39 protein-coding genes (2 of these 39 running past the window's edge) are annotated in these 57,671 nt (G+C 44.1%); 13 read left to right on the top strand and 26 right to left on the bottom strand.

Annotated elements, in window-relative coordinates:
- On the bottom strand, window positions 1-6,878 hold the 5' portion of the coding sequence (locus MARGE09_RS06370) for an amino acid adenylation domain-containing protein (protein WP_236986511.1). It extends 4,513 nt beyond the left edge of the window; only the first 6,878 of its 11,391 coding nucleotides appear in the window; it begins with the start codon at window positions 6,876-6,878; its stop codon lies off the left edge, out of view.
- A 1,399-nt stretch (window positions 6,879-8,277) separates the two neighbouring features.
- Between MARGE09_RS06370 and MARGE09_RS06365 the strand changes: the two genes are divergently transcribed.
- Window positions 8,278-9,234, top strand: a complete 957-nt coding sequence (locus MARGE09_RS06365) for a LysR family transcriptional regulator (RefSeq protein ID WP_236986510.1) — start codon at window positions 8,278-8,280, stop codon at window positions 9,232-9,234.
- A gap of 47 nt (window positions 9,235-9,281) precedes the next feature.
- Here MARGE09_RS06365 and MARGE09_RS06360 read toward each other — a convergent pair whose 3' ends face one another.
- The 5 genes from MARGE09_RS06360 to MARGE09_RS21710 all read right to left on the bottom strand — a co-directional run bounded on the left by MARGE09_RS06360 (window position 9,282) and on the right by MARGE09_RS21710 (window position 14,326).
- Window positions 9,282-10,259 (bottom strand): MBL fold metallo-hydrolase, encoded by a 978-nt coding sequence (locus MARGE09_RS06360; protein WP_236986509.1) that lies wholly within the window; start codon window positions 10,257-10,259, stop codon window positions 9,282-9,284.
- 63 nt (window positions 10,260-10,322) lie between these two features.
- The gene (locus MARGE09_RS06355) at window positions 10,323-11,396 is read right to left on the bottom strand and encodes an MBL fold metallo-hydrolase (protein WP_236986508.1); all 1,074 of its coding nucleotides are present in this window, start codon (window positions 11,394-11,396) and stop codon (window positions 10,323-10,325) included.
- A 220-nt stretch (window positions 11,397-11,616) separates the two neighbouring features.
- Window positions 11,617-12,216, bottom strand: a complete 600-nt coding sequence (locus tag MARGE09_RS06350) for a flavodoxin family protein (protein WP_236986507.1) — start codon at window positions 12,214-12,216, stop codon at window positions 11,617-11,619.
- Window positions 12,217-12,302: 86 nt separating this feature from the next.
- A complete protein-coding gene (locus MARGE09_RS06345) occupies window positions 12,303-13,469 on the bottom strand; it encodes a hypothetical protein (protein WP_236986506.1) in 1,167 nt (388 codons plus the stop codon).
- Window positions 13,470-14,164: 695 nt separating this feature from the next.
- Window positions 14,165-14,326 carry a glutaminase gene (locus MARGE09_RS21710; protein ID WP_420828095.1) on the bottom strand — a complete coding sequence of 54 codons (162 nt, stop codon included), beginning with the start codon at window positions 14,324-14,326 and terminating at the stop codon, window positions 14,165-14,167.
- A gap of 483 nt (window positions 14,327-14,809) precedes the next feature.
- On the opposite strand from MARGE09_RS21710, the gene MARGE09_RS06340 reads away from it, so the two are divergent.
- Both MARGE09_RS06340 and MARGE09_RS06335 read left to right on the top strand, forming a co-directional pair.
- Window positions 14,810-15,481 carry a heavy metal-binding domain-containing protein gene (locus MARGE09_RS06340; RefSeq protein ID WP_236986505.1) on the top strand — a complete coding sequence of 224 codons (672 nt, stop codon included), beginning with the start codon at window positions 14,810-14,812 and terminating at the stop codon, window positions 15,479-15,481.
- 327 nt (window positions 15,482-15,808) lie between these two features.
- Complete coding sequence (locus MARGE09_RS06335; RefSeq protein WP_236986504.1) at window positions 15,809-19,960, top strand: two-component regulator propeller domain-containing protein; 4,152 nt, start codon at window positions 15,809-15,811, stop codon at window positions 19,958-19,960.
- Between the two features lie 291 nt (window positions 19,961-20,251).
- Here the strand turns inward: MARGE09_RS06335 and MARGE09_RS06330 are convergent, their stop codons facing one another.
- The 12 genes from MARGE09_RS06330 to MARGE09_RS06275 all read right to left on the bottom strand — a co-directional run bounded on the left by MARGE09_RS06330 (window position 20,252) and on the right by MARGE09_RS06275 (window position 34,802).
- The gene (locus tag MARGE09_RS06330; RefSeq protein WP_236986503.1) at window positions 20,252-21,472 is read right to left on the bottom strand and encodes a DegT/DnrJ/EryC1/StrS family aminotransferase; all 1,221 of its coding nucleotides are present in this window, start codon (window positions 21,470-21,472) and stop codon (window positions 20,252-20,254) included.
- 223 nt (window positions 21,473-21,695) lie between these two features.
- Window positions 21,696-22,982, bottom strand: coding sequence for a phenylacetate--CoA ligase family protein (locus MARGE09_RS06325; protein ID WP_236986502.1), 1,287 nt, complete (start codon window positions 22,980-22,982; stop codon window positions 21,696-21,698).
- Window positions 22,983-23,189: 207 nt separating this feature from the next.
- On the bottom strand, window positions 23,190-23,810 hold the full coding sequence (locus MARGE09_RS06320; RefSeq protein ID WP_236986501.1) for an acetyltransferase: 621 nt from the start codon (window positions 23,808-23,810) through the stop codon (window positions 23,190-23,192).
- Window positions 23,807-24,403: a sugar transferase gene (locus MARGE09_RS06315; RefSeq protein WP_236986500.1), complete on the bottom strand. Its 597-nt coding sequence runs from the start codon at window positions 24,401-24,403 to the stop codon at window positions 23,807-23,809. Before MARGE09_RS06315 ends, MARGE09_RS06320 begins: the two co-directional genes overlap by 4 nt.
- Window positions 24,404-24,420: 17 nt before the next feature.
- Complete coding sequence (locus tag MARGE09_RS06310) at window positions 24,421-25,677, bottom strand: glycosyltransferase family 4 protein (RefSeq protein ID WP_236986499.1); 1,257 nt, start codon at window positions 25,675-25,677, stop codon at window positions 24,421-24,423.
- Window positions 25,678-26,118: 441 nt separating this feature from the next.
- Window positions 26,119-27,237: a glycosyltransferase gene (locus MARGE09_RS06305; protein WP_236986498.1), complete on the bottom strand. Its 1,119-nt coding sequence runs from the start codon at window positions 27,235-27,237 to the stop codon at window positions 26,119-26,121.
- Between the two features lie 46 nt (window positions 27,238-27,283).
- Window positions 27,284-28,351 carry an EpsG family protein gene (locus tag MARGE09_RS06300; protein ID WP_236986497.1) on the bottom strand — a complete coding sequence of 356 codons (1,068 nt, stop codon included), beginning with the start codon at window positions 28,349-28,351 and terminating at the stop codon, window positions 27,284-27,286.
- A 43-nt stretch (window positions 28,352-28,394) separates the two neighbouring features.
- Complete coding sequence (locus MARGE09_RS06295) at window positions 28,395-29,540, bottom strand: glycosyltransferase family 4 protein (RefSeq protein WP_236986496.1); 1,146 nt, start codon at window positions 29,538-29,540, stop codon at window positions 28,395-28,397.
- A 102-nt stretch (window positions 29,541-29,642) separates the two neighbouring features.
- A complete protein-coding gene (locus tag MARGE09_RS06290) occupies window positions 29,643-30,956 on the bottom strand; it encodes a lipopolysaccharide biosynthesis protein (RefSeq protein ID WP_236986495.1) in 1,314 nt (437 codons plus the stop codon).
- Between the two features lie 51 nt (window positions 30,957-31,007).
- Entirely contained in the window at window positions 31,008-33,194 is a 2,187-nt protein-coding gene (locus MARGE09_RS06285) for a polysaccharide biosynthesis tyrosine autokinase (protein WP_236986494.1), read from the bottom strand.
- 25 nt (window positions 33,195-33,219) lie between these two features.
- Window positions 33,220-33,678: a low molecular weight protein-tyrosine-phosphatase gene (locus MARGE09_RS06280; RefSeq protein WP_236986493.1), complete on the bottom strand. Its 459-nt coding sequence runs from the start codon at window positions 33,676-33,678 to the stop codon at window positions 33,220-33,222.
- Window positions 33,675-34,802, bottom strand: coding sequence for a polysaccharide export protein (locus MARGE09_RS06275; protein WP_236986492.1), 1,128 nt, complete (start codon window positions 34,800-34,802; stop codon window positions 33,675-33,677). Before MARGE09_RS06275 ends, MARGE09_RS06280 begins: the two co-directional genes overlap by 4 nt.
- A 1,111-nt stretch (window positions 34,803-35,913) precedes the next feature.
- On the opposite strand from MARGE09_RS06275, the gene MARGE09_RS06270 reads away from it, so the two are divergent.
- Window positions 35,914-37,926, top strand: a complete 2,013-nt coding sequence (locus MARGE09_RS06270) for a polysaccharide biosynthesis protein (protein ID WP_236986491.1) — start codon at window positions 35,914-35,916, stop codon at window positions 37,924-37,926.
- A 225-nt stretch (window positions 37,927-38,151) separates the two neighbouring features.
- On the opposite strand, the gene MARGE09_RS06265 is transcribed toward MARGE09_RS06270, so the two are convergent.
- On the bottom strand, window positions 38,152-39,441 hold the full coding sequence (locus tag MARGE09_RS06265; protein ID WP_236986490.1) for a DUF1501 domain-containing protein: 1,290 nt from the start codon (window positions 39,439-39,441) through the stop codon (window positions 38,152-38,154).
- Between the two features lie 27 nt (window positions 39,442-39,468).
- Window positions 39,469-42,255 carry a DUF1588 domain-containing protein gene (locus tag MARGE09_RS06260; RefSeq protein WP_236986489.1) on the bottom strand — a complete coding sequence of 929 codons (2,787 nt, stop codon included), beginning with the start codon at window positions 42,253-42,255 and terminating at the stop codon, window positions 39,469-39,471.
- 906 nt (window positions 42,256-43,161) lie between these two features.
- On the opposite strand from MARGE09_RS06260, the gene MARGE09_RS06255 reads away from it, so the two are divergent.
- Entirely contained in the window at window positions 43,162-43,872 is a 711-nt protein-coding gene (locus tag MARGE09_RS06255) for a pseudouridine synthase (protein WP_236986488.1), read from the top strand.
- Here the strand turns inward: MARGE09_RS06255 and MARGE09_RS06250 are convergent.
- Window positions 43,854-45,344: a CehA/McbA family metallohydrolase domain-containing protein gene (locus tag MARGE09_RS06250; protein ID WP_236986487.1), complete on the bottom strand. Its 1,491-nt coding sequence runs from the start codon at window positions 45,342-45,344 to the stop codon at window positions 43,854-43,856. The two genes, MARGE09_RS06255 and MARGE09_RS06250, sit on opposite strands and share 19 nt — an antisense overlap.
- Window positions 45,345-45,695: 351 nt before the next feature.
- Between MARGE09_RS06250 and MARGE09_RS06245 the strand changes: the two genes are divergently transcribed.
- Complete coding sequence (locus MARGE09_RS06245; protein WP_236986486.1) at window positions 45,696-46,424, top strand: BON domain-containing protein; 729 nt, start codon at window positions 45,696-45,698, stop codon at window positions 46,422-46,424.
- A gap of 71 nt (window positions 46,425-46,495) precedes the next feature.
- On the opposite strand, the gene fghA is transcribed toward MARGE09_RS06245, so the two are convergent.
- The 3 genes from fghA to MARGE09_RS06230 are packed head-to-tail and all read right to left on the bottom strand — an operon-like array spanning window position 46,496 to window position 49,001.
- Complete coding sequence (gene fghA, locus MARGE09_RS06240) at window positions 46,496-47,335, bottom strand: S-formylglutathione hydrolase (RefSeq protein ID WP_236986485.1); 840 nt, start codon at window positions 47,333-47,335, stop codon at window positions 46,496-46,498.
- Between the two features lie 14 nt (window positions 47,336-47,349).
- Window positions 47,350-48,456 carry an S-(hydroxymethyl)glutathione dehydrogenase/class III alcohol dehydrogenase gene (locus MARGE09_RS06235; RefSeq protein WP_236986484.1) on the bottom strand — a complete coding sequence of 369 codons (1,107 nt, stop codon included), beginning with the start codon at window positions 48,454-48,456 and terminating at the stop codon, window positions 47,350-47,352.
- The gene (locus MARGE09_RS06230) at window positions 48,453-49,001 is read right to left on the bottom strand and encodes a gamma carbonic anhydrase family protein (RefSeq protein ID WP_236986483.1); all 549 of its coding nucleotides are present in this window, start codon (window positions 48,999-49,001) and stop codon (window positions 48,453-48,455) included. Before MARGE09_RS06230 ends, MARGE09_RS06235 begins: the two co-directional genes overlap by 4 nt.
- Before the next feature lie 144 nt (window positions 49,002-49,145).
- Here MARGE09_RS06230 and MARGE09_RS06225 point away from each other — a divergent pair, with 144 nt between their 5' ends.
- The 4 genes from MARGE09_RS06225 to MARGE09_RS06210 all read left to right on the top strand — a co-directional run bounded on the left by MARGE09_RS06225 (window position 49,146) and on the right by MARGE09_RS06210 (window position 53,986).
- The gene (locus tag MARGE09_RS06225; RefSeq protein ID WP_236986482.1) at window positions 49,146-50,507 is read left to right on the top strand and encodes an NAD-dependent succinate-semialdehyde dehydrogenase; all 1,362 of its coding nucleotides are present in this window, start codon (window positions 49,146-49,148) and stop codon (window positions 50,505-50,507) included.
- Window positions 50,508-50,602: 95 nt separating this feature from the next.
- The gene (locus MARGE09_RS06220; RefSeq protein ID WP_236986481.1) at window positions 50,603-51,571 is read left to right on the top strand and encodes a hypothetical protein; all 969 of its coding nucleotides are present in this window, start codon (window positions 50,603-50,605) and stop codon (window positions 51,569-51,571) included.
- A gap of 127 nt (window positions 51,572-51,698) precedes the next feature.
- Complete coding sequence (prlC, locus tag MARGE09_RS06215; protein ID WP_236986480.1) at window positions 51,699-53,738, top strand: oligopeptidase A; 2,040 nt, start codon at window positions 51,699-51,701, stop codon at window positions 53,736-53,738.
- A gap of 2 nt (window positions 53,739-53,740) precedes the next feature.
- Window positions 53,741-53,986 carry a YheV family putative zinc ribbon protein gene (locus tag MARGE09_RS06210; protein WP_236986479.1) on the top strand — a complete coding sequence of 82 codons (246 nt, stop codon included), beginning with the start codon at window positions 53,741-53,743 and terminating at the stop codon, window positions 53,984-53,986.
- 221 nt (window positions 53,987-54,207) lie between these two features.
- Here MARGE09_RS06210 and MARGE09_RS06205 read toward each other — a convergent pair whose 3' ends face one another.
- Window positions 54,208-55,074, bottom strand: a complete 867-nt coding sequence (locus MARGE09_RS06205) for a polyphosphate kinase 2 family protein (RefSeq protein WP_236986478.1) — start codon at window positions 55,072-55,074, stop codon at window positions 54,208-54,210.
- Between the two features lie 220 nt (window positions 55,075-55,294).
- On the opposite strand from MARGE09_RS06205, the gene trhA reads away from it, so the two are divergent.
- Window positions 55,295-55,954, top strand: a complete 660-nt coding sequence (gene trhA / locus MARGE09_RS06200; protein WP_236986477.1) for a PAQR family membrane homeostasis protein TrhA — start codon at window positions 55,295-55,297, stop codon at window positions 55,952-55,954.
- Window positions 55,955-55,968: 14 nt separating this feature from the next.
- Here trhA and MARGE09_RS06195 read toward each other — a convergent pair whose 3' ends face one another.
- Window positions 55,969-56,484, bottom strand: coding sequence for a MarR family winged helix-turn-helix transcriptional regulator (locus tag MARGE09_RS06195; RefSeq protein WP_236987328.1), 516 nt, complete (start codon window positions 56,482-56,484; stop codon window positions 55,969-55,971).
- A 495-nt stretch (window positions 56,485-56,979) separates the two neighbouring features.
- On the opposite strand from MARGE09_RS06195, the gene ectA reads away from it, so the two are divergent.
- Both ectA and ectB read left to right on the top strand, forming a co-directional pair.
- On the top strand, window positions 56,980-57,480 hold the full coding sequence (ectA, locus tag MARGE09_RS06190; protein WP_236986476.1) for a diaminobutyrate acetyltransferase: 501 nt from the start codon (window positions 56,980-56,982) through the stop codon (window positions 57,478-57,480).
- 107 nt (window positions 57,481-57,587) lie between these two features.
- On the top strand, window positions 57,588-57,671 hold the beginning of the coding sequence (ectB, locus tag MARGE09_RS06185) for a diaminobutyrate--2-oxoglutarate transaminase (protein ID WP_236986475.1). 1,230 nt of this gene lie beyond the right edge of the window; the window shows 84 of its 1,314 coding nt (coding positions 1-84); its start codon is at window positions 57,588-57,590; its stop codon lies off the right edge, out of view.

Genomic DNA, 57,671 nt, shown 5'->3' with positions numbered 1-57,671 from the left:
CATAACAACCGAAGATTAATACCTTTATAGATCGGGTTTGAAAGAATAGAGCATAAATTAAAGAGCGGAATAATTGTTTGTTCAATATGCTCGTTTACGTTGCTTTCGTCTGTCGCTCCGCGTTCGTGGCCCCACCCATATATTATCGCATCTAAAGGCTCGCCAATTTGTTCCAGCAATATTGACAAGCTCTCCTTGTCTCCTTTAGATACAAACTTGCTCGGTGACAACTCTGTAAAGCGATCGCCTTCCATAACTTGGATCACTCGAATATCAGTCCCAATGTGGGCCTGAATTAAATCGACGCTCTCTTGCTCATTGCTAAACAGCAAAATTGTTTCAAAGTGGAACCCCTCGATTGGTGATAGCGGCTCTTGCGCCCACGTTTTCTTAAAACAGTGGAATACATTTGATGCACTCGGAGATGTTTGATTACCGTTGTCCGCTAGTGCGTTTAGCGTTTTTAGTGAGTACCCTTCAATTTTTACGAGTAGTGTTCCACTGATATCATAAATATCTATATCAAATGTCCTTACCCCTCTTCGCTCGCTAAGTTCATCACTCACCAGCTTGGCATGGATATAACACTCTGACGACAATTTCTCATTAATGGTTATCGAGCTCATCGAAAACGGTAAGTACGCACTACTCGAGTCGTGGCTGGGATGAGAAAGAATCCCAATCACTGTTTGAATTCCTCCTTCCAGCAGAGAGGGGTGTAATACTATTGACTCTTTATTTTCGAACTTCTCGGGAAGGGTTATTCGAGATAGCGCTTCCTTGTCATTCAAGTACACCTCTTCAAGGGGCATATAGCCGGTTTTGTACTCAAACTTTAATTGCGAGAAAAGATCATAAACCGCTTTTCTTTCCAGCTTCAGATTGCAGCGTTTTCTAATATCATTAATATCAATTGTTACCACTAGGCCACTTGGTTTTTCGCCGTATTCAATTTCTCCACGAGCATGAACTTGTCCGCTTGACAGCTCAGACATCGATTCGATTGTGTATACCACTTTGGATTTACGGTTTTCTAAGCGTATTGAAAGCTTCTTGTTACTTTCGTGAAAGCCCACATCTAGTGCGTGAAACCACACATTGTTTTTTAGTTTTACAACCGGTAGATTTAAATTTTCTCGATTAAATTGATCCCCAGCGAGCCTAGCAAACTCCAAATATCCAACGGCGGGGAAAATGACTTTGCTGTCGACAATATGGTCACCGACAATAGGGTCTTTCGGATCTAGGGAGAATATTAGGTTGCCACAAGAAGCGGCGAGGCTGTCATAAAATGGGTGATCTAAATGGCTATTTTCTCTAATAGCGTTTTGAAGCTCGGCCTCAAATAAATGCGTACTCTTATTCGGTAACCAAAATGTCGTCTGCGCAAATGGATGTAGCGGCAAGGATGCACGTTTAATCTTCGCAGCTTCATACAGCGCGCGCCAATTTACCTCACTCCCTGCCAACCAAAACTGGGCAATGCTATTAAATTGTTTTTGTTCTATCAGCGTTTTAACAATGCTTGTATTGCCGATATTAGAGAATAGCTTATCCAGTATTTCTTTTTGCTCACGAACATTTCCAGAAAGAACTTCATTAGCCGAGCCCCAACGATCAACATGCTTTTCTAGCGCGTTTTTTGCCTGCTGCTTGGAAGCCGCGCAAACAATCAAACGCTCATCAAAGTGCTGCCGGCCAACTTGACTCGTATAGCAAATCTCCTCCCAGGTATTTCCCCCATCACTTAAGGTATGTACCAAGTATTGCTGAACGAGCCTTTCCAATTTATCTTTATTTGGCGCCGAAATTAGCAATGCATTCGCGCGATTGCCGGATTGCGATTCATCTCGCGCCTGATACTCCTCCACTATCACGTGGGCATTAACACCACCGAAACCGAACGAGCTAACACCAGCTCTACGACCTGCACCGTTACCTACGCCACTTTTTCTTTTCCATTCTCTAGGCCGGCTTACAAATTGAAATAAGTTTTCATTCAAATCAATGTGAGGATTTTTCGCCTCATAATTTGGCATACCAGGGATGACTTCGTTTTTTAACGATAGTAGAACTTTGACCAGGCCGGCCAAACCGGCTACCGCCTCCAAATGACCAACATTCGATTTAACAGAACCGATTCCGCAAATTTCATCCTGGTGATCTGAATCGACACCCAATGACTCATAAGCGTTTTGAATACCGGCAATTTCAATGGGGTCACCTAGTGGTGTACCCGAGCCATGCGCTTCAATGTAACTAATGGTATTCGGGTCGACGTTAGCATTTTTGATCGCTTTTTGTATAAGCTGAGATTGAGCCTCTCCGCTTGGCGCACTCAAGGAATTAGCCTTTCCTCCGTGGTTTTCGGCGGTACCTAGTATGGTTCCATAAATTTTGTCGCCATCGCGCTCGGCAGCTGATAAGGGCTTTAATATGACAGCTGCAATACCTTCGCTGCGCACATATCCATTCGCCCGATGATCGAAGGACATGCAACGACCATCTTTACTGAGCATTCCGTTTTTGCTAAAAGAATGGTGAATATACGGGCTGGCGATGATGTTGACGCCACCGACAACCGCTTGCGAACACTCCCCGCTTCGCATCGCTTGCACTGCCCTATGCAGGGCAACAAGGGAGCTCGAGCAGGCCGTATCGATTACCGAGCTAGGCCCTGTAAAATTAAAATGATAGGAAATACGATTCGCGATGACACAATTAATGTTCCCGGAAATGGTATAGCCATCAGGGCTTATGTCTTCTCTTTGGATAAGATCCCAATAGTCAGAGGTAACGACGCCAACATAAACGCCCGTATCACTTCCGTTGAGTTCGTCCGGGCAATAACCGGCATCTTCTATTGCATGATAGGAAGCTTGTAAAAATAGGCGCTGCTGCGGATCCATAAGCTCCGCTTCTCTCGGTGATATTTTGAAAAACGAAGCATCAAAACTTGCCGCATGAGGAATAAATCCACCCCACTTATAGGGGTTTTCGCTTCGTTGCTCAAAATCCGTGTTCTTCCAGTCCCATCGTGACTCCGGGATATGAGTGACACAATCCTTCCTGCTGATCAAGTTTTCCCAATATTCATCTAGGTTATCGGCTTGCGGCATTTTTACAGACATTCCAATGACCGCTATCGGCTCTCTAGAATTAAATGAACCATTGATATGTTTGCCGTCTTTTGTATCCTCCAATGGCATGGCAGAGACGCCCGAGTTTTGTGAACTTCCTTTTTGGGCATCGCTGTCCTGATCGCCGCTATACAAAGGTTCCTCGACATCGCGGTAATTTTCTACCAAAACCTCTCGGTAGTATTCGCTAATTTCAGCTGAATACTTACCATCGATTAAAAAGTCGACTAATTTGTTGAGGTTACTGTGACTGTAAAAGGTTGCGGGACTAACGCGAACATTGTATCTATTTCTTATCTCAGCGCTGAATCTAGTAAAGCCCAGCGAATTAAAACCGTATTGCCCAAACGGTAAATCGCGATCTATGTCATCCAAGTGAATTAATTCTTTAACAATATTCTCTAGATCATTAGCTAACAAATCGTATAAGGCACCGGTAACTGAGCGCGCGCAAGCAGCTTGTTTAAGCTCAGCTTCAGAACCAGTACTACCTTTATTATCCTCTAGGTTTTGTTCTAGTTGTTTATATGCAATTGAATTGGACTGGGGTAGATCCAAGTTGTCCTTTGCTGTAGTTTTAGGTGGCCTGTCATCTAAGCGCTTCAGTAATTCCTTGCGGTCAACTTTGCCATTCAGCGTCAAAGAAAATTCAGAAACAAACTGATACTCACTTGGAACCATGTACTCAGGCAGTTTTGTTGCGATGCTTGCCGATAACTCGCTGACTTTAGGTTGCTTACCTTCATCATCCATTAATAAAAATGCATGCAGTTTAGATTCTCCCATCGACTCAAAAAGAATCACCACGCATTTTTCTATACCACTGATAGATTCGATTGTAGATTCAATTTCGCCCAGCTCTATTCGGTAGCCATTGAGCTTAATCTGGTTATCCATTCGCCCCAGACAAACAACTTCATTATGGGTCGATAATTTAGCAGCATCGCCTGTTCTATATAGGCGCTCAGGGCTTCGATTAAAAATGGATTGGCTAACAAATCTTTCTTTGGTTAATTCTTCCCTGTTCCAATAGCCGACAGCAACGCCAGCGCCCCCGATAAACAATTCGCCTTTTTCCCCTGGCCAAACGGGTTTTAAACTTTCATCCAGGACATACATCGTGGTATTCGCAATCGGCCGCCCTACTGTAATCTCATCCGCATCTTTAATCAGCTTTATGGATGACCAAATTGTCGTTTCAGTTGGACCATACATATTCCAAAGTTCGAAGCATCTTGGAATTAGTTTCAGAGCTAACTCTCTTCTTAGCGGCTCACCACCGCACATGGCTTTTATTTTTTCTTTTCCTTCCCAACCAGCTGCAATTAACATTTCCCAAGTAGTTGGCGTTGCTTGTAGAGCCGTAATACGCCCTTGCTCTAGCTTCTCTAATAAAGCAAATCCATCCTTAGCCTCCATTTCAGTGCAGAGCTCCAAAGTGGCACCCTGCGTTAGAGGAAGGTATATCTCCAAAGCCGCAATATCGAAGCAAACCGTTGTCACGGAAAGTAAATGGTCGTCCTTGGAGAGCCCTGGCTCCTCTGCCATTGATAAAATAAAATTGGTTAGACTCTTGTGGTTTATCTCTACGCCTTTCGGCTTACCCGTCGAACCGGACGTGTAAATAATGTACGCACTGTCTTCGATGCCTGGGAATTGAGCGAGATCATCCGTCCCACCAAACATGTCCTTATCCAGTAAAAGGGATGAGCCATTGTAATTTTCAAGTTTGGACAGAATGTTTTCTACAGAAATTAAGACCTTTAACCCACTGTCTTCAATCATGTGTTGAAGCCTATCCGGTGGATAGATTGGGTCTAAAGGAACATAGACTGCAGAAACCTTCATTGTCGCGATAAACGCAGCGACCATATCAAACGAACGATTGAGCAAGATACCAATGCGATCGCCCGATTTTATCCCAAGGCTTATTAAACAGCCGGAAATTTCAGATACTCGATCCTGCAATTGTTGGTAGGAATATTCCGTACTCGAGGAGATAACAGCAATGGCATTTGGTGTTTCAGATGCTTTATCTAATATAATCTCACAAACACTCTTATTCGGCATGGCAACGCGAGTATCGTTTAGCCCGTCGATTTCGGCTATTTGAGCCCCACTAATGAGGCTTAACCCAGACAGCGCCTCTCTTTTTGCCGAAGGCTTCGTGGTGATAGAACTCGAAAATAGACTGTAATATTTCGTAAATCGTTCTAGTAGATCTTTATCGAATTTCGGTCCAGCTATAACGTTCCACTCATTATTTTCTAGTGAAAGATTAAGGCGAACTTGGTCGTCCAATACGTAATCATTGTCATAGTCGATACTTTCATTTACATCGACGATAAAATCATATTCGTAACAATTCCCTTTTACGCTCTGAGAGTTGAGAGACGAATAGCGAGAGAATATATCAATGGGACAATGTTCATTTTTTGTTATTTCCCTAAGCTGAAGTTCAATTTTGCTTGCTATATCCTCAAAAGACATACCCGAAGCATCTTCCATGACTAAAGGGTGGGTATCAAAAAAATACCCTTCAACTGGAGATTCTGAACACCGCAAACCAACGCAAAACCCCTGCCCTCTTCTGCTCCAGGCTATAAACGCGCCAAGCAAAGAAATAACCGCCGCAATCGAATTGTTCTGAAGGGCATCCATTTCATAATCCGTCAATGGAATGGATGCCCTATACGAAGGCTCCTTTGGCAAGCCCGATTTTTTCTTAGTGACCTTCACGGCCTCCTGGTACTTACGCACCCAGAAGACCTCCCTTTTTGCGCTTTCTTCATAAATTGTTTGCTCGTTATCAAAGCAATAGAAATTTAGATCGGCACCTTCTTTTAGCTCATTGGTAATCGAATTGAAATCAAGCTCTTGACCACAGAGTGTTTTAAAATCTCTTAGTTTTACACTTTCTGTAGTGGTGCTTACTTCTACATAATTCGGGCCAATTGATTCCACCACTCCCGGTCGGCCGGAGGAGCGCGTGCCCGTCGACTGAGCCTCCTTCACTTGGAAGAAGCGGTTGTTAATATGAACTTTTGCAATACCTAAGGGATTCTCAACATGTTCAAAGTCGAGGGCTTTTACGAAGCTAACAATTTCTTTTGAGGGCCGATTCCAATCAATAACAGCTAACTGCTTTGGTCGTTTGTATTTTCCAACATAGCTTCTCTCACTCAAATCCTGACTTATTAATTCTAGGCTACCTGCCTCAATAGAGCTTACTAATTGGTCAAATCCTTCTATGGCATACTCAAAGCACTTCAAATTCAAGGTAAAGGCGCTTTCACCTTCCTCAATATCGAAAACTTGCTGATTAATAATTCTCCCCTCATCGACGCCAATAAGCATTTCATGCCAAGATATTCCGTGGGAAGGTTCCTGGTTCGCAATTGCCCAGGATGTTGCGTGAATTCCGCCATACTTTGGCAAAGGTCCGTCATGATAATTAATCGCTAAAATAGCTGGGGCATTAATAATTGCCTTAGGTAGAATATCTAAATTGACGATACTAAATAGATAATCGAAGTTCATTCCCATGACGCGATCGAGGTAATCGCTAGACCCTTTTCGGATCACCTCGATATCATGACCCTTTGCCCAACGCTCTACATCATTATCGTCGGTAACTACAAGTTTAATTACATGGCCATTTACAATCCATTTATTGGCACATTCAATTAAAAGACTCGTCCCGCCAATTATTAAACAGCTAAACTTTTGATGATCCATCCTCACACCCAATACTTAACTCAAAGAACTCCGCAGCAAGACCAATCAGAAACCTATAAAGCACTGAAAGATATTTCACGCAGACTTAATTACAACGACAACGCTAATAATTATTTTTCGACAAATAGAAAGCAGAATTGGAACATAACCACACAATAAAAAAGCGCACCTATATTTTCAGGTTGTGCATGCTAGGCTTGAATGGTTTATTTTGAAAGGATGAAAATTGGAATTAAGATTTGCAAATTTGAAAGGCTATATCACGCCACGAGATTAACGCGTGATTTATAAGAGGGAGATTACAATTTAGTGAATACATTAATGTTGAGTTGATATTTTAGAGGAGCACCGAAAGGTGTCAACCTTATTTATATCACTCCAACTTAAGTAAAAGCGAATTTTTAACACAGGCATTTGAGGTGAGCTATACGGCGCTTGATGCAAGCACTTCTGGTCTTAATCAACCGGATTTATGTACGCATCTATCGGCGGTATTTTAACCACTGGCCGCCCTTAACTATATACCCGAGGACTTGCATCACATGTTATTCAGTGCGGTCGGCGCTCAATTTCTATGGGTTAGCGCGCCCCAGTAGATACCTACACCAGGGAAACAGCTACCAGTGTACTTTGGCAATGCTGTTGATTATTCCAGATAAAGTATTCGATGGGCCTGCGGTAAGATTTGGGGGTTGTGATGTAAGTTTAGGCATGCAGCGCTTCATCCTGCATTAGATATTTCCTAAAAATGCGGTGGTATAGCGCTAGGTTTACACTCTGGGCAATATTCAAAGCATATCGCTGAAACGAAATTGTAATTATATTTTGGTAGCGCCACTACAATTAACGATTATATATAGCCTCAACTAATCTGCGTAGAAACTCTAAATGCCAAGATATAAATTATCACGCCATAATTATTTATTATCTAAAGGGCCACCCTAAAAATAGTAATTTTTTTGTGAGAGCGAGGAAATAAGTTGCTTCTGGAAACTTCTTTCATTTCCTCCGTCCACGGAGGTTAAGCGCCGCGCCGACGAACGAATGGATTCACGAAGTAGGACGACACATCGCTACAGGTAGCACGCCTAACTCACATTCTGCCCCGTAAAATAAGTAAACAGGCTCACCTATAGAAAAAACCCCACACAACTAAACAATGGTGCGCATATCGCCTAAACACCTCAATATGCCCTAGCTTAATGTAGATCAAAATTCTATTTATCATGCTATCTATAGCTTAAACCACAATAACACAGGAGCTGATTGACTGGACCACAACTCTCCCACCTAAATTGACTTAGTTAAATAGACACGCTTAAATTCGCAAATTAAATTTGCATTTTTGGGATTTTAAGCCGAGAATGCGCGATATATAGTGCTGCTCGGAATATGTGCGATGTGGAGTTACGATGATTTGGTTATATTCATTAAAGTTATCGAAGAAGGCAACTTTATTAATACAGCTAAAAAATTAGATCTACCCGCCAGTACGGTAAGCCGTAGAATACTTCGGCTCGAAAAAGCTCTTGATACTAAGTTAATCAACCGTAACCCAAGAACCTTTAAGGCAACCGAGGCTGGATTAAAGATATTTGAGCATTGCTCAACAAATGTAAATGCCATTGAACAGTCAATACAGTGCATCACCGATTCTGCCTGTGGAACTGGTGGCAAACTAACGATTACAGCACCTGTTTTTTTGGCGCAAGAACTGCTCAAAGATTGGATAATTGAATTTCAGCTAGAACACAGAGACATTGAGCTGAATATATGCAGTGACAATCGATTAAAAGACTTGGTTAAGGACGACGTTGATTTAGCCCTCAGAATCGGCCCGCTTGACGATTCAAGCTTAGTTGCAATTAAGCTATGGGATATTGAAAGTTGCGTATTTGGAAGTGAAGAGTACCTAGCCAAGCACCCCACAATTTCAAAACCGGAAGATCTTTATGCGCATACCTGTCTATTTTTTAGAGCGGCCAAAGAGAAATGGGGGTTTCAGCATAACAAGTCAAAGGATATCGAATCGATCAAGCCCAACGGAAAATTCTTTATGAACGATATCCGAACAATAGTCAAAGCCACCGAAGAGGGGCTTGGCTTAGCTTGTCTACCCTCTTTCGCTGTAGAAAACTGCAAACACAGCATTGAAAGCAGAAAAAAACTCATACCAGTATTGAGAAACTATACTATTCACCCCGAACGAAGTGTTTACGCTGTTTACCATGACAGACGCTTTTTAAGTAAGAACGCCCGCCTGTTTTTAGAACACATGAAGACTAAGTTCCTTCAACTCAACAGCTGTAAAGCGGGCCTTAATAAATTAGGTAGTTGCAGCATGGAGCCTATTTAAGATTACAAACACGCGGGCTGTTTCATTCTAAGGCTAAAGCTAAAGCCTTAGATCGATTGCCCAGGAAAGGATTCATGGCCCAAATAGACCCGAAGCCCTGGAAGTTTGGACGAAAACTCTATTAAGCGATCTAACGAGTTTGCTGCTTGTTCAGTATTTGTGTTATAGCTTCCTGGCTCAACGCTGTTATTCCACCCCCAAACTGTGTGCGAACCGTCGCCTGCCAACAATACAGGTCCATCCTTTGCTCTTATAAAGAAGGCCATATTTCCGCGAGTGTGACCTGGAATGTGGAAGCCCAAAACGCTACCGTCTGAAAAAATATCAACATACGAAAAGGGCGAACCAGCACTACGACTGGTTTGCCACTCCCTCAAAGGTCCAAGCCCACTTAGAAGCTTATTTGTAGTTCTGCGAACAAAAAGATGGCTAAAACGTTTGTCCTTCGCTTCATCAGGCCCTACATAAACTGGAGTGTTTCGCGGTATATCAGGCAACCCCATAATATGGTCAATATGCAAATGGCTTAAAAATACTCCCGATAAAGGTTCATCCAAGCCGCTAACAAAGGTGTAGGTATCCGTTAATACCTCTAACTGCTCGAATGGCAATGAAGTCGATATGGGAAAGTAAACCGGCAAATCGCTTTGCCCTCTAAAAACTTTAGAAACCCCACTATCAATCAAGTAATATCCGTATTTTGGATGGCGTATTAAATAAAAATAGACATCAATATTCAACGGCTCATTTTTTAGACCGGCTTCTTTCGAGCTTTCGTGCTCTAAATTCACAATCCCTTTACGTGGGACTACCCAACGCGCAGCGATGTGTCGACTAAATTCGATGGGGCCCGGCTCAGACAGGTTAGATAATACCGACCAAGTCGTAGCCCCGCCAAGCTCACCGCCTAGTGTTTGATAAGGTATCGGCTCTATCTCATGGGTTGCCTGCGAGCAAGAGCTAAGCAATGCATTCAGTAGAATACAGGCGGCAGCATACGCAAAAATTCGGAAATACTGTTGCATTAATTTATCGCCAAACAGGCCGCCAATATCGCGGCCGATGACAGGTTCAAACTCAGATTAACGTTACTTATCAACACCTAAGCGCCTAGCAACAAAATAAGATTCGCAGTTTGCGAAATTAAAGGTTTCCGCTCCAGCTAAAGCTTTTGAGTTGTCCCCTGAATTTTCCCCTTCGATGTATTTCTTGTCCAGCTCTTCCCTGCACGCTTGCGCAATTACATCCAGATAACCACCAAACAAGGTCCATTTAGCCTGATGTGTGAACGATGAATACGGACCATGTTGTTCGTCAATTAAATCGACTGTTTCATTAAGCTTATTGATATCCATAACCATAGAGTCTACAACATTACGAATATCATCTACGTATTCAATTTGTAGCTCAATATCTTCTCGAGTTCCTAACCTCAATCCATGACCAGCTACGAAAATATCAAAATCCTTTGTTAATAAATACTTTGTGCCTTCATACCAATCAACAAAATTTTCCGCCACACCCATTCGCCTAAAAGGAACGTATCCAGGGTAAACCAGATCCACAGCCATCAAAACTTTTTGATCAGGCAATAATACGAATACATTGCCCTTCATATGCGCATCCCTAAAAGTGCTCAATTCAATGTTTACCCCATGAATCCTCACACTAACATCACGCTTGAACTTGCGATTTGGCTCTGGCCGCTTAGGGTCTTTCGCTCGCTTCAGAATTTTCTTGGTGTCCTGATGAGCCAAAATCTTTACACGAGGGTATTTCTCTTTAATCGCACCAGCGCCGCCAATATGGTCTGTATGAGCATGGGTGTAAATTAGGTGCGTAACAGGTACACCGGGAGCAACCTCTTCCAAGGCCGTCAGTACAGGTGTTGGGGGGAAAAAGGGCATTGGCTCTGGCGCATCTACAACAATGATTCCCTGTGGGCGCACAATAGCCAAAGAGTGGTAGTTATTGTCCGTTATCCAGTAAACTCCATCGTCATGAATCTTTGCTACGTGATAGCCTTTTTCATCTATATCAGCATCAATCATGGGCTCGCCTTGCGCAATAGCCGCCAAAGGAGGAATTCTTTCGGGAATATGGATTTCTGCCACACTTAAAATGGGAATAACAGTAATTAAAATCAATAGAAGCTTAAGCATACCAATATCCTTGTAATTGAAATCTAACTAATTATTGAAAAGTCCTTGCTAGCATCAGGTCACCCCCCCCCCCTGCTCGGCAAGATGTAGACGCAGCCTTGAAACTGCCCCAAAAACCTATTTAATTACCAAAATCGACCACTAGCCGGTGCACAAACCGGCCACCTGGCTTAGCAGAGGCTACTGAACAATATCTCGATCAGTAGCCTTGCGGGAAAACCTACTCGCCACCTACAACTTTCATACCCAACAAATTTTCGCCGCGAGCTAATTTAGCGCCAAAATCCTTCGCAATAATTTCATGGCCTTCATTCATTCCTGAGGTAATTTCCATTTTAGACGCGCCGTCAATGCCGCCCAACCAGGTCATTCCCAAGAATACTGCTGTATTATCCATCGCCGTTTGGAGAACATTTGAAGAATTCATTTGGTTCATCCCAGAGTGCGTGGAAACCAAAGCCAAGCCCTTTCCACCTAAATCCGACGAAAAATCCAAATTGATGGTATCAGTCCAGCGATCAACGAACGTTTTCATCTTACCGGTCATTTGACACCAATAGATGGGCGTAATGAGCAAAATGATATCTGCGCTCATCATCTTGTCCTTTAGTAAAGGCATATCATCGCTTCCGGCTTTTTCAAACTTATTGAAAAGTGCGTCGCCGAAATAATTTTCCCATACGTCAGTGATATTAAAATCGTAGATATTAACTTCTTCTACTTCAGCACCGTTTTTCTTTGCGGCTTCTATCACATGATTACCGTAAGTACAGGTATTACCTTCACGATTCGGGCTACCACTGATGGCGAATATTTTCATATTTTTCTCCAATAACAATTTAATTATAAATGTAATTTAGCCAGTAACGGCAAGAGCTCAAAAAACGATTAAAACAGCATTAAACTTCAATTTTCCTGAGGCAAAGAATCTATATATTCAGAAATTTTTTCAATAGCAAAGGTATCTTTTAGGTTATTGCCAATAAACGGCATTTTAACCAAGTCGGTTCTAGAATAACCGCCACTATGATGCCAAAGGGGAATATTGAAAGTATGTAGTTCGTGCGTTGCGTTCATTCTAAACAACAAAGCACTATTCTCTGAATCACCAGGTTTGATAATTAACTCAGGGCTTCCATCTGGCATCAACCAATTTGAGATAGGTCTACCCATGGAGGTCTTAAAAGTACCGTTTTGCTGAATATGCTGAGCGTGGGCGGGGTGGTGAAAATCAGAGAAGGTGGAAATTTCTGCCAGCCCAGTCTCGTTGTGGCAACTCCCGCAATTTGTATGGAGATAACCCAATACCGAGCGTTGCAAGGGGTAGGCCTCTGAATCTGGGATTTGCGGCATTTCTGGCATCTTTCGCGTCACTCTATTAAGGCTTTGCAAACCTTCTAGAGTGATCATTCCAGGCTCTAGGGCCTCGCCATGAATAGCATCAGGGTCACGATTATCGGATAACTGTAACGCGGAAAACCCAAGCACTGGCGTCTTTTTAGGCCCAACGTCTAAACCAGCCTTATCGTGACATAGCAAACAAGCGAAGGCTGGTGGAATGTCGTAATACACGCCTTCATCAATTTCATAATGACCCTGTATTCCTTCTTCTGGAGCTGCCGTCGCAAGAGTTTGGTTGTCATTCCAAACAAAGCTTTGCATAACCCAGCTGCCATCCTTTCTTTTTTCCATATAGCGCGTTTCTATTTTTCGGTTTCCTTCGGCCTCATCAAACGAAAACTCTTTCCATATCTTCGTTCCCTTTGGAAAAACCCAAGAATCTGGATAACGCGTATTAATCTTCTTTTTACCCGGAATATATATCCAACGGCGCTTTTGAGATCCATCAGACCAAAGTGGGTATTGAGGAGAATAAGCGGCAAAAAGATGCCTCCGGCTATTGGCCTTTCCGGCGCCTTGCACGCCCGATTTTGGCAAGTCCGAACGAGCCGGCTTAACCTCATTGAGCTCATAAAAACCTGTTTCAAACAGGTTGTCGTACGCATAGGCGACTGAGGCCCACCCCATGCAAGCAATAGCAAGCGGACCTTTACCCAGACTTGATATCTTCATACTGAAAGCCCTCCATAACATATTCACATTTTTAAGAGTTATTAAATTACCCCCAACTCTCGGGCGCGCCAAAAACACAAACCAAAACGTAACTATCCAAGTGGTTTAGTCAGGCCAAGTGGTTTCGCCAGGTAGCGTCGAAATAATACTTCCCCAAAAAGCAGATTGGTTATTTTCTGCACACGCGCGTACCAAGAACGCTCGCATAGCGCCCAGCCCTAGCATGGCTGCGCAGGGGTAGACTTTGCAGGAGCTCGACGTCGCCGATGACTAAGCAACCCAGAAAGTGGTCCGTGTGTTGGCGGGGATCGCTGAATAGTTACACCAAAGCAACCGGAACCTTCTAGGGGCAGTTTTTAACGGATATTTCTTAGAGGATACTAACGCTAGTAAGTCGAGGGTTAAACAACCAAAAATGCAAATTAACTTTGCATTAGCAAAGCAATGTCACATCAGAAACAAAAGGCGTGCGTAAAAAGTACCGTGTTATCGATAGCAAGGCATCAGCCTGTTTGTCGCGCAAATAACGCACCCCAAAAAACAAAATAACGCGCCACCGTACGGGTATGCACCATCTAATTGCTATTAAACACGAAAACCAATGAAGAGATAATTGAGGACACCCATAACACCTACGTAACCCTGACGTTGCATTAGGCTCATGAAGTGCTTACCGCGTGATGCCTGAATCCCGTTTAATTTTCTGAGTCCGCAATTCCGGTACGACATTTAACGGTCGCAATGCCTGATAGCTTTCGTATAACCGCCAGTTGCTCTGCCTTAGGGTCACCTAAGCGAGAAACCAAAATATCACAGATAGCAATCGCTCCCGCGTTAATAAAGGGGTTTCTTGGGATACCTTTTCATGCGCCCGCTGCACGAGTGAATTAAATACAGAGCCGGATGGCTCCCCCACAAAAAACACTACTAGCCATAATTTTTAGGGCCAATGTCAATGAAAAATCTTGCAATGCTTTGGCATTGAAAATCGCGCATTCTAGCCGTCATAAAGTGGACCCCTATCTATTCGGGTCAACCTTAATATGCTCTGGAATGCAGGCCGCGACAGCACCGCAGTTATCTGCAGAAAGCTGCCAGAAGCAACGTCTGCCCTGCTCTTATGAAAAGACCACTGTGTTTAGAGTTGCCCATATAAGATTCGGGCCTTTAGCCGCAGCGCCACATCAATGCACAATAAATTGACACTTTGTTTAGATCTTTTAGTTATTAGCGATAATAATTGACCAATATTGACAAATTTGTGAGGCCACTTCTTGAGCGGGCGTGCAATATAGCCTAAAATTTGCACACTTTTTTGCAGAAACCAATAGTGAATAAATATGCAATCTTTAACTAAACCTTGCCAAAGCTGTAGCAAACCCATGAATGGCGGCATGTACCGCGCCAGCCATATATGCCCTCATTGTTTTTTTGAACACGAGGGAGGCAAGCGCTCCAAAGCCAATTCAGCTGAAGCCCCCACAGAAGTACCGCCAGCAAAAGAATTCAAAGTGAAGCTTAAAGACCCTGCCACACAATACATTGTGACAGAGCATGAAGAAGCGCCAGCAACACAAGCCAGCCCAGAACCGACACAAGAGCCAGTACCCGCTGAAGCGCCAGCCCCTGTAGCCGCTGCCGAAGAACCCAAGCAAGCGATAGAAAGCGCCAATATTGTGCTAACAACAAAGCCAAAAGCAGAGCAAACCGTGCTTGCAGAAATGGGCGACGTTAGTGCCGAGTGCGTGCTTAGTATTGCGCTAACACCAGAGTTGTTCGAAAACGGTAAGTTTATAGGCCGCAAAAGCCCCAAAGTGCTCGCAGCCTTGAAGCAAGGTAAGCAAAATGCGCTAGAGCAATTGCGCCAAGCAGCACAAACACAAGACGCCAACATGGTGACAGATGTAGCCGTGAAGAACGGAATGAAGCTAGAGGGCACGAAAAGTGCCAATATCACAGTATCTGCCACGGGTAACGCTATAGTCGCCGAGCTAGAAGGCTGCGAGGCTTAAACAGCCCTTGCCTTCCGCAAATATTCTAAGCCCCACACGGTTGGGGCTTTTTTATGCCTGCCATTCCTAAATAGCTATCACTAAATAGCTATCGCCAACTAGCCGCATGCACGAACACCCCCTTCCCAAGCTGCAATATTTATCTAAAGGCTTGCCTATTTTCCCCAAAAAGTAATTAAAAAATACGAATTACAAAAACAAATAAGCTTTTTCGCAAATGTTCATACAGCGGCTATTCTTTAATTGATAACCCTGATTACTCATGCCGCATACGGCCACTTCTGCGACTATGCAGAAGCAAACCATGAATATCAACGAGAATTAACAATGTTGCGTTCAAGCATTTTTGTCGGCGTAAAAGCCTGTTTTTTAACGTTATTACTTCCTTTAAGCACCATAGCTGCCGATTACCCTGAAAAAATGATCTTTCAGAATATTATGGCAGAGCAGGATATTGGCTTAGGAGAGGTCGAAGCCTTTACCCAAGACAAAGATGGTTTTATGTGGTTTGGCGGGCGCAACGGTTTATTGCGCTACGACGCGTACGAATTCAAAAAGATTATGATCGAGGCCGACAAGAAAGATAAAAGCAGCCCTCGTGATGTATCGCAAGCCTCAGATTTGTACATAGATTCAAAAGATAGGCTATGGGTAGGCACGCGCTGGGGCCTCTATTTGTACAGCCCTGAGCGCGAAGAGCTAACCCGCCTATACCCCAAAAACGGCGCCCAGGTAAATTTCAACCAGGGTAACTACAACCGTATTTTAGAGCTCGCCAATGGCGACATGCTGGCAGCAACCTACCATGGCCTTGTTCGCTTTAACCCAGATACCATGCATGTCACCCAAATAACCGCAACAGGTAACAGTGACGCTCCAATCAGCGATGCCGTCTACGACATGTTTACCGCCAAAGATGGCACCATATGGCTAGGCGCCAGCGCAGGGGTAAGCCAGCTAAACCAAGAAACCATGCAGTTTGATAACATTGTGCCATTCGCCGAAGACCCTTCCGCGACAAAAGAAAACGCCATACAAGCCATTAAAGCCGATAGAAATGGCCACATTTGGGCCGCCGCATCGCTAGGTCTTTATCGTATTAATCCAGAGACCAAAGAAGTTTTTCGCTACTTAAACGACCCGAATGACCCACGCAGTATTTCAGACGATATCCATGAAGATCTATATCTAGATTCGACGGGCATTTTATGGATTGGAACAGACCGCGGCGGGCTTAATTACTACCACTACGAAACCGATTCCTTTCGCCACTTTAAACACCGCGAGTCCGAAAAAGGCTCGCTATCATCCAATATTACCCGCCGTATTTTTGAAGACAATAACCACGACCTTTGGGTTGGCACCTACCCCTCCGGTATTAATTTCCACGATAGATCAAGCTCCGCCATTAGCGTTTACCGTCACGATTCCAGCAACCCAAAATCGCTCGGCACAGATTTAATAACAGATATAAAAGAAGACTCAAAGGGCAATTTTTGGCTGGCAACAGATGGCGCCGGCCCCACTTACTTCGACCGAGCGCGCGGTGAGCTTAAAAACTTTTTAGCTAAAAATGGTGAACCCGATCGGGTAGCATCCAAAAAAATGCTGTGCGGCTTAATTGATAGCGACGGCGATGTTTGGTTTGGCACCTGGGATGCCGGCATATTTGTCTACAATAAAGCCGAAGAAAGATTCGATCAACTACCACTAGATACCTCTTTACGCTACAAAGGGGAGCGATTAAATGTTCTAACAGATACCAGCATTTGGGATATTTACGAAGACAGTAACCGCAACCTTTGGATTGCCAGCCACAATTCTGGCCTAATTAATTACAACAAAAAAACCAAAGAGTTTCGCTATTACAACCATAATGCTTCGCAAGATGATTCCCTATCAGATAATCTTCTATGGTCTATTTTTGAAGATAGCAAAAAACGCTTTTGGGTTGGCGCGGTTGGCGGATTAAACCTAATGGACAGAGAAAAAGGCACATTCCAGCGCTTTAAATCAGATGCCGCTATTGAGGGCAGCCTAAAAAATGATTTCATTAACGTCATCGCCGAAGACCAAACAGGCAACATATGGATTGGCACAAATAACGGCCTCCATCGCTTTAACGAAGATAGCCAAACCTTCACACTATTTGACGACCAAACGAGTGGGTTTTCTGATAATGGCATTAGAACTATCGAAGTCGATTCTGCCAATAACCTATGGCTAGGGACGAATAACGGCATTATCTTATTTAACCCTGAAAATGGTGATATCAAAAATTATCGACGCTTCAACGGCGAAAAAATAGGGGGTATATCCACTGGAGGTTCGCTATTAACATCTGCCAATGAAATAGTCATGGGTGGACCAAACGGGTTACGTATATACAACACCAAAAAATTAAAAGATAACACCGTCAAGCCCCCCATTGTGCTTAATGATTTTAGAATTTTCACCAAGTCTATTGCCATAAATGGCGAAGATGGCCTACTTCAAAAAGCGATCAATCAAACCGACAGTATCACCTTAGATTATACAAAATCCATGATCTCTTTTAACTATTCGGCACTCAATTTTAGAGACTCCGATAAAAATCAATACGCCTATAAGCTCGAAGGGTTTGATGATGATTGGCGTGAAGTCGGCTCGCAACGCCAAGCCCTATATACCAACCTAAGCGCTGGTAAATATACCTTTAGAGTAAAAGGCAGCAATAACGATGGCGTTTGGAATGAAACAGGTAAATCGATTGAGGTAATTCAGCTGCCACCACCTTGGCTAACTTGGTGGGCCAAAACGCTTTACGCATTATTTATATTAGGTAGCCTTGCGCGCTTTATTCAATTGCAACGCAATAAACGCAAAGCCATTGAAGAGCAAAACAGGTTGCTCGAACTTCGCGTAGCAGAGCGCACAACCGAATTACGCGCTAAAAATGATGACATCCAATGCATGCTTAGCAATATGCGCCAAGGGTTATTTACCATAGAAACTGACGGTAGCATTCACCCTGAATACTCTACCCACTTAGAAAGTATTTTTGAACAAGAAAAACTTGCTGGTGAAAATGCGTACCAACTACTGTTTTACGGGGCGCTAGCGGGAAGTAACGAATTAAATCAAGTTAAAGAGGGTATAGGCGCAATTATTGGCGAAGACGAAATGAACTTCGAATTCAATAATCATGTCCTTTTAAGCGATTACGATACGGTGATTGCGGGAAAAACAAAAAGCTTATCTCTCGACTGGAACGCCATAATCAACCCAGAAGGTATTGTTCAAAAGCTTATGGTTTCTGTTCGGGATGTAACGTTACTTAAGCAAATGGAAAGCGAAGCGGCCAGCAAAAAACGAGAGCTAGATATTATTAGCCAACTACTCAACCTGCCGTCTTCTAAATACCGAAAATTTGTGAGCACAACGACCGAGTTTTTAAATGACAACGAAACCTTGATTAGCGATAACAATGCCCAAAAAGACGAGGTCGTCTCTGCATTATTTAGAAACATGCACACCATCAAGGGCAACTGCAGGACCTATGGTTTCACCCATTTCAGCGATATCGTTCACGAAGTAGAAAGCCTATATAGTGACTTAAGCAAAGGCGATGCAAAGTGGGATCAAGAAGCATTACTTAAAGATATAGCCCGAGTACACGAAATACTCGCCGAATACGAGCATATATATTCTTCCGTATTGGGCCGCCAACCAGAGGATAACGAACGCAGCGGTAACGGCTTCTGGATGAGCGAAGAAAGCATTCAGCGAATGAATAACAATATAGATCAAGTAATGCTAGAAAACGCGTCAACAAACCAACAAAAATCATTGATAGACATGAAATCCGTATTGGCTAAGGGTATTTCATCAAGCCTAGAAGATGCCCTTAAAGACGTGGTGAACTCCCTTCCGTCTATTGCCGAACAGCTAGAAAAATCACCGCCAAGCGTCGACATTCACAGTAATGGCACCCGCATTAAGAACGAACACCTCGAAACAATTAACAATGTATTCGCCCACCTACTACGTAACTGCCTAGATCACGGTATAGAGCCGCCGGCAGAGCGAGCAGAAAAAGGAAAGCCCGAAACAGGAAAAATAAACATTGTTAGTACCCAAGACGGTAACAAAACACAATTAACGGTTAACGATGACGGCAAAGGCTTAAACATTAAACGCCTGTATGCCATGGGCATTAAACAAGAACGCTGGCAAGCGGGCGAAGCAATAGACCCAAATATTATTTGTAACATGATTTTCGAATCCGGCGTATCCACCAAAGAAACCGTCAGTGATATTTCTGGCCGGGGTGTAGGTATGGATGCCGTAAGAGCCTTCATTCGCGAATTAGGCGGTGATGTTTACATCAAACTAACCGCCCCACCTACAGCCGGCCTAGAAACCGGAGAAGTTGATTTCGCTACCGTAAAATTTATTATTGAGCTACCTGATACTATTTGCTTAACAGCCATTAATTAAAAACTACCGCCGTTAAGCCTTGTATAGAATATTTTGGGATGATAGAAATTGGCTCTTATCAAAGAGCCAATTTCTAAATACTCGGAGCTATCGACACAAATCGCCAGAAACCCCAATAGAACCGGCGCCTCCATTTTTGCGGCGAGGCAGAAACCTCTTGTTGGAGCTTGCACCGCCACACGGAAGTGGTTGATTAGAATGGCGCAGCGAGTAGTTATCGAGAAGCAGAATGTCGAGGAGCAAAAGCCTTTAAGCCACTATTGCGAAGCAAGTGAATCTTTAGAGGTTCCCTTATGCATTATCCGTTTCAAGTTCAGGCTCAGTATTTAACGCTTCACTTAACGTTGCTGTACTCATAACTTGCAATAACGCGCGACACGTCTTTTCAATTTCGGATTGCGTTAAGGTCGGGTGACAAAGAAACATAAGGCTTGTATCTCCAAGCTCCTTAGCGTTTTGCAGTGCAATACTAGGCCGCCAGCCAGTATTATCAAAAGCTTTTTCAAGATAAACTTCAGAGCACGAACCCGAGAAACAAGGAACTCCAAGCGAGGTCATCTCGCTCATAATTCTATCTCGGGACCAAGTAGGCTTAAGCATTTCAGGTTTAACAAATAGGTAACACTTATAAGCTGCATGCTCAATGTATTCTGGCAATTCAGGCGTACGCAATGCAGAACACTGCTTTGCACATTGCCATATATTTTCAGCATTATTTTGTCGTAACTTTTTCCACTCGGGCATGCGCCTAAGCTGTATTCGCCCAATAGCTGACTGAGCCTCAGTTAATCGCCAATTTGTACCAAAGCTATCATGCAGCCAACGAAAACCCGGTGGGTGATCACGCTCATAAACACTTTCCCAGCTTTTTCCATGGTCTTTAAACGACCACATTCTTTGCCACAACTCAGCATTATTGGTAGTCACCATGCCGCCCTCACCGCCGGTTGTCATTATTTTATCTTGGCAAAAAGACCAGCAACCGATATGGCCTATGGAACCAACGCTTTTACCATAATAAGTAGCACCATGTGCTTGAGCACAATCTTCTATAACAAAAAAATTATTACGCTCAGCGAGGGCCATAAGTCCATTCATATCACAGGGCCACCCCGCCAAATGCACAGCTATTACAGCCCGGGTTTTTTCCGTTACCTTTTGAGAAACCGAATCAACCGTAATATTCTGCGAGTCAAGATCAACATCTGCAAAAACAGGAACCGCGCCAGCCAAAACAATACTAGAGACAGACGCCAAAAAAGTGCGTGGCGTTACAATAACTTCATCACCTGCCCCGATATCTAAACTTTTCAGCGCTAAATCAAGTGCAGTGGTACCATTTGATACAGCTACTGCATACTGAGCGCCAACAAAGCTTGCAAATTCCTTCTCAAACTCTCGCCCTTGCGTTCCAGTCCAGTAATTAACTTTATTCGACATCAACACATCTTGTACGGCATCAGCCTCTTCCTGTGTAAAAGAAGGCCAAGGCGAAAAAGGTCCATTAATCATAAAAATAACCTACTAATAAAAATTATAAATGAGTACTAAATCGATACATGTAAATAACGATACTGAGAGAGCCTCTTAGTAGACATTACACCGCCACACGAAAGTGGTTGATTAGAATAACGCAGCGAGTAGTTTTCGAGGCTACAATGTCGATAAAGCATTATCGAGGAACGAAAAATGATGACACGACTAACACAGAAAAAGTGCATTTTTAGAGATGCCCTTACGTTAATGCTGTATAAGACTCCATTTCATTAATTACAACACGTGACTTTCCTGAATCTAATCGTTCAATCACATCCACGTCAATCAATTGAATATCAACAGTACCACCTAGTAAAGCCTTAAACTTCTCAACAAGACTGGACTTGTCATAGCCCGTATGGCTAACAACATTAACGATAAATCTACATCGACTAATTTGAATAATTTGAAACTGCTCTATATTTGGAAAGGACCACATAACGTCACTAATAGCAATCCAGGAAACTGTTTGGCCTTGTTTGCCAATCAAACTATCCGCTCTGCGCCCTGTTAACTCCTTGATCACCACACCTTTCCTTCCGCACCCGCAAACACGGTTATCGATAACAGCAAGATCGCCAATATCATATCGAATCAACGGCATTGCGTAGGAGTTTAAATCGGTTACAACAATTCGCGCAGTTTCACCTGGCATTGCCGGCTCACCAGAGTTCAGTTTCAAAAACTCAATATGATAATTTTCTGAGTTAACATGAAGTCGACGCTCCTCTGGACATTCATGCGCCAAAACACCGGTTTCCAAAGTTGCGTAACGCCGAAGTACAGGGCAACCAAAAATTGATTCAGCCCTTTGCCGCGCATATTCCGGTAATTGTTCTGCAGTAGAAATAATACCTTTTAGATTGAAGCTCTCTTTAGCATCACCACGCTCTTCACAGTAACGTGAAAACTGATCGATAACAGAGCCATAGCCAATATAATAAGGTATTTTTCGATCAATCAGATCCTTTCGCTGCTGAGCAAACCATTTATCAGACAGTGAACGTGGATTTGCAATAATTTCCTTCTGAATAAATAGCTTTAACTTACTTTTGTTAACGCCCACAGCATTCAGCAAATGGGCGTCGCCAACATCATAACCAACCCAGCGGTTGTAATAGATTATTTCAGCCGTGCGTACGAGCGATTTGTTTTTACACCAGTAAAAATAGAATGGGATGCCATTGGACCCGCTAGTTTTACCCTTTATTAAACCGCCCCGACTGTAGGCATTAGAAAAAAATAGATTTTGATCTTTTCTAATAACCTCCTTGTTAACAACAGGGAATCGCTCTAACTCAACAGTACTATTCTTTAGCGCCTGATAATAAGGGACATGATTAATCGCATAATACAATAACGGTAAAGCGCTTGCCTGCTTGCCATTACTATAACTTACCTCCAAATCATCAATAGTCTGAGATAATATTCTGTTAGAAATTAAGTCGTACACCCAAAAGAACAAGTACCCGAGTTTCAAAGCCATACTCTCGATTCCCACATCATTAACAATCAAACTACGCTTTTATTATTCTATAAATGTAATCATTCTATGGGCAGTCATATTTTTAATAAATGCGATTGACTAGCGATTTTTTTCAAGCATTAACACTTAAGCACTGCATAAACTTGATTTTATTAAAATAAAAACCTCTAACCGATAATTATTTCAACACAAAGCAATTGATAACTTCTAATTTTTGGGCTTAGCTGGGACGCCAATTAAAACTTGACCATCTTCGGCATTACTTACTACTGCCGCACCAACACCAATCATGACATTACTACCAATAACCAAACCCTGTCGAATTGCAGCCCCAATCCCTACCCAGGATAAACGGCCGATGTGTACATTCCCTGCGACATGGGCACCGGGAGCAACGTGCACACACTCTTCAAGCTGACAGTCATGCCCCACCGTTGAGCCTGAATTAATAATCCCGCCATCACCAATACAACTAAACGCACATAAAACGGCACCACCAACAACCATTACACCGGAACCTAAAGTAGCGAATGGACTTATTATCGATCGCGGATGAATTAACGAGATAATCGGTGCATTAATATCACGAAGTAGCGCTAATTTTTCAGAGCGAATTTTATTATTACCAATTGCGACGAAAACACCGGCATAATGGCCAAATGAATTCAACAGCTCGGTGGTATTGCCGGCAAAGGACCAATGTTCAAACCGTGTACGATTAGTATCACTATCATCGAAAAAGACCACATCCCCCCAGCCGCTTTGCAAAGCAATGTCGGCGGCTACCCGCCCATGGCCACTAGCCCCAAGTATTGCAAGGGTTTTCATTCTGAGCGTCCCGTAAATACAGGCATTGCAATATCGTCACCATGAGAAATCCCTTCGTGAACAAATACCTTTTTAATTGTTAGAAATAGAATTTTGATATCGAGGAAAAACGAACGATTATCAACATACCAAACATCGTATTCAAACTTCTCCTCCCAAGAAATGGCATTGCGGCCATTGATCTGGGCCCAACCGGTGATTCCAGGCCTAACCTCATGGCGCCTTTTTTGTCTTTTGTCGTATAGCGGTAGGTATTCGACGAGTAATGGCCTTGGACCAACAAGGCTCATGTCCCCCTTAATCACATTCCATAATTCGGGTAACTCATCGAGACTAGAGGCCCTTAGTTTTGTTCCAAAAGAGGTTATTCGCTGTTCGTTTGGCAGTAAACTTCCACTCTCATCGTAAGCATTACGCATGCTACGAAATTTAATCATTTGAAAAATTTTTCCATTTAAGCCTGGTCGATATTGCTTAAAAAATACCGGAGACCCTAGCTTTCTATTAACCAAAATTGCGACAATAAGAATAAGTGGAGCAAGTACAATCAAAGCTGAACTTGCGATAAGAATATCAACCATACGCTTGAACATAACGCTTCCCCCCTAGATTATGAATATTTTCCAGATGCAATAATATCTACATTGTGAGTATCACGATTTACAGCCGCGACAATAACCTTTTCTAACTGGCTAGCTAAAACGTCGCGATCAAATTGATCCTCCGCAAGCTTTCTTGCCGATTCACCTGCACAAGATAACCATTCAGAATCTTGAATTTTCTCAGAAATTATCTTCGCAACTTCCGCTATAGGCTTTTTCCACATAGCCAAACCACAGCCATGAATATTCACTAGGTCATGCTGCCAGCCACCATAATTAATCATAACCGGCGTACCAGAAGCCAATGCATCAAAAAATTTATTGGCAGAATTAGGCTGCATTTCAGTAATATCAATAAATAGGCTAGAAGCCATATCGGCGGCCGACAAAAGGCCTGGGATCTGGTTTTTGGGCAGACTGTCCTCAAAAAATATGTTTTTTTCAAACACGCCTTGAGCCTTAGCTTGTCCCATAACCAAGTCCCACTCCTGTCCGCCACCCACCAAGAGAATTCGTATTTCTGAGTTAATGCTGTATAAAGCTTTAGCCAAATCAACCATATAACCAACACCATTAATACGCCCAAATGTTCCTGTGTATACAAGTAAAGGCCGATCCCCCAACCAAGGTCTAGCCGAGCGAAATTTAGCTGCAGCACTTTGGTCATACTTAAACTCTTGATTGTCACTACTATTAGGAATAACAACAATTTTTTCTTTCGGGTAACCCGTTTTAGCTATGCCATCTTTCATTCCTGGCGATAAAGCAACTATTGCATCAGAATTTCGATAAGCCCACCTTTCTAACTGTTTTGCCAGAAAAATACTCACCGAGTTATTAAGTGCCCCCATGGCAATCGGCAATTCGGGCCAAAGGTCTCGAACTTCAAAAACCATCGGTATTCGGTGATTCTTTGCGGCAAGTACCGCAGGTATTGCAATAGTCAGCGGTGTGCTCGTTGCAAATATGACATCGGCATCCAATTCAATTGCCTTTTTCCTCGCAGCCAAAGCAAAATCAAAAAATGCACGAATTCGCTTTACATAACCCATTGCATTTGAATAAGGAACTGGGAGCCAATGAACAACAATGCCCTGCTCCAGCGTCGTAAACCAGCCACTTTTACTATCCGTATCACTACGCCATGAGGTGATCATATGGACATCATGGCCAGCGGCAACCATACGACGAGCCATTTCATATGAACGCGTACCACCAGACATTTTTGGAGTATTAAAATATTGATGTAAATAAATAATCTTCACGCGTAAGTACTCTCGTTGAAGTGATTAATTTTTCTATCATATTAAGGGCATCTCTAAAAATGCACTTTTTCCGCTAGCTGCTTTCGGGGTTATTCTAATCAACCACCTACTTGTGGCGGTGCAATGTCTAATAAGGCGCTTCCTGCACCGATGCGTCGCTCCACCTCCTGAATCCATTCAGTCATCCGGGCGGTGCTTGACCTCCACGGATGGCAATGTCATTAACTTAGCGGCAGCCGACAATTTTTCTGGACTCGCTCAAGCCAATCCATGGACGCTCCGCACGCGCTCCCGGCGCGTGAGGGTCCTGAAAAATCACCGCCTACCGCTTAACTTGCTTTAAGTTAATGACATTGCCACGGATGGAGGAAATGCAGAAAGTTGCCTGGAGCAACTTATGCCCTTGCTCTCACACAAAAATTACTATTTTTTGACGTGCCCTTATGCCAATTCATTAACTTGCGCACCATCCTGAACAACATCTTCAAGTAACTTTTGCATCGTTAATACAGATAGTGACCAACTGTATTGCGATTTAACATGCTTATAGCCTTCCTGCCCCATTGATGAACGTAAAGAAGGGTCTTCAATTAAACGCTGCAACGCCTTTGCAGCTTGCTGAGGTTGCGCTCGAGGAACAACAATCCCTGTTTTTTCAGCAACAACAACCTCAGGCAACCCGCCAGCATCAGAAACGACTACTGGCTTACCCGCTGCACCAGCTTCAATAATTGCAACACCAAAACTCTCACTATCCAACCGGCTTAACGCAGCATAAATATCAAATTCGGCAAGCTTTTTCGGCACCTCAAAGTGGAGCACTCGCCCAAAGAACCTGGTTTGCTGATCAACATCAAGGCGCTTAGCTAACAATTCGAGCTCCTCTCGCTGCGGCCCCTCGCCAACAATATGCAATTCTAATTTTTCAGCAATTTCAGGGGATTTTTTCCGATAATGAGATAGCAGTAGAGCAAACGATTCTATCAAGGTGTCAATGCCGTATTTTGGCGCTAACCTTTTTATCGTACCAATAACTAGAGCATCCTTGTTAACAGCGACAGACTGCCGATACTCGAATCGCTCCACGTCGACGCCGAACGGGGTAATAGCAATATCACCTAAATTGTCAGCTAGTGTATGGGTTTGCGTTGCCATACAGTGGCTTGTCGAAGCGATTCTGTCTGCCGACTGCAAATTAGTTTTAATCCAATACCGGTGAAATTTGGATTGATTGGGCACATCGTATACATCGCTCCCCCAAACCGATAAAAGGTAAGGATGAAAATTGATCAAGCGAGCAGTAGTACCATAACCACTAGCGTAATGAGCGTTTAGTACATCAGGCTTTATTTTTTTTAAAAGTTTCTTAACTGACGAAGCCATTAAAAAATAACCTAACGTTCCACGATACGGAAATTCATGTAAAACTACAGATGCATCAACCGGTTCAAGTAAGGGATGCTGAGTAATTAAATGCACCTGATGGCCTGCCTGAGCTAAACCATTAGCCCAACGAATAGTATGAATACTGGCACCACCAGAAAGCAGAGCAACTTTCATAAGGACTCCTTTAAGCTCAAGACCAGCTCGATAGATATCTCATTAACTACAACCACATTACCCGCCCTGTAGGCACAAGAAACATAGATAGCAGCACGAAAAGAAAGCTAATGGGTAGAACCCAATAAGCTCGTTGCGCATAGACTAAAGCAATACATAAAACCGCGAAAACAACAGAAAATATAACACCAAAAAGGCGAAAAACTCTATCACCAAATATTCCAAAATCATTAAACCCAATCAAAAACAGTAAGCCGTACAAAGCCACGCAAAGAACTATACTGTAATGCAAAAAATTCCTGCGTAATTGATCTTGGAAAATAATATATAGCAGCACCCCTGTCGTATATAGCAATACCGCGCCGCGCAACAAACCCGTAGCGTCACCACGCTCACTAACACTGTACCTTAAAATTTTACTGTTCAAATAATGTGGTAGCCAACCTTGATCAACCAACACGGCCAAGTATTTACCAACACCAGAAAAACCCAATACCAAAATGGCCAATAGTATGATTAGCGCCTGAAAACGATTGAGATCTATGGTGCGAGCGAATATAAGCGGCAAGGCCGCCAAAGCCGAGACGTGAAATGTTGCCGCTACACAAACAAGCGCAACATAACGCAGCGCTTTCCCTTCTATCAGACTTAGCAATGCTAACGCCATAATACCTGCCGCTAAAGATTGCCTTAAAAGGAATGAGTCCATGTAAAAAAACAGAGCAAAATAGGCCACCACAGCAATTACAGGTGGCTTAGCGACTTTAAATATAAAATATAGCTTTAAATACAGTGCCAAAAAAACAACTAGAAATCTAAAGTAGTAAAAATCTGTGGATATAATCTTAAAAGCCGACATCAATAATGTGTACCCAGGCTCACCATAAACATGGGAAAAAACGGCACCGTGAAAAGCAACAGCTATAAGCGAAGGTGTGACATCAAACATGGTTTGATATGTATGGTAATCTGGCAGCACAAAAAGCGATACAAATGAAGCTCCTAGCAGAGCGATCAATAGCGACCGGCTAATAGCCATTGGCTTTTCTTGTACGATAGAGCTAACTGAAACAAGAAGGCATACTACAGCACTGAATACAAAGTAGTAGTTCATTCACAGCGCACCGATAGCGAAATATAACAAGTGGATAGCGCTTTCATTTTGGCACCGCCTTCATACCTATTTCATTAATCATGGCCGCTTCTAGGTTTTTTATTTGGTTAAACATAGAATATTTTTGTGCAGAGGCCATTGCAATCCGGCTCTCTTCTATCAGAGTGTTAGAGCAATTAAAACATTCTTCTAATTTCGCTTGCCACGCGGGTACGTTACCCGGCTCTACCAGTAAGTACGCCCTATAGGCTACAGTTTCGGGCAAGCCTCCAATATTCGAGACAAGAACAGGTTTTTTAGAAAGTAAACCTTCCACAGCAATTCGGCCAAAGGGCTCCTCCCAAATAGAAGGTACCAACACCAAATCAGCTTGAGCAATCAGTGCTTCAGGGTTGGTTACCCAGCCGTGGAGTTGCAAATTACTAGGCTTGAGATCGTCAGATAGATCACCTCGATATCCGATAATCGAAAATTTCACAGCAGGAAAGCGCCGGCTCAATTCAATGAATAAATGACCACCTTTTTTCTGAGCTCCAGAAACCATTACCACCGAACGAATAGTATTTTCTTTAACACTATCTAAATCCACAACTTGCGGTCCGATGAGGTCAACAGGAGGGTAAATAACATAACGTGAAGGTGCGCAAAATGCGGCCTGGCATTTTTCGGCCATAAAGTCACTGTTAGGCAACACAAAATCAAGCTTATTGATTGTCTTATCTTGAGTATCACCATAAAGACAATTTCGAAAAACTCTCTTTATTTTACCGCCAATAGATTTAGGATCGTATTCTTTAAAATTTTCAAAGGCACGGATAAACGCACCAACCGGTATGTTATTGGCTTTTGCATACGGTAATGCTGCATTAAATTCTAAAGTGCTGCAAAGAATAATATCGGGCTTAATTTTCTTTAGAGCTTGTCCTGTATTTCTGCGATATAGCCATTTAGAGGCTAAGCGAGACAATACGCCTGGCAACAAACACAAAAAGCCAGTTGCCGAGTAGTCATAGTAGGTAACCTTTTGAACCTGCTCCCCCTTTAGGTTGTTACCCACAGCGGATAGAACCGTTACCTGGTGATTTTCAGCCAACGCCTCAAGTAATCTTCTGTTAGAAATTTCACCACCACCGACTTTTTCACCTTTTTCGGGATGCCTGAATAAAACTGACAAAAATACAATATTCATATTACCCCACTCCCTGTATATAAAGGGCGTGTCTGAAAATAGTAATTTTTAGGGGTAAGACTCGCATATAATATTGTTAGGTTTTGTAACAGCTTCATTGTTCTACACAGCCTCTTGAACACGGTGAAGCTTAGCCGAAATAATAGTCGCTATGGCAAGCATCAGGTATAACAATACGTTAACGCAACTGAATAGGGCTACTGCGATAAGGGGGTCATTAAAAACTAAAAAACCGACCAATAAAGCGGCCCCACGCATTAACAACCCGACAGTTTCAAAGGCTAAAAAGTAACCTTGCAATGCTAAAACAGGAATAGCTGCAATGCAGGGGCGATTAACGAATGCAAAGAAAGTCCATAATGCTAACCAACGGGCATACTGACCCGCATCACCCCATTGATCGCCAAAGGCTAATGTGAATAGCCAGGGTCCCATAAGAATGATCAAGCCGAAAGGAACAATTCCCAGCACAGCGAGCGATAATGTTGCCTTTAAGAGCAAGCTGTAAGAGTTTTCACCTGCTTGTACTGATTCATTAAAACGGGGATAGAATACAGAACTTACAGATTGCCCGAGCAAAGTAGAAGGGATACCCAGTATGGTGCGCCCCAAAGAATAAAAGCCCGCCGCCGCGGGGCCAAAAAACGCCGCTAACATTAGAACCGGTAAACTTTGAGAAACTCCATTTAAAAATATTTGCGGTGTACGATAATAGGCAAAGTCACTATGATTTTTTGCAATCGCGGCTAAAGGCTTAGTCGCCTGCCCTATTGAGCTTAGCGCTGGTAGTTGAGAAACAGCCTTTACCTTAAAATACATCATTAACGCATAGGTGGCATTCGCAATAACAGTGAGCACTATCAGAACTGCCGCGACTGGCAAAAATAAACCCAAGCCGACTTTTGCCAAATTAAGCCATAGCGCTTGCATCACCGTCACTTGAGCTTTAATTTTAAATAGCTTTTTTCTCGCGACCCACTCATTAGCCAGTGCCATTGTTGTAGCCAATAACATACCTAACGGCATCAATAATACATAGGCTTCAATACTCTGCAGATTAAATAGCTTAGCTATAATATGGCCAAAGAAAAAAAGAAGAATAAGAGCAACTAGTGATGTTATTAGCGCAATAAACAATGACAGTTTCACAAGTGCTGCCGCATCCATATCACGCTTAGGGAGGACAATTGCCATAGGGTAATTAAGTGCAGCCAACGGTGTTGCAATAGTCAGCATCGCAACAAATGTACCCAACACTCCGAAGGCTTCGGGTCCATATAAACGAGTAATTATCGGGGTAAATGCCATATTAAGCGCTTGTGCTCCGGCGGTGCCGGTCATAACAAGCGCGACATTTCGCACAAAATTACTGCGCGTAAATCTATTGCCGCTTAAATAACGAGTAACGGCATGCATTAAAAATCGCCCTGCATTCGCATCAGCGTTATTAGTGTTAGCTGGCCCAATCTATACACTTCCTTCAGTTCCATAGCCATAATCACCATAGCCATATGTAGCTGCGGCAGTCGGCGTAAGGCCGTTCAATACCGCGCCTGCAACACGAACACCCGCATGCTGTAATCGCTGTAGCGCAAGTTGCACCTCTTGAGGGGTGCTAACTTCAAAACGCACCGCTAATAGCGTGGCCCCCACCTGGCACCCAATTACCGCTGCGTCTGTCACCGCAAGTACAGGAGGAGTATCAATAATGATTAGATCGTAGTCACTTGCCAAAGACCGAAGAACCTCAGTCAAAACTGGTTGCGCTAGACGCTCAGACGAATTGGGCAAAAGATCTCCTCGAGGTAAATAAAATAGATTATCGATTCCCTCGTATGCACGTATATGTGCATTTACGTCTCCACCAGATAACACATCGCTAAAGCCACCTGAAGCTTTAGTATCTAGGTATTTATGGAGCGAACCTTTGCGCATGTCTGCATCAAGCAGTAGAACGCGCTGTCCAGCTTGTGCACATACCGCCGCTAAATTGGCAGCAATAAAGCTTTTGCCTACGCCCTGCGTAGCACTTGTAATCATCAGACAGTTATTCGAAGAGCTCTTTAAGTTAAAGTAGAGGCTCGTACGTAACGCCCGTAAAGCTTCGACTGAAGTATCTGTCGGGTCGCTTTGAGCGATCAAATTTTGCCGACCTACTGTAGCGGCCTTCCGCTTATCAGACTTTCCTTTTGTTTTTTTATAAAAAGGGACAGTTGCCATAACTGAAAGCCCAAGCATTTCAAGCTCGCTTTGCAAGGCAATGCCTTTTTTGGTTAGCCCTAAAAGCATCACTAAACTTACAGAGCACATCACACCAAAAATCGCAGCGTATATAAGCATAAGCTTTTTTACTGGGTGGACAGGCTTGGGAAAACCTTCAGCTCTATCTAATATACGGACATTGCCAACGGTGCTTGCTTCCGCAATTTGCATTTCTTGAACTTTGTTTCGCAGTTGAACGTAAATTTGTTGATTAACAGCGGCATCTCTCTGTAAACGTAAAATTTGCTGATGAGTTTCCGGTAAGCGCTCAATCTTACTTTCTATTTTAGTTTGGTCAGATGTAAGTTGTCGCTTTTTATCCAGCAAAGCTGCATAGGTAGGATGCGTGGGAGTAAAACGCTGTGATATTTCGGCCTCAGTTAATTCTAGCTCATTTATTTGTAGCTCTAACTTAACCAAACGATCGAGCACCGAGCGCGTTTCTAGAGGCAAATCCAAACTATCTTTATCTATTCTATAGGCGTTTAGCATATCTTCTGCTTGGGCAAGCTCCTCCCGAACCTTTGGCAGCTGCTCTTCAAGAAAGTCTAAGCTTTGCCTTGTTTCCTCTGATCGATGCTGAATATTCTGCTCGACATAAATACTTCCAATTGTACGCAGCACAGTTTCTGCTGAGCCTGGGTCTGGGCCGATCAGGCTCCAACTTAAAATTCCCGTTTCTTGGCCTCGCTCTGATACAGATAATGCTTTTTTAAGGTTACTTATTGCTAACAAACGCGGTTGGCGGCTCAGTAAAAATACGGCGCCAGCAGGTGCATCGATGCTATGCACGCTCAGCGTAACCTCTCCATTTAAAAAACGGCTGTCTTCACCAACGATGCCCGTACCGATATTTTGATCATCATAAAAAATGTTATATGTCTGAGCATCAATAACGACCAACTGAAAGTTTTTTCGTAAATACGAATTAGACACAGTTAATTGAGCAACACGGATACTCTCGTTTGCCCAAACAAAACGCCAACCTTCCGCAAAACCGGGTCTTACTATGCCAATACGATTAAGGAAACCGCCTATTACAGGAAAGGTTAGAGGCTTAACAATAACATCCAACTGAAGTGCATCAACTGCACCACCTAGCACCATTCTTGAGCGAACAATTTCTATTTCAGCTTGCGATGGAGGCTGCTTTCCCAATAGCGTATTCACATCTGACAATGGATTAATTCGCGATGGCTGCTCTATTTGAACCAACATATCGGCGCGGTATGAAGGTGTTGCCAAAAACGAGTAGATCCCCCCAATGAGAATAAATGCTAGAGTAATACCAGCAATTAACCATTTGCGCTCGAACAATAACGCCGCTAACTTAGGTAGATCGATGCCATCATCATGCTTTTTATATGAGCTGGAAATATCGGCGTTGGGCATGGTATATCCTAAACATCCTTTAATTTTAACGAGAGAGTGGTTCACTTAACTTGTTGCACCAAGTATCTGCGGCACGTACCAATTGATTATGCACCGTCGCAAAAACAGCTAAGCTTTTTCGAAAAGGGTCGATGATTTCCTCCCCCTGCGCGCTCCCTAACCAACGTCCAAACAACACCGTTTTACCGGTCGCCGCGGGCATAATCTGAGCAACTTCATAACGCTGCCTCGCTGTCATGGTCAAAATAAGGTCTGCACTTTTAATCATGCTTAAATTAATTTGACGAGCCCGGTGATCACTAATATCTAAACCGCTCTTTTCTTTTACTAAAGCAAGGGCTTGGGGCTCTACGTTTGCATTGACAACAGCATTAAGACCAGCCGATTCGACAAACAGATTACAGCGGGAACCCAGCAATGCAGCTCCTACTGGGCTACGACAAATATTACCGGTACACACGACTAATATTTTTGAAAACTTCACGGCCGCTGACCACTATCAAGATTGACACCGATTTCAGACATTTGGTAAATCGCCGTAATAGACGGTAACAACTGACTTAACACGCGATTCCAGCGCGAGACTGGGGCAGCGGTAACATAAACAACATCAGTCGGCTCTAGCATAAATTCCGAACCCAGCGCAAAAGCAGCCGCATTACTGGCATCCAATTGATAAATTGTGGCAAATTTTTCTTTATTCGCTGTTCGTCTTATCACGAAAACACCAGAGGCATTGGCGGTAATCTGATTAAGCCCACCAGCTTTAGCAATCGCACTGGTTAACGACATTCTATTATTACCCAAAGTGAAAGTAGTCGGGTTCCTCACCTCTCCCATCACAATTGCAAGCTGATTGCCGGCCTCTGGCACATGCAATACATCACCATTTTTTAATAGATAATTTTGACTCAAGTCGCCCAATGTCAACATGTCGTACACGGATAAAGCTGTATCAATACCGTCACGCGTTAAAATAACGTTACGCCAGTTGGCATCCTCGGTTAGCCCTCCCGCAAAACTCAGCGCATCAAGCACACGAACTGGCACATTGGTAATGGCGAAAGTACCAGGCTTAGAAACTTGACCGGTTACGTAGGTTTTTTGAGCATTGAAAGCAACGACTTTTACATCGACTTGAGGCTTGGCAACAAAGTCTGCCAAGCGTGTTTGCATTTCGTTACGTACATCACGCACTGTACGCCCAGCAACATTCACCTGACCAATATAGGGATAAAAAATAGTCCCGTCAGAATGTACAACATTGCCAGATTCCGCCGCACTTCGCTCACTACCAGCAGGGATAGTTAACTCTGGATGGTCGTATACAATAATACTAAGAACATCGCCCCGCCCTATTAGGTAGTCATAACCCGCTATAGAATCTGCTGGGCTAATGCCACTAGGCTTTAACGCTTTCGGCTGATTCGCCATTTGAGCAATCAGGTCAATTGTAATTGGTTGTATATCAACAACATCCTCAATGTCACCGTCATTTGCATCAACATAAGCACCAGGCGCAAAAGCACAGCCCGACAAATTAATGAAACCTACAGGAAGCAGAATAAAATAAATGGCGAGCCTCGCCATGTAGCCAATTACAATCATATTAAATCTCTAACTCCAAGCCCTTTATTATGGGGAGTGTTCAACTTGTACAAAGGCTAAAACCAAGTGGTAGAAAAAATTATCCCCCATATAAGCCCTTATATACCTTGCGCCAAAGCGCGGAAGTGGCCGATACAAATTGATAAACGTGGTATCTACTTTAAAAGCTAAGCTCTTAGCGGCGTCACAAAAAGCTAGCACTAGGTACTGGCACGAAACTAACAATAATGACACCAATAATCTCAGATTCAGAATTGTAATGGCAGAAAACAATAAATGCATCAACTAACGCATAGATTTTTTAACCGTAGCGACATTTAGCACACTAACGTGTAGCAGCCTCATTTGAGCATGAAATATGAACACTACGAAATAGCAGAATATGCCAATGGAACCCAGCCCGCACCAAGAACTAAGTCATAGCCATACAATTTATTACTTAAGGGCATCTCTAAAAATGCACTTTTTACGCGATAGCGGCATCAGCTCCGTCCTCGAGTCCTCATTTACACCACGTAAACTGCGGCTCTCCGGGCGGTGCTTCTTTGCTCTCACAAAAAAATTACTATTTTTAGAGGTGCCCTTAAATTTACAGAGGCATTAGTGCGACCTTTACGCGCGACGACGCAGACAACCATAAAAAGTAACAAATAATTATTAACAATCTATGACAGTAATCACATACATACCACAACCCGCATTGACTCCCTTATAACATTCGGCGTGAAAGCGAAATACCAATTGCATGGCCAAAGCCCGACAACAAAACCCTGAAGGCGCCAATAAACACCTGATGACACTCAAATAGACATGAGGCCGAAAAAAATCACAACACAGAGAAATAATGTATTTGTTTTTAGTAAATAACGTATTTTTTACTTTCATGTACTTCGGACTACTGATAACCTCCCGCAAAGATAAATACATGAGTGTCTCTTATGCTCACAACAATTTTCTAGCCGAAGTTATAAATCCAAAATATAAAAACTATATTTTCAGTGATTCTAATCACCGGATTCTCTCGGCTTTAAAAAAGTGAACAGAGATTAAACCATTAAATATTTATTATTTTCAGAAACCTAAAAAGCCTGAAACCCAAGAAGGAACCTGCATGTTGCGATTATACAAATCCAGCGCCATCGATTTTCTTTTTAGGCTATCGCGAAGACAGAAACGACAACTGCAAATGCTGGCAGATGCAGCCTTACTTGCATTTAGTTTTTGTATGGCCATGGTTTTACGATTAGATGGCTGGAGCTTTTATTATAAGAATACGGACTGGATATTCTTACTTACCACGATTCCCTTAAGCCTATGCATATTTATTCGCTTAGGCTTCTATCGCGCAGTCGTTAGGTATATGACTCACCGAATGATCGAGCCACTTATGCTTGGCGTCATGACTTCAGCACTATGCCTAGCCTTAATTAGCTACTTATTTCATTTATCTGTACCCCGCTCTGTACCCTTCATCTACGCAATGATAGCCATACTCACTATCGGCGGAGTTAGATTTATTTTGCGCGCGTTATACATGAGCTTACATTTGCAATCTAAGCCTCGGGTACTACTTTATGGCGCAGGCTCAGCTGGCCGACAATTAGCTGCATCACTCGAGCATGGGCAAGATTATCTTCCTGTTGCTTTTTTGGATGACTCCCCAACCCTGCAAGGTACCTATATGCAGGGCATTAAAGTTTATTCACCTTGCGATATTAAAAAAGTCATTGAGCTTCACGAAGCAGAAAAGATTCTACTGGCAATGCCTAGCCAGTCCCACGCGAGGCGGCGTGAAATTCTAATAAAGTTAGAAACACTAGACATTCCCGTACAAACAATACCCGGTGTAGCGGACTTGGTTTCGGGTAAAGCAAAAATTAACGAAATCCTGGATGTAGCCGTTGAAGACTTGCTAGGTCGTGACGCCACCGCGCCATCAGGATCATTAATGTGCTCAAAAATTTCCGGAAAGGTCGTGATGGTGACAGGGGCTGGCGGATCAATCGGCAGCGAGCTGTGTCGACAGATTATCCGGCAGCAACCTAGCCAGCTTTTGTTATTGGAAGTCTCTGAGTTTGGCCTTTACAGTATCGAGCAGGATTTAAAGCAAGTTTCATCAAGTGAAGGGCTAAACGTGCCCATCAAGGCGCTACTCGGATCGGTGCAAAAAGGCGCGACAATCGAATCGATGATGCGCTCTTTTAACGTACAGACGGTTTATCACGCAGCCGCTTACAAGCATGTTCCCATAGTCGAACATAATATTATCGAGGGCGTTAGCAATAATATAATAGGGACACTACAAACAGCTAAAGCAGCTATTAATGCAAACGTCGAAACTTTTGTATTAGTATCTACAGATAAAGCCGTACGTCCAACCAACGTTATGGGGGCCACTAAACGAATGGCAGAATTGGTATGCCAAGCCCTTGCAGATACACAAACGACAACCACCTTCTCCATGGTGCGCTTTGGCAATGTGCTTGGATCTTCAGGCTCGGTAGTACCATTATTTAGACAACAAATTAAAGATGGTGGACCAGTAACTATCACCCACCCGGATATTACCCGCTACTTCATGACAATCCCTGAAGCAGCACAACTCGTTATTCAAGCCGGAGCAATGGCCAAAGGCGGTGATGTATTTGTATTGGATATGGGTGAACCCGTTAAAATTGCCGACCTTGCAAAGCATTTAATTCGACTATCAGGCCTAGATGTGGCCGAAGCCAGCTCTACTAATAGTAGAAATCGCTCAGGTGAAATTGCGCTAGTTTATACCGGCCTGCGCCCTGGCGAAAAACTTTACGAAGAACTGCTAATTGGCGATAACGTCGAACCGACAAATCATCCACGCATCATGACTGCGCAAGAAGTCTATTGGCCCTGGCCTCAACTAGAGCGCTTGCTTTGCGAACTAACCGATGCCTGCACAGCAGGAAATGCAGAAACGATTAGAAAAATTCTTCTGCAAGCCCCACTCACTTACCAGCCGCAATGCGGTATTGTCGACTTAGTATGGCAGAAGCTAAACGGCACCGAGCACGATACAACGCAATACCCTGCCCCAAAAATTATCGGGCGTGCTTTGCAAGAACTCAAAGAGCCGCTTGCTGTCCATTAGCCTAAGCACTATCAACGCGGTCCTTTTAACCCCAACAACCCCAACGTTGCATTAGATATTGAGTTCAGGAGCTTTTAGAGTGGTATTTATAGCGTTGAACGGAGATTTTTTTGGATTGATACTAGTCACTCTAGGTGAGATCCAGAAACATTGAGTACGACGTTAGAAATACTGCTATAGAAGCAGCGAAGCGATCCTGGGCCAAAAGTTAATGTAACGTTAGGGTTAAGTGTTAAAAAAATTAAACTCTTGCTCTATCGCCAATTGAAATTTGGCTGCACTTTCGCTATTAGCCAGCCCCAAAAGTTGACGCAACGCCTGCATAACATGCCCAGGCTCTATTTCTACCCCGTTCATTTTATCAACATTTAAAGTGAACGGATTGATTGGTTGCCCCACATGGCCCTCATCTGTGTAACCCACTACACGGTTCGTCCAGGCCATATTTTTCTTCATTACTAAGGTGCTGCCATATGGCCAGTGGTCTTTGCCGTTCTGGCGGTTATACCAAGGCGCACGCCCAAAGTCAGACGCCATTACAACCACCAACCTATTTGCAATACCTAACTGCTCGGCGTAGTGCCACGCGCAGCTGACGGCATCATTAAGTAAAGTAACGCGTTCGGCAAACTGTAGATCATGCTCTTCATGCGTATCAAAACCCTTAATAGGTACATCAGCTGCAATCCCTAAACCCGATTTAAAAGCCGTTAGTGCGGTTTTTAAAGTAGTGGTATAGCGGTTTGCTTTAAACTTTCCCTCGTTAAGTTCATAGAACACATCTTGAAAATGCTCAAAGCCGTGAGTATCAGCTATAGCTGCACGGTAATAGTCCAGCATTTGCTGCTTTTGTTTTTGCAATAAATTTATTGTGGATATTTGATTCGCAGCTTTTCCGGCCTGAACCTGCCTAAAAGTACGTATTAAGGAAAGGTCATCTTTTGGGAGGTAGCGCAAAGTATCACCACTGGCCGGATCCCACAAATTGGGGTTTATCAGCTCCAAGGCCGCTGGATTAAGCGCGGCAGGCGTGATTAACCCAGCAGCTTCGAACTGGCTGCTAGCCATTACCGGCATTGCCATATTCGGGCTAGCTTCGTAAGCATACAATGCCGCAAGATGTGGCATATGGTTATCGATAGAACCCGTATGATTAAAATGCGCACCCGCACTATGAATATTTGTCCGCGCATTAATGCCATTAATCACTAATGTTTTTTCATAATGAGTTTGAAAAAATTCTGCATTGTTGGCAATGGGCGCAAAATGTAAGTTCCCAGCACTTTGTATGGACGCCTCTTTCGCCCAGTTATTGATAGGCCGCCCTTCCGAGGGATTCATTTTAGGGTCGCAATAGCTTGCTACGTCCCAGCCGCCATCTACTTGTATATATAAAAGAAAGTCCCCAGTGAAATTTGGCTCGACGCCCCATACGCGTGCGGGCAACAACGGCCCCGCTACAGCCGAAACACCTAACTGCCGAAGAAAATGCCTGCGCCTCAACTGCTCTACCATACCGTAGGCCTCACATATCTACTTTGCTTACTCATAAAGGTAATTAAAGTCTGTCATTAAGCTAACCATAACGCCACGCCAAGCCCCCAAATTAAGGAATGGGTCCGCCCCCCAAATACGAGTAGGTACTCCACCGCTGCTATAGCCACAACGCAAACCGCCTTCTACAATATTTTTTTCGCCGCCGCGCAATAATCTATTGTTACGTAGATCTATAAATAATTGCGTGTACGCCAATACTGCGGGCGAATTTTGCTCATACCGTTTACCGTGCATCCTTTCAATAAGCTTGGCCATTTGTAGACGAAAGTGTGTACTTGCGGCATCACTCGCACTTGCCTGTAGCTGCTGGGGGCTTACAGTAATATTTAGATGATTTCCTATTGCCGCTGCCGCTAACGACAAACGAAGGACATAAGTTCCGCTGATGCTAACTGGCACCTCAATACTTACCTCAAAGCCGTTGCGCAGCTTAATCGGGGCATTCCACGCGCCTGCTGGCTCGCCAGTCACCCAATCGTGCTCGCGGTATAACAAGCGAGCATCGCCATCCAATACAACGGCGCCGTTAGGGTCGATTACCGTAATATTATATATTTCAGTATTGTTAAGGTTATTATCTTCAAATACATCAGTTAAAGATGTCATTACGTAACTAATTCGTTGCTCAGGCAGCGCTTGAACAGTAATAGAAAAATCAACGCTCTGCTTTTCTATCTCACTAAAAATAATATCTTGTGTATATGCCGCACTCGGGGTTGAATAAGGCTCGACCAGATTAAATAAATGCCGAGACGGCGCCGCCGAAGAAAACTCTGATACTATAATATTACAAGCATTAGTCAACGCATGACGTTCAGCGGCGCGTAGCATCATTGCGTTTAAATTACGAAGCCGTTCGGTTGTATTAAATGAATCAATACCACCATATAACACGGCCATCTCGTTAACTAAATGATCGTCATATACCCCCGTTAAAGAAGCTGTTTTATTGGCCAATTCTTCAGGTGTCAATAATCGCCGCCCTCCTGAACTAACAACAAGGCTTGTAGTATTAGCAGGCTCGACCGCTTGGGCACGAAACCAATCAGACATTATCATATCAGCCAATAATTGGCGTAAATTCTGTTGGCTTGCGCCAAAAGTATTAGCCAGTGACGATAAGGTTTTTGATTTTTCGCTATATTGGCTGCTAGGCTGCGCACCGCTAAACATCGGCTCACCAAAAATTGCCGGCCACCAAAATTTTACTGCAGCGCTATTAAAGCGGGGATCTTCAACCAGCAATTTAGCCAAAGCCTGGACCGAGGCATTTTTACTTGCTATAGCTATTCCGTTAAAAGCTGGCGGTAGCATATCGGCATACCAAGTATCTCCCGCCGCATACAATGGGGAAGTTTTATACTCTTCATCCAAAGAATCTATACCACCCGCATTGGCTTTATACATACCACGCTCAGAGAAATTCTGAAAGGCTCCGGCCATAGGGTCTATTAAAGAATGGCAACGCGTGCATGCTATATTATTAAGCGTGGGGTTTTCGGTGTCATCTAACAGTGCAGTATTTGAAATAGTCCTTGTCATAGCACTTTCAATATCAAAGCCTAGAAAATGCTTATAAACCCAATGCGCCCTCGCACGGTTACGGTTTGTTGCGGTGGTTGGGTATTGTTGTAAAAAAGAAGGTTCGGTTAAAACACCTGCATGCGGAATAGTTACAGCTCTGGATACATCCCAATCCCAAAATGGATGCCTTTTGTCTGATTCAGAGACATGCTGACCAAAATTAATGGCCGGTAAAAATTCGCCACTTTGTGGGGATAGCTCTGTTTTATAGATTCTAGCTGTTTGCTCAGAAACCATTGTATAGCTTGCAGTCAATATTTCCGAATAAGGGCGATCATTAAGTACAACATGCGCAATCAACTCTAATGGAGCTTCCGCTAGTTCAAATAAAACACGATCTAGATAATTTAGGTTGGTTGTATTATCCACAATGTAACTTTCTCGAAAAATAGGATAATAATATTGAAAATCTGCACGTAGATTTTTGGATTCAAGCAAACTGCGCACTAACAGCTGATCATTAGCCCCGCGCTTTAAGAACGCCTTAAAACCATCGCCATGCATTAATTCTAGAATGGCAGTGCGCAGTGTGGCTTCATCACTACCATCAATAGCAATCAACATATTTTCTTCGGGTATTTCTCCCGTCAATAATAAACTTGCGCGTCGATAAGTTGTGGCGGGTGATTCAATCGTATATTTTTTTTGATTCGCAATACCTTCACTAAGGTCTTCGCCTGTAATACCCTCAAGATATTCGACGACCATTGCGAAACTTTCGCTACCTTCTACCAACTGTTGCCCGCCGCCATGATTATGGCCACCAGCAGCAACTTCTAATAGCCAGCGCGCATCTGTATTTAATGCGAAGGCATTAAATATGGTAAGGTTTTCTTGCTCCACATTATTATCACCAATAGCGAATAATAATGATTGATTTGACGCAACACCTAAAGGGTTATGGCAAGCCGCACACGCAGCTTGGATAACATCTTGATGAATAGTGGATTCCATCCCAATTATGGACGAGCTTGATATAGCTTCAGCAGAGTTCACAGTGCTTTCGCTAGATTCGCTGGAGCTAAACGCAGCACTAGATTTACTTGAGGCTGCAGAGTTACTTGAAGGAGCTGTAGAGGCTGCAGGAGCCTTAGGAATTGTAGAAGCTTGCGGCACTTCAGGCTGCTCATTCGGGCTACCGCACCCGACAAGAACAACAAGTAGAATAGCCAGCCCCAAAATCTTCATACATCTATGACCTATACAGCTTACACCGACTTTCCTGCATCCACTTATGCCAATGAAACGTCCTGCAGAAGAATAATATCCCATACTCTATAATATTAAATCTTTCATTAATGATAGCCGGCATTTACACATTTAAAAGCGCATATCTCCATGAACTGGGTCTTAAATAGAACTTATATTGTGGTATTGCTTACCACTTATTACCTTGGTAACACATTATCTATTTTTCAAAGTATATTTACCGATCTAAAAACTTATCGCAATTAAAACCCTAAAGCTAAGTAAAAATAAGTGCTGCAGTCCTCAAAAACAACGGTAGATGTAAGCGCCATTACGCTAACAAAAGCAGTACACCCCATACAATTTATTTTTGTTTTCACAGTAGATGCCAAATTTATGACTAAACCACAAAGCGCCTTTTATAAAAAGCCGAGAACCGCAGTTTACGCAGGGTAAAGCACTCAGCGCATCACCCTTCGGGTAGCAAGGCCGTGCAAATTAATTCTCTAATTTGTGAGGATTTTTTGAAGCCCTTCTGGGCGTTAATCCGACCGATTGCCTGTTGGCAACCTAAAACTCCCTTGGCGTTTTGGTCTAGGGCGGAGCTAATGCCCATGGATGGACTGAATTCAGGTTTTGTATCAGTTCAGGAAGCACCTTATTAGAGCTTACACCACCACAAGGTAGTGGTTGATTAGAATTACTCATGGGCAACTATCGAGGATAGGATGTCGATAAGCAAAAACCTGTAAGCCACTATCGTGGAAAAGCACCTTTATAGATGCCCAGTTATTAAAAGCTCAAAGACAAATTAATATTCCCCTCAGACATGAAAACAGCGCGATCGTCTAATGTAGCCAGCTTGGGCCACCCCACAACCTGCGATAACTCAGGTACAATTTCACTATGAAAACCAAAACCTACCGCCTAGATCGCTTTATTCGCAAGCACACAAGCATAGCTATGGGTGCAGTTCGGTTATTGGTTGCGCAGCAAAAAATACTTGTTGACGGGCAACCTGCGCAAAGTATTCACCAAATAATTGGTGAATTCACATCTGTTAGCCTCAATGGGGTTAACATACAAAATAATACCGCACGCTATATTGCATTGCACAAACCCAGAGGTATTGTTAGCGCAACGAAAGATGCCAAGCATTCCACCGTGCTAGATCTACTCCCTCAACACGAACGGCAAGGGCTGCATATTGTTGGACGGTTAGATTTTAATTCTACGGGGTTAATTTTGCTTACCAATGATGGCCGCTGGTCCAAAACTATTAATGATGAACATAAAAAAGTACCCAAGCAATATACCGTAACCGTTGACAAGCCCATTACCTCGGATGTTATTACGGCTTTCCATCAAGGTATTTACTTTGCTTATGAAAATATCACCACAAAACCTGCAGGCTTGAAGATTATCTCGCCATTCACGGCACAAGTTACTCTAACCGAAGGGCGTTACCATCAAATAAAGCGAATGTTTGGACATTTTCAAATTGAGGTCTTAACGCTTCATCGTTTTGCGATTGGTCAATTACATTTAAACGACACGCTTTCGCAAGGGCAATATCAATGTATCGCGCCACAAGATGTCTACGAATCGGTAAGTTGATAAAAAATCGGATTGCTGTAGAACCATAAATCATGCCATGGGTTTTCACCGGGAACATCTGGTTCGGGCTCTAACTCATTTCGATTATTGGTACCGCGAATACGAATATAGCCCGACTTTTTCACATCGCGGACTTTTAGCGATAAGGAAATAAAGCCCCGCCGGTGCTGTAGCTCATCAATAAAAAACCGCTCAATAACTGTAACATTAGCATTATTATTTGTAGACGGATCAACCGGCTCGGTAAAGGCCTCTCCCTGAATAATATCAATGCGCGCAAGCTTTGGGTTATCGCCATATGCATTAACTGCTTCCGGGTCACGAACCCTTACTTTAATTTGAATAGTATCACCGGGCAATATGGTCAACGTTTCACCAATCCTAGCCGTGCGCTTAACGGCGTTATTAATTAGCGATAACTGAGGCGACCGATTAATTAGCGTAAAACCTAAATCGTCAATTAAATCTCCGGTTACAACAAATACCCTTCCTTTTCGTAAGCCCTCTAATATGCTTGCGTAGTTCTTATCGGCATAAATATACGTTTTGGTATATTCCCCGGGCCAAAAATCCCTACCACCTTCGGTATAATGAACATGGCTATCTGAATTTGCCGTGACCCACCAATGTCTGCCCTCCGCTAGCATGCTGTCCCAAAACCCGCCTAGCTGTGCGGTCATTTGATCGTATCCGCCCATAGTTGGGTAACTGTTATACCCTCCACGATTACCAAAGCTTTTTAAGCTACCGTCGGAGTTAATACTTGCAGCTTGATGGCCTGGCGCGCCCTCCATCCCTACAGCAACACTTGGCGCAATATCATTCCAACCACGCAACTCACGCGGGGTTATTCTTGTATACGCACCTAGATCGTAGGCGCTGCGGCTAGGGTGGTTCGCCATTAAAATTGGAGCAGGGTCAAATATTTGCATCGCCAATAAAGCCGCCAGCATATCTTCTTCAGAATCCCTTTCTGCACTGCCATAGAGCTCTTCCTCACGATTAAAATCACGCTCTATTTGAAACAACTGCTCTGCCTCGGCTGAAGAATAAGGAATAATCAAACTGCTATGTTGTGCCGCAGGGGTATCAAACTCCATTCCGTAAAACTGCAGCACTTCAGGCACAGCTTGACGCGAGGCGACTAAATCTGGATAGGCCTGCTCTAAATTTACTTGGCTATGGTTAGGCCCGCCATGATCAGTAATGACCATCCAATCCAAGCCGTACTTATGCGCCATTTGCGCATTGAGCGCCGCTGAGTATTTGCCATCACCGCTGTAACGGCTATGAATATGATGGTCCCCTGCCAACCATCGCCGTCTAGTCTCACCCGGGGAAGGAGTACTCTCGGCCGGAGCCACAAAAGGTAGACGCGTTTTATGCTTAGAATTTTCGTCATTACCGCAAGATGTGAGTAATGCCATTAAAGCTGTGGCAAAAAAGGGAACAACTAAAGGGAGATGCTTCATAGGTAATAACTGCAATAGCCCGAGTAATTTAATCTGAGCGATTCTAACTTAGCCAACCTGCGATATCCGAGTACAGATTATGCCGATTTTGTGAGCTAGCTCTTATCAATGCACTCTAGCGCCCCAACTACCCCACACAAAACCATTTTGCTAACTCATAAGAAAAAACAATAAGCATTTTGTAATTGTTACACCGCAATAGCGGTAAATGCTAAAAAATTTTACAAGCACCTAGCCGCAACACGGCGTATTACGCAGTTTTTAAACATTGGCACACTTTAAGCAATAGCTTGGTTGTAGTAGCAAATTGCCGATTACCCAAATCCAACATGAGAAAAACTGGAGTTAATTATGAAATTTTCAACTAACCTTATTTTACCCTTAACCTTCTCATCTATTCTTGCAGCAAGTACCGCGCTAGCGGGTGATGAAATGGAAAATACTGCCGAAAATATCGAGAAAAAAACAGAGCACACCTACCACGACGCTAAAAAAACAACAAAAGATACCTATAAAAATGTGAAAGAGGGAACTAAAGATGCTTGGGCAGATGTAAAAGAAGGCTCTAAGAATATTTGGGAAAACACACAAGACGCTTACAATGATGGTGTAATTTCTGGCAAGCTAGAAACAGCTCTTATCCTAAACGAACATTTAAACCCTTTTGAAATCGATATTGAAGTGGAAGGTAAAAAAGTCATCCTTGAAGGCGAAGTCGACTCTGAAATTGAAAAAGATCTTGCCGAAAACATAGCCGAAGGCATTAAAGGCGTTAGCTCCGTAGATAACCGAATAACAGTAGATGAAAATAGCGACAACAAACGAGAAAAAATGAGCGAAAGTAAAGATCGTGACTTTTCTCAGTATGTTGCAGATGCATCCACTACCGCATCAATTAAAACCGAACTAATCGCCAACGACAGCGTATCGGGCTTATCTATTGACGTCGACACTTTTAAAGACCGCGTAGTACTGAGTGGCGAAGTTAATACAAAAGCACAAAAGTCACTGGCTGAGCAGATTGTGAAAAAGCGCGAGAACGTTACTCAAGTCATTAATAATTTGACAGTTAACTCTTAATCCTAAAATCAATAGAGCTTCGCTTTGGCCCTATTGATAAAAACGCGCAGTATTTAAGCCGCAAGCGAAAGCTAGCGGCTTAAATGTTTAGCATGAAATGCAATGTGCTCACCGATAAAACTGGCAATAAAATAGTATGAATGGTCATAGCCAGCATGCAGGCGATAATCGAGAGGGTAGTTTTTTTGCTTAGCTGCGCTTTGAATTTTTTCAGGCTTGAGCTGTTCTAACAAAAAGGAATCGTCCGCACCTTGATCTATACGCATAGGCACTGCTTGCTCTGACATCAACAGTAAAGCCGTAGCATCATATGCTTGCCATTTATTTTGATCGCCTCCCAAATAACCGGTAAAGGCTTTTTGCCCCCAAGCACACTGCATTGGTGCGCATATAGGTGCAAAAGCCGATACAGAAACAAAACGGTTAGGGTTTTTTAACGCCGATATTAACGCCCCATGCCCCCCCATCGAATGGCCACTAATCGCTGCTTTATTGGTAACAACAGCAAACGCGTCTTGAATTAAAGAAGGTAACTCATCGTTAATATAGCTATACATTTGATAGTGGTCTGACCAAGGTTTTTCGCTTGCATCAACATAAAAACCTGCTGCTAAACCAAAATCCCACGCGCTTTCAGCATCATCTGGCACAGCCTCGCCGCGCGGGCTTGTATCTGGCGCAACAATCGCTATGCCGTGCTCGGCGGCATAGCGTTGCGCGCCGGCCTTAGTGACAAAGTTTTGATCATCGCAAGTTAACCCCGACAACCAGTACAGCACAGGCACCGGGCCGTGCTCTGCTTGCGGCGGCAAGTAGATAGAAAACACCATATCGCAATTTAGCACGCCAGAGCGGTGGCGATAACGCAGCTGCTTACCGGAAAAAATTTTGTGTGAATCGATAAGTTCCATATCAGCTCCAGTCATTAATAAAGCACAACCGAGCGTATACTTTCGCCACTATGCATTAAATCGAAAGCTTTATTAATATCATCCAGCGGCATGGTATGCGTAATTAAATCGTCGATATTGATTTTTCCATCCATATACCAATCGACAATTCTTGGGACATCTGTGCGACCACGCGCACCACCAAAAGCACTGCCCTTCCAAGAGCGGCCTGTTACCAGCTGAAAGGGGCGTGTGCTAATTTCCTGCCCGGCTCCAGCAACACCAATGATATAAGACTCCCCCCAACCTTTGTGGCAGCACTCTAAGGCATCACGCATCACCTTAACATTGCCAATACATTCAAAGCTGTAATCGGCACCGCCATCGGTTAATTGCACAATAGCATCCACTGTATTTTCCACATCGTTGGGGTTAATAAAATGTGTGGCGCCAAATTGTTTTGCTAGTGCGGCTTTTTTAGGGTTTGTGTCTATACCAATAATTTTATTGGCACCCACCATTTTAGCGCCTTGAATAACGTTTAAACCAATACCGCCTAAGCCGAATACCACAACATTAGAGCCGGGCTCTACTTTGGCATCAAATGCAACAGCGCCCACACCGGTAGTAACGCCGCACCCGATATAACACACCTTATCGAAAGGTGCGTCTTGTCGAATTTTTGCGACGGCAATTTCCGGCATCACGGTATAGTTCGAAAATGTCGAACATCCCATATAATGCAAAATCGGTTTACCCTCTAATGAAAATCGCGATTTACCATCGGGCATAACCCCCTGCCCTTGCGTACTGCGAATGGCTTGGCACAAGTTGGTTTTGGGGTGTAAACAAAATTTACACTGCCTACACTCAGGCGTGTATAAAGGAATAACATGGTCACCGGGTTTTAACGAGGTAACGCCAGCGCCTACCTCTACTACCACGCCAGCACCCTCATGGCCTAATATCGCAGGAAAGGCACCTTCAGGGTCATCGCCGGACAAGGTAAATGCATCGGTATGGCAAACGCCGGTGGCTTTAATTTCGATAAGTACTTCACCAGCCTTTGGCCCGTCTAAATCCACCTCTGCAATTTGAAGGGGTTTACCGGCTCCAAAAGCAATCGCTGCGCGTGTTTTCATGATTTTTCCTCAGCATTAAGATATTCATTTTTTAAAGACACATAATTTTTAGCCGAATAATTAAAAAAGGCTATTTCGCTGTCTTTTAACGGCCGCGCCTTTTTACATGGGCTACCAATATATAAATAACCACTTTCTAAAACTTTGCCCGGCGGCACTAGCGTGCCAGCACCAATTACCACTTCGTCTGGTACCACAGCGCCATCAAGCACCGTTGCACCAATACCCACTAATACTCGATTACCCACCGTACAACCATGCAAACAAACGCCGTGGCCAATGGTGACGTCCTCGCCAATAATTAATGGCCAGCCGTCCGCATTAAAATCGCTCGCGTGCGTAATATGCAATATGGCGTTGTCTTGCACACTGGTACGCGCACCAATGCGAATGCGATGCATATCGCCGCGAATAACCGCACATGGCCATACTGATACATCATCACCAAGCTCTACATCGCCGATAACAACAGCGCTGGGGTCAACAAATACACCGGCCCCAAGCTTTGGGGTTATGCCTTTAAAGGTGCGTACGGGGGAAACCATAGCCTGCTCCAGATTGTTAATTAACAAGAACACGCATAATAACCAGTTACGCCAGCCTCTGCAGACGAGATTCGCTATCTGCTAGAACGGTTGATACGATTGGGGGTTTACTCCTACCGGCAATCATCAATACTAAGGTTCCTCATGTTAACAGCCACAGACCCAACGACAGGGGCAGTGTTTTTTCAACAGGCCTCGCTAACTCCGCACGAAATAGAGCAACGGCTGGCACAAGCACACTTAGCATTTGCCACGTGGCAACACACAACGTTTGATGAACGCGCCGCAGTATTGCGCCAGGTGGCCGACAAGTTACGCCAGCAAAAAAGCACACTTGCACATTTAACGGCAAAAGAAATGGGTAAACCTGTAACCCAAGGCGAAAAAGAAGTAGAAAAAGCCGCTGGCTGTGCAGAATACTATGCCGACCACGCTGCCCACTTTTTACAACAAGAAACACTGCCCTCCGATGCATCCCACAGTTTTGTGTGTTATCAGCCGTTAGGGCCAATACTGGGCATACTGCCTTGGAATATGCCTGTCTGGCTGGCATTTCGTTACTGCGTGCCGGCCTTAATGGCCGGTAATACTTGTGTAATGAAGCACGACCCCAACACACCGCAAACGGCGCAAGCCATTGCCGATGTATTTACAGCCGCGCAAGCTCCACAAGGTATTTTGGTGAACTTAGCGATTGAAACCCAAAGCGTAGCCAGCGTAATAGAAGACGCCCGCATTGCGGCGGTTTCGTTTACCGGCTCTAGCGCGGCTGGGCGCAAAGTTGCCGCCACCGCTGGCGCCGCGCTTAAACCCTGCGTTTTAGAATTGGGCGGCTCCGACCCTTGCGTTATTTTTGCCGATGCCGATATAGAGCAAGCGGCTAATGTCGCAGTGCAATCGCGCTTTAATAACTCGGGGCAATCCTGCATTGCCGCCAAACGTATTTTGGTAGAACAAAGCCTTTACCCCAGCTTTATTCAAGAATTAAAAAAACGGGTTGCTCAACAAATTGTAGGCAACCCGCTAGCACACGACACCCAAATTGGCCCTTTGGCCCGCGATGACTTACGCCAAGCCTTACACGCTCAAGTGCAAGCATCGATTACCGCTGGAGCACATTGCTTGCTGGGCGGCAAGCTGCCCACCGAAAGCGGCTATTTTTACCCCGCAACACTATTAACCGACGTAACGCCAAATATGCCAGTATTTACCGAAGAAACCTTTGGCCCAGTGATGTGCGTGAGTGTCTTTAAAGATGCCGAACAAGCATTAAAGCTCGCCAACCAAACGGATTACGGCCTAGGCGCTTCGGTCTGGACGAGCAACCAAGATTTGGCCAATCGTTTTGCGCAAGGTTTAAATGCCGGCCAAGTGGCCATTAACGGGTTGGTGAAAACCGATTCTCGCCTGCCCAGCGGGGGCATTAAAAATTCCGGTATGGGGCGAGAACTGGGGCCACACGGCATTCGTGAATTTGTGAACACCAAACAAGTATGGATTAAATAACCTATGCGTAAGTAGTGTGTTATTCACTATCATTTAGCGTTCACATAAACGCACCATAATCCAACTGATTTTATCAGGCCCGCAAGGAATATATCGTGAAACTCCGCATTAAAAAGGTGCTATACCGCATTGCCGCCGTCACCACATTACTAGCCCCAAGCGCCGCGCTAAAGGCGAAAACGTTTAGCTTCGCCGCCCTTGGCGATACCGCATATATTACGCCAAGGGACTATCCCATTTACGAACAACTGATACGCAACATCAACCAACAACCGCTAGCGCTCACTATTCATGTAGGGGACTTATGGGGCGCAGGCCCTTGTAGCAACGCCAATATGGAGCGACAAAAAAAATACTTCGACAGTTTTGAGCAGCCATTGATATACACCCCTGGCGACAACGAATGGGTAGATTGCCATCGCATTAACTTTGGTGGCTTCGCCCCGCTTGAGCGCTTAAATGTAGTACGCGACACCTTCTTCCATGGCACACAAAGCTTAGGCAAACAGGCAATAGCCCTAAACCGCCAAAGCGAAGACCCCGCGTATAAAACCTACGTAGAAAACGCCCGCTGGCAACATGCCGATGCTATGTTCGCCACCGTGCACGTTGTGGGCTCTAACAATAATGCTGGCAAACAAAAAGAATTCTTAGCCCGCGATAATGCAAATGCGGTATGGATTGATGCATTATTCCAAGCGGTTAAAAGCGCAAAGGCCAATACCATCAACGCCGTTGTTATTGCTTTACACGCCGATATGTTTGGCCTGCGCAACACCATATCGCCAGCCTACAAAAATACTGCCGAGCGCATTGTGGCCGGCGCCAAAGCCACAGGCCTACCCATTTTGTTAATACACGGGGATAGCCACCAATACATCGTAGATACCCCCTTCAAGGCAGCAGCTAATATTACGCGCTTACAAGTGTATGGCTTTCCAGATATTAAAGCGGTGAAGGTTAAGGTCGATACCTCGGCGCAGGCTGCGGCTACTTTTAGCTTTACGCCTATTAGCGCAACTACAAACAGCCCACCTAAGACACCGCTACCGGCTAAAAAATAGCGTTTTGCATCCACACGGGGCCAACAAAGAAAGATTCTTACCGTTGCCCCTCGCAACTCCTTAATTTGCCCCTATATTAATAAAAACGCTCTATTTGCATTGCCCACTCATACAACAAGGTTTAACAATGTCTGCCAACCCGTTACTCGAAAGCCATGAACTTCCACCTTTTAGCGCCGTTAAAGCCGAACATGTGGTGCCTGCGGTTAAAACCCTAACAGAAGATAACCTGAAAATATTGGCAGATAGGCTTTCTAACCTTGGCGAACCCACATGGGCCAACCTTGTTGCCCCGCTTGAAGCCGATGGCGATAAGCTCAGCCAAGCTTGGGCTCCTGTTGGGCACTTAAACTTGGTCTGCAACACCGCCGAGCTGCGCGAAGCGCACGAGCAAGCATTGGCACTGCTTAGCCCTTACTACACAGCATTAGGGCAAAACCGCACACTGTGCGAGGCCTACCAAACACTAAAAGACAGCCCGCAATTCAGCACACTTAGCCTGGCTCAACAAACAGCCATAGAGCATGCCCTGCGCGACTTTAAACTGAGTGGCATAGACCTGCCAGAAGACAAGCAACAACGCTACGGCGATATTCAAGCCGAGCTTTCGCAACTTACCAGTAAATTTAGCAATAATGTACTCGATGCCACCCAAGGCTGGCACTACCATACCGAAAACGCCGACAACTTGAGCGGCTTGCCAGAATCGATACAAGCCGCAGCCAAAGCCGCTGCCGAGCAAAAAGAAAAAAGCGGTTACGTGTTGACCCTGGATGGCCCGGTATACATGGCTGTAATGACCTACGCCGACAACCGCGAACTGCGCCATACGATGTACGAAGCCTACAATACCCGCGCTTCTGACCAAGGCCCCAATGCTGGCAAATGGGATAACGCCACGCTAATGGAAAACATTTTAACGCTGCGCCAAGAGCTAGCCCAATTGTTAGGCTTTAAACATTACGCCGAGTTATCGTTGGCGACCAAAATGGCGCAATCCCCCGAACAAGTTGTGACCTTTTTAGAGGATATGGCCAGCAAAGCCAAACCCGCCGCACAACACGACTTAGACGAGCTAAAAGCTTGGGTGCAAAAAGAATTTAACGTTAGCGAACTGCAGCACTGGGATATTACCTACTACAGCGAGAAGTTACGCCAAGCAAAATACAGTGTTTCTTCAGAAGAAATTCGTCAATACTTCACCCTACCTAAAGTATTAAGCGGCCTATTTAGCGTTGCCAATAAACTGTATGGCATAGACGTTAATGAAGTTCACGACAAAGATTTATGGCACAACGACGCGCGCTATTTTGAAATTGCAAAAGACGGTAAAAAAATCGCCGCCTTTTACTTAGATTTATTCGCCCGCGAAGGCAAGCGCGGTGGCGCCTGGATGGACGATTGCCGCATACGCCGTCAAACCGAAAACGGCTTGCAATTGCCCGTGGCATTTTTAGTCTGTAACTTTAACGGCCCCGTAGGCGACAAACCCGCCTTACTCACCCACAACGATGTCACCACCTTATTCCACGAATTTGGACATGGCTTACACCATATGATGACACGCATGGATGTTGCCGCTGTTAGTGGTATTAACGGGGTCGAATGGGATGCCGTTGAACTACCCAGCCAATTTTTAGAAAACTGGTGTTGGCAGCCTAGCGTATTAAAAACCTTATCCTCCCATGTAGATACCGGCGAAGAACTGCCCGATGCCCTTATCGAAAAAATGATTGCAGCGAAGAATTTTCAATCGGGCTTATTCTTAGTACGGCAAGTTGAATTCGCGTTATTTGACATGCAAATTCATAGCCTTTACGGCACCGACAGCTTTGCCGGCATTCAAGGCACGCTTAACGAAGTGCGTAAAAAAGTTGCCGTTATTCCAGCGCCTGCGTTTAACCGTTTCCCCAATGCTTTTAGCCATATTTTTGCTGGTGGCTATTCAGCAGGTTATTACAGCTATTTATGGGCTGAAGTGTTATCTGCCGATGCCTTTGCGGCTTTTGAAGAGACCAGCATTTTCGACCCTGCTACAGGCCAGCGTTTTCTCGATGAGATTTTATCGCAAGGCGGCAGCCAAAGCGCCGCGGTATTATTTAAAAATTTCCGCGGGCGCGAACCCTCTGTCGATGCACTACTGCGCCACTCGGGTATAGCCGCCTAGATATGACTGCCAAAAAACGTTTTATTGCCGGCGCCGTATGCCCTAAATGCAAAGCGATGGATCGCATTGTTATGTACCGCGAAAACGATAAAGATTTTCGAGAATGCGTTGCTTGTGGCTTTGGTGATGAAATGCGATTTCAACATCAAAATCGTGAGCTGGAGACCCGTGTCAATATTACCGAGGCGCAAAAAAGTATGGAAACACAAGTCGTGAAACTAATAACGCCCAGCGATAAAAAGCATTAAGGACATCTCTAAAAATGCACTTTTCCTGCGATAGCGGCGTCAGCTCCGTCCTCGAGTCCTCATTTACACCACGTAAACTGCGGCTCTCCGGGCGGTACTTCCTTGCACTCACAAAAAAATTACTATTTTTAGAGGTGACCTTAAATAAATCACTTACTCAGGCGAGCAAGTGATTGCCCCTTAACCACTAAAACGGCATGCAAAACTGCCGCCCACTGCAATCAAGTGAGCAGTTTTTCTTCTAGCGATTTAAAGCGCTTTTTTTCCGCTTTTGAAACCGTTGGGTACTTAAGGTTGAGGCTTTTCAAGGCCTCCACTACTAACTGCGCCACACACATTCGCATGTAAGGTTTGTTATCTGCAGGGATGGCATACCAAGGCGCCCAGGGTTTACTGGTAGCATTAAGTGCCGCTTGATAGGCCTTCATATATTTTGGCCACAACGCACGTTCGGCCAAATCCGCCTCAGAGAATTTCCAATGCTTTTCTGGCTCTTGCAGGCGCGATAAAAACCGAGACTTCTGCTCATCTTTAGAAACGTTAAGCCAAAACTTTAAAACAACCGTGCCAGTTCGCGCCAAATGCCGTTCGTGATCCTGAATAGATTCAAAGCGTTCCGCCCATAAACGATCGATATTTTTATAATTACCAAGGCGCTCGGCATTTAGAAGCTCAGGATGTACCCGCACTACGAGAACTTCTTCGTAATAGCTGCGATTAAAAACACCTATGCAGCCGCGCTCTGGCAACCGTTTAGCGCTACGCCATAAAAAATCGTGATCTAGCTCCTCACGACTTGGCTGCTTAAAAGAGTACACCTGACAACCGGCAGGGTTAACACCGCTAAGTACATGACGAATAGTGCTATCTTTGCCCGCTGCATCCATTGCCTGAAACACCAACAATATCGAATGGTTATCGTTGGCGTATAGAATATTTTGCAATCGAGCCAACTCTTTTACCGCACGCTTTAATGCCTTTTTGCATTCTTTCTCGCTGGGCAAATGCGCAGGCAATGTGAGGGATTGCTTTAGGTTAAAAGTATTATCAAAAGGGACGAGGTGCTGGCTTGCAATAGCTTCAAACATTATTTCACCCTTGTAAAAATGTTGAGTTATAACAATCTACGCCTGCCACTACACTGGGTCAACGCATGCCACAAAAGTGTAATAATTCGAGCGCAAGCTGGTAAGCATTCATTTACCTGCAACTATTACCACAACAATTGCCTACGGCTGCCCTAACTAACATTGCAAAAGCACAGGTACACACCACTGGTGTTGAAAATAAAACGAACGCGATTGACCAATGAAGGTCGCAAATATAACCGTACTAGCGCAGGAATTACCCATGTATCACGGCGAGCGTTTTAACAGCATATCTCATTTACTCGGCGCTATAGCTGGCTTAGTGGGGCTGATTGTTTTAGTGGTATTAGCCGTTGAGCAGGGCGACCCGTGGAAGATTATTAGCTTTAGCGTGTACGGCACATCTTTATTCTTTTTATACTTTATTTCAACGCTATACCACAGCTGGCGCGGTAAGGGGAAAGACTTCCTGCGAATGCTGGACTACCAAGGCGTTTATTTACTGATTGCCGGCACCTACACCCCTTTCACGCTTGTAACCCTGCATGGATGGTTAGGCTGGACAATATTCGCTGCCGTTTGGTTTCTCGCCATTATTGGTATTGTATTAGATGCCATGCCCGCCAAGGGTGGACGGGTAATACAATTAATATTGTATTTAGTCATGGGCTGGATGATTGTCGTGGCCTTTAAATCGCTTTGGCTGATACTAACGCCCACCGGCGTAATGTGGCTATTTATTGGCGGTGTACTCTATACCGTAGGCGTTATCTTTTTTGTATTCGACGAAAAAGTTAAACACTTTCACGGCATTTGGCACCTTTTTGTTTTAGCCGGTAGCGTTACTCACTACTTTACCGTTTTGCATTACGTACTGTAACGACTCTTAAAGTGCTACGCCTTACCCTGATAAGCATCATTGGCATCCAAGGCTGTATCTTGGCGATCCAGCAGGCCCACATCGAGCACCGGTGATGCATCAATATGCTGAGCATCCATCATATGCGCCACCCGCTGTAGCGATGCAATAATCATGGTTTTCTCCCAGTCTTGTAAATCGGCAAATTGCCTAGCAAACTGGTCTTGCAGCGGTATGGGCGCTTTAACCAACATCTCTTGCCCTTCATCGGTTAGAAAGGCATGCACTTTGCGTTTGTCTTCCTTAGAGCGCTCGCGAAAAACGAAATTGCGCTTTTCTAAGCGATCCAGAATAGTCGTCACCGTTGCTTGGCTTAAGCTCATCTCGCTGGCTAGCTCACCAATGGTTACCTGGCCTTTATCGCGCACTGTTTGCAACAGTAATATTTGCGGCGCCGTTAGACCTGTTGTCTTGGCTAAATGCTTTGAGTGCAAATCGGTTGCGCGTATAACACGGCGCAACGCCACCAATACATTATCAATACTGTCCAAATCCAATATCCCTTCAAACCACGTTATTGTTTTTGCTTTCGAAATTGTTTTTGCTGTCGAATTATACACAGGCCCTCCACCAGCATGAGTCTTTGATTGAGAAGGCCGCTAGCCAGCAAGAGCATTACCAGCAAATAAAGCTTAGACCACGAAGTACTTTTGTGGCCAATAAGCGCTAAACCTTCCTACCTTAAGGGCCAAGCTAAAGGAAATAGCCAAATAGGGGCCCTAATCGCCATCAAATGGCAATAATGGATCGTCATTATTTGAAATTAATCACCTGAAGCTGATCAAAACTTAGGCTGGACATATTTTTTGCTTAGTGTACTATGTTTACAGCACTAAGCAACACCGTTGTTTTTTGGCAACATTTGGCGATACAGCGTAGATATTCGCGCCAACAGCCTAAAAATCACCCAATAACAGCCATTTATTTGTTTAGATGCGTAAATATTTCTACACTATGTTTCTGCCATACGGAGCAATAAAATAGTTATGCACACCGAAACGGTTTTACGTAAACCGGAAAAAACCGACGGCATGCGAGTGCACGCCTTGGTTCAACAGTGCCCCCCTCTCGACCCCAATTCCAGCTACTGCAATTTATTGCAATGCACCCACTTTTCGGATACCTGCGTTGCCGCAGAGCGCGACAACGAACTGGTTGGCTTTATCAGCGGATACCGCCCCCCGAGCAAAAGTAACACCCTATTTATTTGGCAGGTGGCCGTAAGCGAAAGCGCTCGCGGCTGCGGCTTAGCCAGCAAAATGCTGCAAGAGATACTAGCCCGCGAAAACTGCCGCGACGTGCAATTTATTGAGACCACAATTACCGCCGACAACGCGGGCTCTTGGGCACTATTTACTAAGCTCAGCAAGCACCTAGACACCCAATTGGAGCGCAGCACTTATTTCGATAAGCACGAGCATTTCCACAATCGTCACGACTCAGAATTACTAGCGCGCATCGGGCCATTTAATACCGCGACTTTATAGCTGCTGCCCCATGGAACAACACGCTAGGCCAGAGCGCTTAGCAGTGAAATCACCCTTTTGCTTTCTAAATTACTTTATAGCTTTATAACTTACTCAACGGAGTTCAAATGAAAATTTTTGAAGAGATCGAATCAGAAGTTCGCTCCTACGCACGCTCGTTTCCTCGTTTGTTTAACCGCGCAAAGAACGAG

The organism is Marinagarivorans cellulosilyticus, assembly GCF_021655555.1.
Lineage (GTDB): Bacteria > Pseudomonadota > Gammaproteobacteria > Pseudomonadales > Cellvibrionaceae > Marinagarivorans > Marinagarivorans cellulosilyticus.
The sequence above is the reverse complement of the archived record's forward strand: the minus strand, read 5'-3'. Positions and strand labels throughout refer to the sequence as shown.

Excerpts from the sequence above, each read along its gene's own strand:
- MARGE09_RS06365 (WP_236986510.1), top strand. The coding sequence starts at position 8,278 with ATGTGGAGTTACGATGATTTGGTTATATTCATTAAAGTTATCGAAGAA.
- MARGE09_RS06360 (WP_236986509.1), bottom strand. The coding sequence starts at position 10,259 with ATGCAACAGTATTTCCGAATTTTTGCGTATGCTGCCGCCTGTATTCTA.
- MARGE09_RS06355 (WP_236986508.1), bottom strand. The coding sequence starts at position 11,396 with ATGCTTAAGCTTCTATTGATTTTAATTACTGTTATTCCCATTTTAAGT.
- MARGE09_RS06350 (WP_236986507.1), bottom strand. The coding sequence starts at position 12,216 with ATGAAAATATTCGCCATCAGTGGTAGCCCGAATCGTGAAGGTAATACC.
- MARGE09_RS06345 (WP_236986506.1), bottom strand. The coding sequence starts at position 13,469 with ATGAAGATATCAAGTCTGGGTAAAGGTCCGCTTGCTATTGCTTGCATG.
- MARGE09_RS06340 (WP_236986505.1), top strand. The coding sequence starts at position 14,810 with ATGCAATCTTTAACTAAACCTTGCCAAAGCTGTAGCAAACCCATGAAT.
- MARGE09_RS06335 (WP_236986504.1), top strand. The coding sequence starts at position 15,809 with ATGTTGCGTTCAAGCATTTTTGTCGGCGTAAAAGCCTGTTTTTTAACG.
- MARGE09_RS06330 (WP_236986503.1), bottom strand. The coding sequence starts at position 21,472 with ATGATTAATGGACCTTTTTCGCCTTGGCCTTCTTTTACACAGGAAGAG.
- MARGE09_RS06325 (WP_236986502.1), bottom strand. The coding sequence starts at position 22,982 with ATGGCTTTGAAACTCGGGTACTTGTTCTTTTGGGTGTACGACTTAATT.
- MARGE09_RS06320 (WP_236986501.1), bottom strand. The coding sequence starts at position 23,810 with ATGAAAACCCTTGCAATACTTGGGGCTAGTGGCCATGGGCGGGTAGCC.
- MARGE09_RS06315 (WP_236986500.1), bottom strand. The coding sequence starts at position 24,403 with ATGTTCAAGCGTATGGTTGATATTCTTATCGCAAGTTCAGCTTTGATT.
- MARGE09_RS06305 (WP_236986498.1), bottom strand. The coding sequence starts at position 27,237 with ATGAAAGTTGCTCTGCTTTCTGGTGGTGCCAGTATTCATACTATTCGT.
- MARGE09_RS06300 (WP_236986497.1), bottom strand. The coding sequence starts at position 28,351 with ATGAACTACTACTTTGTATTCAGTGCTGTAGTATGCCTTCTTGTTTCA.
- MARGE09_RS06295 (WP_236986496.1), bottom strand. The coding sequence starts at position 29,540 with ATGAATATTGTATTTTTGTCAGTTTTATTCAGGCATCCCGAAAAAGGT.
- MARGE09_RS06290 (WP_236986495.1), bottom strand. The coding sequence starts at position 30,956 with ATGCATGCCGTTACTCGTTATTTAAGCGGCAATAGATTTACGCGCAGT.
- MARGE09_RS06285 (WP_236986494.1), bottom strand. The coding sequence starts at position 33,194 with ATGCCCAACGCCGATATTTCCAGCTCATATAAAAAGCATGATGATGGC.
- MARGE09_RS06275 (WP_236986492.1), bottom strand. The coding sequence starts at position 34,802 with ATGATTGTAATTGGCTACATGGCGAGGCTCGCCATTTATTTTATTCTG.
- MARGE09_RS06270 (WP_236986491.1), top strand. The coding sequence starts at position 35,914 with ATGTTGCGATTATACAAATCCAGCGCCATCGATTTTCTTTTTAGGCTA.
- MARGE09_RS06265 (WP_236986490.1), bottom strand. The coding sequence starts at position 39,441 with ATGGTAGAGCAGTTGAGGCGCAGGCATTTTCTTCGGCAGTTAGGTGTT.
- MARGE09_RS06260 (WP_236986489.1), bottom strand. The coding sequence starts at position 42,255 with ATGAAGATTTTGGGGCTGGCTATTCTACTTGTTGTTCTTGTCGGGTGC.
- MARGE09_RS06255 (WP_236986488.1), top strand. The coding sequence starts at position 43,162 with ATGAAAACCAAAACCTACCGCCTAGATCGCTTTATTCGCAAGCACACA.
- MARGE09_RS06250 (WP_236986487.1), bottom strand. The coding sequence starts at position 45,344 with ATGAAGCATCTCCCTTTAGTTGTTCCCTTTTTTGCCACAGCTTTAATG.
- MARGE09_RS06245 (WP_236986486.1), top strand. The coding sequence starts at position 45,696 with ATGAAATTTTCAACTAACCTTATTTTACCCTTAACCTTCTCATCTATT.
- fghA (WP_236986485.1), bottom strand. The coding sequence starts at position 47,335 with ATGGAACTTATCGATTCACACAAAATTTTTTCCGGTAAGCAGCTGCGT.
- MARGE09_RS06235 (WP_236986484.1), bottom strand. The coding sequence starts at position 48,456 with ATGAAAACACGCGCAGCGATTGCTTTTGGAGCCGGTAAACCCCTTCAA.
- MARGE09_RS06230 (WP_236986483.1), bottom strand. The coding sequence starts at position 49,001 with ATGGTTTCCCCCGTACGCACCTTTAAAGGCATAACCCCAAAGCTTGGG.
- MARGE09_RS06225 (WP_236986482.1), top strand. The coding sequence starts at position 49,146 with ATGTTAACAGCCACAGACCCAACGACAGGGGCAGTGTTTTTTCAACAG.
- prlC (WP_236986480.1), top strand. The coding sequence starts at position 51,699 with ATGTCTGCCAACCCGTTACTCGAAAGCCATGAACTTCCACCTTTTAGC.
- MARGE09_RS06210 (WP_236986479.1), top strand. The coding sequence starts at position 53,741 with ATGACTGCCAAAAAACGTTTTATTGCCGGCGCCGTATGCCCTAAATGC.
- MARGE09_RS06205 (WP_236986478.1), bottom strand. The coding sequence starts at position 55,074 with ATGTTTGAAGCTATTGCAAGCCAGCACCTCGTCCCTTTTGATAATACT.
- trhA (WP_236986477.1), top strand. The coding sequence starts at position 55,295 with ATGAAGGTCGCAAATATAACCGTACTAGCGCAGGAATTACCCATGTAT.
- ectA (WP_236986476.1), top strand. The coding sequence starts at position 56,980 with ATGCACACCGAAACGGTTTTACGTAAACCGGAAAAAACCGACGGCATG.